General features: G+C 68.8%; 56 protein-coding genes (2 of these 56 cut by a window edge). 23 read left to right on the top strand and 33 right to left on the bottom strand.

The features are described from left to right. On the bottom strand, positions 1–263 hold the 5' end (the start) of the coding sequence (locus ACNKFW_RS10095) for an endonuclease/exonuclease/phosphatase family protein (protein ID WP_418024250.1). It extends 790 nt beyond the left edge of the window; only the first 263 of its 1053 coding nucleotides appear in the window; it begins with the start codon at positions 261–263; the stop codon falls past the left edge of the window. Next, on the bottom strand, positions 254–859 hold the full coding sequence (leuD, locus tag ACNKFW_RS10090) for a 3-isopropylmalate dehydratase small subunit (protein ID WP_024843044.1): 606 nt from the start codon (positions 857–859) through the stop codon (positions 254–256). The genes ACNKFW_RS10095 and leuD overlap by 10 nt, the downstream gene beginning before the upstream one ends. Before the next feature lie 89 nt (positions 860–948). Between leuD and ACNKFW_RS10085 the strand changes: the two genes are divergently transcribed. Beyond that, positions 949–1530, top strand: a complete 582-nt coding sequence (locus ACNKFW_RS10085) for a hypothetical protein (RefSeq protein ID WP_418024248.1) — start codon at positions 949–951, stop codon at positions 1528–1530. A 17-nt stretch (positions 1531–1547) separates the two neighbouring features. Here ACNKFW_RS10085 and leuC read toward each other — a convergent pair whose 3' ends face one another. Next, positions 1548–2984: a 3-isopropylmalate dehydratase large subunit gene (leuC, locus tag ACNKFW_RS10080; RefSeq protein ID WP_418024246.1), complete on the bottom strand. Its 1437-nt coding sequence runs from the start codon at positions 2982–2984 to the stop codon at positions 1548–1550. 296 nt (positions 2985–3280) lie between these two features. Between leuC and ACNKFW_RS10075 the strand changes: the two genes are divergently transcribed. The 4 genes from ACNKFW_RS10075 to ACNKFW_RS10060 all read left to right on the top strand — a co-directional run bounded on the left by ACNKFW_RS10075 (position 3281) and on the right by ACNKFW_RS10060 (position 5159). Further along, complete coding sequence (locus tag ACNKFW_RS10075; protein WP_024843041.1) at positions 3281–3514, top strand: hypothetical protein; 234 nt, start codon at positions 3281–3283, stop codon at positions 3512–3514. A 132-nt stretch (positions 3515–3646) separates the two neighbouring features. Beyond that, complete coding sequence (rsfS, locus tag ACNKFW_RS10070; RefSeq protein WP_028709891.1) at positions 3647–4045, top strand: ribosome silencing factor; 399 nt, start codon at positions 3647–3649, stop codon at positions 4043–4045. 3 nt (positions 4046–4048) lie between these two features. Next, positions 4049–4516 (top strand): 23S rRNA (pseudouridine(1915)-N(3))-methyltransferase RlmH, encoded by a 468-nt coding sequence (gene rlmH / locus ACNKFW_RS10065; protein ID WP_024843039.1) that lies wholly within the window; start codon positions 4049–4051, stop codon positions 4514–4516. Positions 4517–4628: 112 nt separating this feature from the next. Continuing rightward, on the top strand, positions 4629–5159 hold the full coding sequence (locus ACNKFW_RS10060; RefSeq protein WP_418024244.1) for a hypothetical protein: 531 nt from the start codon (positions 4629–4631) through the stop codon (positions 5157–5159). A gap of 428 nt (positions 5160–5587) precedes the next feature. Here the strand turns inward: ACNKFW_RS10060 and ACNKFW_RS10055 are convergent, their stop codons facing one another. Next, positions 5588–6415 carry an LOG family protein gene (locus ACNKFW_RS10055; RefSeq protein ID WP_024843037.1) on the bottom strand — a complete coding sequence of 276 codons (828 nt, stop codon included), beginning with the start codon at positions 6413–6415 and terminating at the stop codon, positions 5588–5590. Positions 6416–6507: 92 nt separating this feature from the next. Here ACNKFW_RS10055 and dapD point away from each other — a divergent pair, with 92 nt between their 5' ends. Together dapD and ACNKFW_RS10045 are read left to right on the top strand one after the other, a co-directional pair. Beyond that, the gene (gene dapD, locus ACNKFW_RS10050) at positions 6508–7332 is read left to right on the top strand and encodes a 2,3,4,5-tetrahydropyridine-2,6-dicarboxylate N-succinyltransferase (protein WP_024843036.1); all 825 of its coding nucleotides are present in this window, start codon (positions 6508–6510) and stop codon (positions 7330–7332) included. A 106-nt stretch (positions 7333–7438) separates the two neighbouring features. Further along, positions 7439–7690, top strand: a complete 252-nt coding sequence (locus ACNKFW_RS10045; RefSeq protein WP_024843035.1) for a GlsB/YeaQ/YmgE family stress response membrane protein — start codon at positions 7439–7441, stop codon at positions 7688–7690. 36 nt (positions 7691–7726) lie between these two features. Here ACNKFW_RS10045 and ACNKFW_RS10040 read toward each other — a convergent pair whose 3' ends face one another. Continuing rightward, on the bottom strand, positions 7727–8197 hold the full coding sequence (locus ACNKFW_RS10040; protein ID WP_024843034.1) for a YbaK/EbsC family protein: 471 nt from the start codon (positions 8195–8197) through the stop codon (positions 7727–7729). Positions 8198–8253: 56 nt separating this feature from the next. Between ACNKFW_RS10040 and ACNKFW_RS10035 the strand changes: the two genes are divergently transcribed. Together ACNKFW_RS10035 and ACNKFW_RS10030 are read left to right on the top strand one after the other, a co-directional pair. Beyond that, complete coding sequence (locus ACNKFW_RS10035) at positions 8254–8568, top strand: hypothetical protein (protein ID WP_081750452.1); 315 nt, start codon at positions 8254–8256, stop codon at positions 8566–8568. A gap of 85 nt (positions 8569–8653) precedes the next feature. Then, positions 8654–9907, top strand: a complete 1254-nt coding sequence (locus tag ACNKFW_RS10030; RefSeq protein WP_418024241.1) for a lytic murein transglycosylase — start codon at positions 8654–8656, stop codon at positions 9905–9907. Between the two features lie 92 nt (positions 9908–9999). Here the strand turns inward: ACNKFW_RS10030 and ACNKFW_RS10025 are convergent, their stop codons facing one another. From ACNKFW_RS10025 to ACNKFW_RS10000, 6 genes are all read right to left on the bottom strand, one after another. Next, positions 10000–10491: an RNA pyrophosphohydrolase gene (locus ACNKFW_RS10025; RefSeq protein ID WP_024843031.1), complete on the bottom strand. Its 492-nt coding sequence runs from the start codon at positions 10489–10491 to the stop codon at positions 10000–10002. Continuing rightward, entirely contained in the window at positions 10488–11903 is a 1416-nt protein-coding gene (locus tag ACNKFW_RS10020) for a S41 family peptidase (RefSeq protein WP_024843030.1), read from the bottom strand. Before ACNKFW_RS10020 ends, ACNKFW_RS10025 begins: the two co-directional genes overlap by 4 nt. Continuing rightward, complete coding sequence (locus ACNKFW_RS10015; protein ID WP_028709893.1) at positions 11900–13135, bottom strand: murein hydrolase activator EnvC family protein; 1236 nt, start codon at positions 13133–13135, stop codon at positions 11900–11902. Before ACNKFW_RS10015 ends, ACNKFW_RS10020 begins: the two co-directional genes overlap by 4 nt. Further along, positions 13132–14655, bottom strand: a complete 1524-nt coding sequence (gene gpmI / locus ACNKFW_RS10010; RefSeq protein WP_024843028.1) for a 2,3-bisphosphoglycerate-independent phosphoglycerate mutase — start codon at positions 14653–14655, stop codon at positions 13132–13134. Before gpmI ends, ACNKFW_RS10015 begins: the two co-directional genes overlap by 4 nt. Positions 14656–14866: 211 nt before the next feature. Beyond that, positions 14867–16063, bottom strand: coding sequence for a 23S rRNA (adenine(2503)-C(2))-methyltransferase RlmN (gene rlmN / locus ACNKFW_RS10005; protein WP_024843027.1), 1197 nt, complete (start codon positions 16061–16063; stop codon positions 14867–14869). A 109-nt stretch (positions 16064–16172) separates the two neighbouring features. Continuing rightward, complete coding sequence (locus tag ACNKFW_RS10000) at positions 16173–16700, bottom strand: invasion associated locus B family protein (RefSeq protein WP_024843026.1); 528 nt, start codon at positions 16698–16700, stop codon at positions 16173–16175. Between the two features lie 151 nt (positions 16701–16851). Between ACNKFW_RS10000 and ACNKFW_RS09995 the strand changes: the two genes are divergently transcribed. Then, positions 16852–17838, top strand: a complete 987-nt coding sequence (locus tag ACNKFW_RS09995) for an asparaginase (RefSeq protein ID WP_024843025.1) — start codon at positions 16852–16854, stop codon at positions 17836–17838. 181 nt (positions 17839–18019) lie between these two features. Here the strand turns inward: ACNKFW_RS09995 and ACNKFW_RS09990 are convergent, their stop codons facing one another. The 4 genes from ACNKFW_RS09990 to fsa all read right to left on the bottom strand — a co-directional run bounded on the left by ACNKFW_RS09990 (position 18020) and on the right by fsa (position 21232). Next, on the bottom strand, positions 18020–18778 hold the full coding sequence (locus ACNKFW_RS09990; RefSeq protein WP_418024237.1) for a TSUP family transporter: 759 nt from the start codon (positions 18776–18778) through the stop codon (positions 18020–18022). Between the two features lie 155 nt (positions 18779–18933). Next, entirely contained in the window at positions 18934–19872 is a 939-nt protein-coding gene (locus ACNKFW_RS09985; protein ID WP_418024235.1) for a tyrosine recombinase XerC, read from the bottom strand. Beyond that, a complete protein-coding gene (locus ACNKFW_RS09980) occupies positions 19869–20579 on the bottom strand; it encodes a DUF484 family protein (protein WP_418024233.1) in 711 nt (236 codons plus the stop codon). Before ACNKFW_RS09980 ends, ACNKFW_RS09985 begins: the two co-directional genes overlap by 4 nt. Continuing rightward, positions 20579–21232 (bottom strand): fructose-6-phosphate aldolase, encoded by a 654-nt coding sequence (gene fsa, locus ACNKFW_RS09975; RefSeq protein WP_024843021.1) that lies wholly within the window; start codon positions 21230–21232, stop codon positions 20579–20581. The genes ACNKFW_RS09980 and fsa overlap by 1 nt, the downstream gene beginning before the upstream one ends. Before the next feature lie 251 nt (positions 21233–21483). Here fsa and ACNKFW_RS09970 point away from each other — a divergent pair, with 251 nt between their 5' ends. After that, positions 21484–23685 carry a primosomal protein N' gene (locus ACNKFW_RS09970; protein ID WP_418024231.1) on the top strand — a complete coding sequence of 734 codons (2202 nt, stop codon included), beginning with the start codon at positions 21484–21486 and terminating at the stop codon, positions 23683–23685. 337 nt (positions 23686–24022) lie between these two features. On the opposite strand, the gene katG is transcribed toward ACNKFW_RS09970, so the two are convergent. The 11 genes from katG to ACNKFW_RS09915 all read right to left on the bottom strand — a co-directional run bounded on the left by katG (position 24023) and on the right by ACNKFW_RS09915 (position 35436). After that, entirely contained in the window at positions 24023–26197 is a 2175-nt protein-coding gene (gene katG / locus ACNKFW_RS09965; protein ID WP_418024229.1) for a catalase/peroxidase HPI, read from the bottom strand. Positions 26198–26451: 254 nt separating this feature from the next. Next, positions 26452–26718 (bottom strand): hypothetical protein, encoded by a 267-nt coding sequence (locus ACNKFW_RS09960; RefSeq protein ID WP_418024227.1) that lies wholly within the window; start codon positions 26716–26718, stop codon positions 26452–26454. After that, positions 26675–28129, bottom strand: a complete 1455-nt coding sequence (locus ACNKFW_RS09955) for a cytochrome D1 domain-containing protein (RefSeq protein WP_418024225.1) — start codon at positions 28127–28129, stop codon at positions 26675–26677. The genes ACNKFW_RS09960 and ACNKFW_RS09955 overlap by 44 nt, the downstream gene beginning before the upstream one ends. Beyond that, positions 28104–29327 carry a heme d1 biosynthesis radical SAM protein NirJ gene (gene nirJ / locus ACNKFW_RS09950; protein ID WP_418024223.1) on the bottom strand — a complete coding sequence of 408 codons (1224 nt, stop codon included), beginning with the start codon at positions 29325–29327 and terminating at the stop codon, positions 28104–28106. The genes ACNKFW_RS09955 and nirJ overlap by 26 nt, the downstream gene beginning before the upstream one ends. 13 nt (positions 29328–29340) lie before the next feature. Then, positions 29341–29823 carry an AsnC family transcriptional regulator gene (locus tag ACNKFW_RS09945; RefSeq protein WP_024843015.1) on the bottom strand — a complete coding sequence of 161 codons (483 nt, stop codon included), beginning with the start codon at positions 29821–29823 and terminating at the stop codon, positions 29341–29343. Beyond that, on the bottom strand, positions 29820–30293 hold the full coding sequence (locus ACNKFW_RS09940; protein ID WP_024843014.1) for an Lrp/AsnC family transcriptional regulator: 474 nt from the start codon (positions 30291–30293) through the stop codon (positions 29820–29822). The genes ACNKFW_RS09945 and ACNKFW_RS09940 overlap by 4 nt, the downstream gene beginning before the upstream one ends. Continuing rightward, on the bottom strand, positions 30290–31264 hold the full coding sequence (locus tag ACNKFW_RS09935) for an AsnC family transcriptional regulator (protein ID WP_418024221.1): 975 nt from the start codon (positions 31262–31264) through the stop codon (positions 30290–30292). Before ACNKFW_RS09935 ends, ACNKFW_RS09940 begins: the two co-directional genes overlap by 4 nt. 1 nt (position 31265) lies before the next feature. Further along, positions 31266–32420 carry a cytochrome D1 domain-containing protein gene (locus tag ACNKFW_RS09930; RefSeq protein ID WP_418024219.1) on the bottom strand — a complete coding sequence of 385 codons (1155 nt, stop codon included), beginning with the start codon at positions 32418–32420 and terminating at the stop codon, positions 31266–31268. Continuing rightward, positions 32417–32728: a c-type cytochrome gene (locus ACNKFW_RS09925; protein WP_024843011.1), complete on the bottom strand. Its 312-nt coding sequence runs from the start codon at positions 32726–32728 to the stop codon at positions 32417–32419. The genes ACNKFW_RS09930 and ACNKFW_RS09925 overlap by 4 nt, the downstream gene beginning before the upstream one ends. After that, positions 32721–33581, bottom strand: coding sequence for a uroporphyrinogen-III C-methyltransferase (gene cobA / locus ACNKFW_RS09920; protein ID WP_024843010.1), 861 nt, complete (start codon positions 33579–33581; stop codon positions 32721–32723). The genes ACNKFW_RS09925 and cobA overlap by 8 nt, the downstream gene beginning before the upstream one ends. A 64-nt stretch (positions 33582–33645) precedes the next feature. Continuing rightward, positions 33646–35436: a nitrite reductase gene (locus ACNKFW_RS09915; protein WP_024843009.1), complete on the bottom strand. Its 1791-nt coding sequence runs from the start codon at positions 35434–35436 to the stop codon at positions 33646–33648. 126 nt (positions 35437–35562) lie between these two features. On the opposite strand from ACNKFW_RS09915, the gene ACNKFW_RS09910 reads away from it, so the two are divergent. From ACNKFW_RS09910 to ACNKFW_RS09875, 8 genes are all read left to right on the top strand, one after another. Beyond that, a complete protein-coding gene (locus tag ACNKFW_RS09910) occupies positions 35563–37611 on the top strand; it encodes a 4Fe-4S binding protein (protein WP_418024839.1) in 2049 nt (682 codons plus the stop codon). Then, entirely contained in the window at positions 37608–38525 is a 918-nt protein-coding gene (locus ACNKFW_RS09905) for an FAD:protein FMN transferase (RefSeq protein ID WP_418024216.1), read from the top strand. The genes ACNKFW_RS09910 and ACNKFW_RS09905 overlap by 4 nt, the downstream gene beginning before the upstream one ends. Positions 38526–38599: 74 nt before the next feature. Next, a complete protein-coding gene (locus ACNKFW_RS09900; RefSeq protein WP_024843006.1) occupies positions 38600–39052 on the top strand; it encodes a c-type cytochrome in 453 nt (150 codons plus the stop codon). A 13-nt stretch (positions 39053–39065) separates the two neighbouring features. After that, a complete protein-coding gene (locus ACNKFW_RS09895) occupies positions 39066–40454 on the top strand; it encodes a cbb3-type cytochrome c oxidase subunit I (RefSeq protein ID WP_024843005.1) in 1389 nt (462 codons plus the stop codon). A 3-nt stretch (positions 40455–40457) separates the two neighbouring features. Further along, positions 40458–41270 (top strand): CbbQ/NirQ/NorQ/GpvN family protein, encoded by an 813-nt coding sequence (locus tag ACNKFW_RS09890; RefSeq protein WP_024843004.1) that lies wholly within the window; start codon positions 40458–40460, stop codon positions 41268–41270. 11 nt (positions 41271–41281) lie between these two features. Then, positions 41282–43198 (top strand): nitric oxide reductase activation protein NorD, encoded by a 1917-nt coding sequence (locus ACNKFW_RS09885; RefSeq protein WP_418024214.1) that lies wholly within the window; start codon positions 41282–41284, stop codon positions 43196–43198. After that, positions 43198–43734, top strand: a complete 537-nt coding sequence (locus tag ACNKFW_RS09880) for a cytochrome c oxidase subunit 3 (RefSeq protein ID WP_418024212.1) — start codon at positions 43198–43200, stop codon at positions 43732–43734. The genes ACNKFW_RS09885 and ACNKFW_RS09880 overlap by 1 nt, the downstream gene beginning before the upstream one ends. A gap of 3 nt (positions 43735–43737) precedes the next feature. Beyond that, positions 43738–43971, top strand: coding sequence for a cytochrome C oxidase subunit IV family protein (locus ACNKFW_RS09875; protein WP_024843001.1), 234 nt, complete (start codon positions 43738–43740; stop codon positions 43969–43971). 12 nt (positions 43972–43983) lie between these two features. Here ACNKFW_RS09875 and ACNKFW_RS09870 read toward each other — a convergent pair whose 3' ends face one another. From ACNKFW_RS09870 to ACNKFW_RS09840, 7 genes are all read right to left on the bottom strand, one after another. Further along, on the bottom strand, positions 43984–45111 hold the full coding sequence (locus ACNKFW_RS09870) for a helix-turn-helix transcriptional regulator (protein ID WP_024843000.1): 1128 nt from the start codon (positions 45109–45111) through the stop codon (positions 43984–43986). A 133-nt stretch (positions 45112–45244) separates the two neighbouring features. Further along, the gene (locus ACNKFW_RS09865) at positions 45245–45904 is read right to left on the bottom strand and encodes a hypothetical protein (RefSeq protein WP_418024210.1); all 660 of its coding nucleotides are present in this window, start codon (positions 45902–45904) and stop codon (positions 45245–45247) included. A 108-nt stretch (positions 45905–46012) separates the two neighbouring features. Next, positions 46013–46687 carry a Crp/Fnr family transcriptional regulator gene (locus ACNKFW_RS09860; protein WP_024842998.1) on the bottom strand — a complete coding sequence of 225 codons (675 nt, stop codon included), beginning with the start codon at positions 46685–46687 and terminating at the stop codon, positions 46013–46015. Positions 46688–46780: 93 nt separating this feature from the next. Beyond that, positions 46781–47905 (bottom strand): N-acetylglucosamine-6-phosphate deacetylase, encoded by a 1125-nt coding sequence (nagA, locus tag ACNKFW_RS09855; RefSeq protein WP_418024208.1) that lies wholly within the window; start codon positions 47903–47905, stop codon positions 46781–46783. Further along, positions 47905–48930, bottom strand: coding sequence for an SIS domain-containing protein (locus tag ACNKFW_RS09850; protein ID WP_024842996.1), 1026 nt, complete (start codon positions 48928–48930; stop codon positions 47905–47907). The genes nagA and ACNKFW_RS09850 overlap by 1 nt, the downstream gene beginning before the upstream one ends. Continuing rightward, entirely contained in the window at positions 48930–49697 is a 768-nt protein-coding gene (locus tag ACNKFW_RS09845) for a GntR family transcriptional regulator (protein ID WP_418024206.1), read from the bottom strand. Before ACNKFW_RS09845 ends, ACNKFW_RS09850 begins: the two co-directional genes overlap by 1 nt. After that, positions 49697–50530, bottom strand: coding sequence for a BadF/BadG/BcrA/BcrD ATPase family protein (locus tag ACNKFW_RS09840; protein WP_024842994.1), 834 nt, complete (start codon positions 50528–50530; stop codon positions 49697–49699). Before ACNKFW_RS09840 ends, ACNKFW_RS09845 begins: the two co-directional genes overlap by 1 nt. A gap of 153 nt (positions 50531–50683) precedes the next feature. On the opposite strand from ACNKFW_RS09840, the gene ACNKFW_RS09835 reads away from it, so the two are divergent. The 4 genes from ACNKFW_RS09835 to ACNKFW_RS09820 all read left to right on the top strand — a co-directional run. Continuing rightward, on the top strand, positions 50684–51562 hold the full coding sequence (locus ACNKFW_RS09835; protein WP_418024204.1) for an N-acetylmuramic acid 6-phosphate etherase: 879 nt from the start codon (positions 50684–50686) through the stop codon (positions 51560–51562). A gap of 48 nt (positions 51563–51610) precedes the next feature. After that, entirely contained in the window at positions 51611–52870 is a 1260-nt protein-coding gene (locus ACNKFW_RS09830) for an ABC transporter substrate-binding protein (RefSeq protein WP_024842992.1), read from the top strand. A 124-nt stretch (positions 52871–52994) separates the two neighbouring features. Beyond that, positions 52995–53912: a carbohydrate ABC transporter permease gene (locus ACNKFW_RS09825; RefSeq protein ID WP_024842991.1), complete on the top strand. Its 918-nt coding sequence runs from the start codon at positions 52995–52997 to the stop codon at positions 53910–53912. Positions 53913–53922: 10 nt separating this feature from the next. Beyond that, a protein-coding gene (locus ACNKFW_RS09820; protein ID WP_024842990.1) for a carbohydrate ABC transporter permease crosses the window boundary here: on the top strand, positions 53923–53963 show its 5' end (the start). 799 nt of this gene lie beyond the right edge of the window; only the first 41 of its 840 coding nucleotides appear in the window; the start codon lies at positions 53923–53925; the stop codon falls past the right edge of the window.

The raw sequence follows: 53963 nt of genomic DNA, 5'->3' as shown, positions 1-53963 counted from the left end.
AGCCTTGCGGCAAAGGCGTCCAGCGCCCGGCCGTCGTGGTCCCAGTCGAAATGCGTCAGCAGCAGGATGTCGGGGCGGGTTTCCGCCAGCACCTGCACCACCGCCTCGATCTGAGCGTCCTTGCGGCCCAGGTCGCGCAACAAAAGCCCCGGCCCGTCGCGCGACAGGTCGGGGCTGTAGGTCGCGATCCGCAGCGGATCGGCATGGGCGGCCAGGCCCAGGATGGCAAGCAGGGCCGCCCCGGCCAGCGGCCTTACACCCAAGGCCGGCTCTGGGCCATCTGCGCCTCGTAGGCGTCGATGGCGGGGGCCTTTTCCATGGTCAGGCCGATGTCGTCCAGCCCGTTCAGCAGGCAATGGCGGCGGAACGGGTCCAGTTCGAAGGGGAAGCTCTGCCCGTCCGAGGTGGTCACGGTCAGGTTTTCCAGGTCCACGGTCATGCGGGCATTGGCGCCCTTTTTCGCGTCCTCCATCAGCACATCCACCACCTCTTGCGGCATGACGATAGGCAGGATGCCGTTCTTGAAGCAGTTGTTGTAGAAGATGTCGGCGAAGCTGGTGGAGATCACGCAGCGGATGCCGAAATCCAGCAGCGCCCAGGGCGCATGCTCGCGCGAGGAGCCGCAGCCGAAATTGTCGCCGGCGACGATGATCTGTGCCTCGCGGTAAGCCGGCTGGTTCAGCACGAAATCCGGGATCTCGTTGCCCTCGGCGTCATAGCGCATCTCGTCGAACAGGTTCTTGCCCAGACCCGAGCGGTGGATCGTCTTCAGGAACTGTTTCGGGATGATCATGTCGGTGTCGATATTGACCAGCGGCATGGGCGCCGCGATGCCGGTCAGGGTGGTGAACTTGTCCATGTCGTGATCCTCGCAGAATTGACTTGGGCCGCCGTGGCCCGTTAACCGAGACCCGTCCGGCGCCTTGCGGCATGGAAAGGGCTTCGCTGATGTTTTTCGGGTTTTCCAGCTTTGCGGCCCTGCGCGCCTGCATCGCGCGCGACTGGAGGCCGCAGATCGGAGACCCCGAGATCACCGGCTGGCTGACGGTGCTCTCGTATCTGATATGCTTCGTGCTGGCCGTCATGGTGCTGCGCCGCCGTCCGGCCGGCGCTGCGCGCGGGCTGTGGCTGACGACCGCCGGGCTGATGGCCTTCCTGGGGCTGAACAAGCAGCTTGACCTGCAGACCGCGCTGACGGCTGCCGGGCGCTGCATGGCGCGGGCGCAGGGCTGGTACGACGACCGCCATCTGGTGCAGCTGGCCTTCGTCGCCGGGCTGGTGCTGGGCGTGGCGATCGCGCTGGCCTGGGCGACGAACACCCTGCGCGGGCGCATGCGCCGCAACGGCCTTGCCCTGGCGGGGCTGGCTTTGCTGTGCGGCTTCGTGCTGGTGCGCGCGGTGGGCTTTCATCATGTGGACAGGCTCCTCAGCCTGGACTTCGCGAAGCTCGGGCTCAATTTCTGGTTCGAGAACGCCGGGCTGGTGCTGATCGCGATCAACGCCCTGATGCTTCTGCGGCGGGGCCGCTAGGGGCCCCGCCCGAAGCATCAGACGGTTTCCGCCAGCAGTTCGCGCACATCGGTCAGGTGGCCCTTGATGCCCGCCGCCGCCGCCATGACCGGCGACATCAGGTGGGTGCGGCCGCCGCGGCCCATGCGGCCCTCGAAATTGCGGTTCGAGGTCGCGGCGCAGCGTTCGCCGGGCGCCAGCTGGTCGGGGTTCATGCCCAGGCACATCGAGCAGCCGGCCAGCCGCCATTCGAAGCCGGCGTCGATGAAGATCTTGTCCAGACCCTCCTCTTCGGCCTGCATTCTGACCAGGCCCGAGCCCGGCACGACCATGCCGCGCACGCCCGGCGCCAGCTTGTGGCCCTTGAGGATGCCGGCGGCGGCGCGCAGATCCTCGATCCGGCCATTGGTGCAGGAACCGATGAAGACCGCGTCGATCTTGATCTGGTTCAGCGGCGTGCCCGGCTTCAGGCCCATGTAGTCGAGGCTGCGGCGCGCGGCCTCGACCTTGCCGCCCTCGAAATCCTCGGGGGCGGGGACCGTGCCGGTGATCGGCAGCACGTCCTCGGGCGAGGTGCCCCAGGTCACGACCGGGGCGATGTCCTCGCCGCGTATGGTGACGACCTTGTCCCAATGCGCGCCCTCGTCGCTGAACAGCGTCTTCCACCAGCTGACCGCGGCCTCCCAGGCGGCGCCTTTCGGGGCGTGCGGGCGGCCCTTGCAATAGTCGAAGGTCTTTTCGTCCGGGGCGATCAGGCCGGCGCGGGCGCCACCCTCGATGGCCATGTTGCAGACGGTCATGCGGCCTTCCATCGACAACTCGCGGATCGCCTCGCCGCAATATTCGATGACATAGCCGGTGCCGCCCGCGGTGCCGGTCTTGCCGATCACCGCCAGCGTGATGTCCTTGGCGGTGACGCCGGGACGGAGCTTGCCGGTGATTTCCACCTTCATGTTCTTGGATTTCTTCTGGATCAGCGTCTGGGTGGCCAGGACGTGTTCCACTTCCGAGGTGCCGATGCCATGCGCCAGCGCGCCGAAGGCGCCATGCGTCGCGGTATGGCTGTCGCCGCAGACCACCGTCATGCCGGGCAGGGTCCAGCCCTGTTCCGGCCCGACGATATGCACGATGCCCTGGCGGATGTCGTTCATCGGATAATAGTTCAGCCCGAATTCGCGGGCGTTCTTGTCCAGTTCGGCGACCTGGATGCGACCCTCGGGGTTCTCGATCCCGTCCACGCGGTCGGCGGTGGTCGGCACGTTGTGGTCCGGCACGGCGATGGTCTGGTCGGGGCGGCGCACCTTGCGCCCGGCCATGCGCAGCCCTTCGAAGGCCTGGGGCGAGGTCACCTCATGCACCAGGTGGCGGTCGATATAGAGGATGCAGGTGCCGTCTTCGGAACGCTCGACCACATGGGCGTCGAAGATCTTGTCATAGAGGGTGCGGGGCGCGCCCGCATTGGTGTTGCCGGTCATGGCTGTCTCTTTTCTGGAAGACTAGCTGGGAAAGGGCGGAGGGGGCGCCGCAGCCTGCGGCAGGGCGCGCGCAGGCGCCCGCTCCCGTCAAAGTCGGGCGGTGACGGACAGGCTTTCGCCGTAGAACCGGCCGGGCAGGCGGGCGCGGTCGTGAATGTCGAAATAGACGAATCCTCGCATAGGGGGATTAATAGGGCGATTTCACTTCATATTCAATATCGCCACACGGCTCTGTTAATTCCAAGTTGAGAAATCGTCCCTATCTTGGTGCCAAAAGTCACGGAAGGGGACCGATCATGCTGATTCGCATCATCCTGCGGGCGATCCCGCTGATCTGCGTGGCCGTTTTCGCGCTGGCGGTACATTGGGCGGATACACCGCTCAAGCAGGCGCGGGCGGCGGCGGGCGTCGAAAGCCGGCACCTGGCCTGGGGTCCGGGGCAGGTCAGATGCGCCGATCCCTGGGGAAATCTGCCGGTTTCGGCCTGTCCGGCGGGCGATGCCTCCAGAAATCCGCCGCGCCTGCATTGAGCGGGCGCGATTCCGTGCTACATTGGTAAGGCCCCGGCGCCGGGGGAGATCGGCGTGATGACCGGAGGATGAACCCTGTCCAATACCGTCTCGCCGGCTGCTGCGCCGGCTGCGACCACCGCGGAATCCGGGCTGACGAGCGATCAGCTACTGGACCGCATTCTTGCCTCTCTTGACGACGACAAGGCCGAAGATGTCGTGACCATCGACCTGCGCGGCCGCTCGGCCATGGCCGATCACATGGTGATCGCCTCGGGCCGGAACGCGCGGCAGGTGGCCTCGATCGCCGAAAAGCTGATCGAGCGCCTGAAGGAGCAGACCGGCCGCTCGGCCCGCATCGAGGGCAAGGAAACCGGCGATTGGGTGCTGATCGACACCGACGACGTGATCGTCCATGTCTTCCGCCCCGAGGTCCGCGAGTTCTATCAGCTGGAAAAGATGTGGATGCCCGCCGACGCCCTGCGCTCGGCCACGCTGGAGCGGCTGCGCGCCGAACACGCCGCCGCCGAGGCCGGCAAGCCCCGCATCTGATCCATGCGCATGGTCATTGCCGCGGTCGGGCGGCTGCGGCAGGGCCCCGAGGCGAAGCTGATCGCCGAATATCTGGACCGTCACGCCAAGGCGGGCCGCGCCTTGGGCCTGCCGCCCGTGACCCTGGCCGAGGTCGAGGACAGGCGCAGCGGCGGCATGGCGGCCGAGGCCGCGCTGCTGGCCAGGGCCGTTCCCGACGGTGCCGCCCTGGTGGTGCTGGACGAGCGCGGCCAGATGCTGAGTTCCCCCGAATTTGCCGGCCGCATTGCCGGCTGGCGCGACCAGGCGCGCGATGTCGCCTTCGTGATCGGCGGCGCCGATGGCATCGACCCCGGCCTGCGCGACCGCGCCGATCTGGCCATCAGCTTCGGCCGCATGGTCTGGCCGCATATGCTGGCCCGCGTCATGCTGGCCGAGCAGATCTATCGCGCCACCACCATCCTGGCCGGCAGCCCCTATCACCGGGAATGACAAGCCCTTCAGATCGCTAGGATTTTAAGAAAACATCCGGCAAAGAACGGGTGAAATCCGCCGGGAAACGGCTAGGATAAGCCTGTCCAGATCACGTATCCGCGGGTGTGTCATGATTCCAGTCGTTCATCAGATCCAAAGCCGGGCCGGTCCCGCCGCCACGCCGGCGGCGCGAGAAGTCGAAATCATCGGCCCCACCCTTGCCCGCGCCCAGCCCGAGGTGCCGCCGGTCGAGGAATCGGGCGGGGTGGCCCAGGACACGCAGCTTGGCCGCCAGGGCGTCGGCCGCGCGCGGCAGGCCGCATCGGCCCGGGCGCCGCAAGGCAATGCGCCGGCCGGGGCCGCGGCCGAGGATGCCGACGGACCGCAGGATCGCGCCGTGTTCCGTGCCAAGGTGATCCGCTTCCTGACCGCGATCTATGGCGACGACGAATCCTTCCAGCGCGCATTGAAGCTGGGCACCATCGTGATTCGCGCGGTCGAGGACCAGCCGGAACCCGAGTTGCGGCCGGAACTGTCGCATGCGACCTATCGCCACGGTGCGACCCAGGGCCAACAGGCGCCGGCAGCGGCGGAACGTCGGGGCGGCGACCAGCCAGCGACCGTCGCGGCGGGCGATTTCATTGCCTGGTGGCCGAAATAGCCCTTGCGCGAGCGGCGGATCGGTCGGCCGGAACGGCGCGGTGCTGATGGTCCGAAAGGGCTCGCGGCACAGGTTTTTCCCCGGCCTCTGGGAACGCCCGCCGATCAACGCCGCTGTACGACAGGATCCGTGACGACGCCTTGCCAATCCGCGACCGCGGCGGCGCGGCAGTTGACCAGGAAAGGTGCGGCGGGCGGCGGCGAAATGCGACGGCCTGCCGCGATCCGGGATGATGCCTTGCCGGCCATGGGCTTCAGGGTGCTGCTACCGGCCGGAAAGGCGCGGAGGAGCGTGCGGCAGCCGGCCGGAAAAGGCGCCGAGGCGGAGGGCCGCGGCGATATGCGGACCGCGGCCGCGGGTGATCGGCCAATGGGCCGGAGCCGCGAATTGGGGCCCAGGTGCGGAGGGTCCGGGCGGTACGGTCCGTTTCAGGCGCAGGGCACGACCCAGTTGTCGATGATCTCGACCGCCTCGTCGGCGCTTTCCACGAAGCTGATCAGTTCCAGATCCTCGGGGCTGATGGTGCCGGCCTCGGCCAGGGCCTGCCAGTTGATGACCTTGTGCCAGAATTCCGGTCCGAACAGGATGAAGGGCACGCGCCGCATGCGGCCGGTCTGGATCAGGGTCAGGGCCTCGAACATCTCGTCCATGGTGCCGAAGCCGCCGGGAAAGATGGTCACCGCCTTGGCCCGCATCAGGAAATGCATCTTGCGGATGGCGAAATAGTGGAAGTTGAAGCACAGGTCCGGCGTCACATAGGCGTTCGGCGTCTGCTCGTGCGGCAGCACGATGGACAGGCCGATCGAGGCGCCGCCCGCCTCATGCGCGCCCAGGTTGCCCGCCTCCATCACCCCCGGCCCGCCGCCGGTGCAGATCACGTTCTCGGCGCCATAGCTTTTCAGGCTGCGTTCGGTCATCAGCCGGGCAAAGCGCCGCGCCTCGTCATAGTAATGCGACAGGGCGGCCAGCGCCGGGGTGCGCGCGCCCTCGCGCCGCTCGGGGGCGGGGATGCGGGCGCCGCCGAACATCACCACGGTCGAGCGGATGCCGCGCGCATCCATGATCATCTGTGGCTTGAGCAGTTCAAGCTGCAACCGCACCGGGCGCAGTTCCTCGCGCAGCAGGAATTCGGTATCGGTAAAAGCCAGCCGATAGGCCGGCGCGCGGGTCTGTGCCGTGTCGGGCGTGGTCTGCGCCACGGCCACGTCCTGATGGCTGTCGCGGAACGGGTGGCTGCGCTCGTCAAGTTCTGTCATCCAAACCTCTGGCCGAAACCGCCGCATTGCGCGGCCGCAGCCCTCGGCTTATAGCCCTCGGGCAAGAGTTTCCACCGTTGAGAGGCCAGACCATGTCGAATGACGCCCTTGAAGCCGCCATCGAATCCGCCTGGGAGATCCGCGACCAGATCACCCCCGCCACCAGGGGCGAGGTCCGCGACGCCGTCGAGGCCACGCTGGAGGCGCTGGACAAGGGCGTTCTGCGCGTCGCCGAAAAGCGCGGCCAGGACTGGCACGTCAACCAGTGGGCGAAAAAGGCCGTGCTGCTGGGCTTTCGCCTGAAGGACATGGAGGTCCAGATGGGCGGCCCGCAGGGCGGCACCTGGTGGGACAAGGTGGACAGCAAGTTCGCCCATTGGGGCGAGGCGCAATGGCAGGTTGCCGGCTTCCGCGCCGTGCCGAACTGTGTCGTGCGCCGCTCGGCCTATATCGCCAAGGGCGTGGTGCTGATGCCCAGTTTCGTGAACCTGGGCGCCTATGTCGACGAGGGCACCATGGTCGATACCTGGGCCACCGTCGGCTCCTGCGCGCAGATCGGCAAGAACGTGCACCTGTCGGGCGGCGTCGGCATCGGCGGCGTGCTGGAGCCGATGCAGGCCGGCCCCACCATCATCGAGGACAATTGCTTCATCGGCGCGCGTTCCGAGGTGGTCGAGGGCTGCATCGTGCGCGAGGGCTCGGTCCTGGGCATGGGCGTCTTTATCGGCAAATCGACCAAGATCGTCGACCGCGAGACCGGCGAGGTCATGTATGGCGAGGTTCCGGCCGGTTCGGTGGTGGTCGCCGGCTCGATGCCCTCGAAGAACGGCGTGAACCTTTATTGCGCGGTGATCGTGAAGCGCGTCGATGCGCAGACCCGCTCCAAGACCTCGATCAACGAGTTGCTGCGCGACTGAGCCGCTGCGCCCCTGCACCGGGCTCGCCCTTGCGTGAGCCCGGCGTGAAACCCAAGCGCCGCCGCTGCGTTCAACCCTGACAGGCATCCTGAAAGCGGAGTTTCACATGCAGGGTTTGGGTTGGCTGGCCGCGATCATCGTCGGCGGTCTTGCGGGCTGGATCGCCAGCAGCATCATGAAGGCGGACACGGGGATCATCCTCAACGTCATCCTGGGCATCGTCGGCGCCATCGTCGGCAATGCGCTTCTGGGCCTGGTCGGGCTGAACGCCCAGGCCGGCAGCTGGCTGGCGCAGGGCGTGGCCGGGCTGATCGGCGCGGTGATCCTGATCTGGCTTTACCGCGCCGTGGCCGGATAGCGATCGGGGCGGGGTCATTCCCGCCCCCTTCCCATCTCAGGCGGTGAAATCCGCCGCCTTCGCGCCGGTAATGCGGAGCAGATCTGCGGGCGCGATGGCAAAGACATGGCGCGGCGTGCCCGCCGCCGCCCAGACCAGGTCGAAATCCAGCAGGCGCGGGTCCAGCCAGGCCTCGATCCGGCGCAGATGCCCGACCGGGGCGACGCCGCCGATGGCAAAGCCGGTCTCGGCCCGGATCAATTCGGCATCGGCCTTGTCCAGGCGCTGCCCGGCCACCCCGGTCGCCTTGGCCGGATCGACGCGATTGCCGCCGGCGGTCAGGAACAGCACCACATGACCGCTTTCCTCGCCGCGAAAGATGACCGACTTGGCGATCTGGTCCACGGCGCAGCCGACCGCCGCCGCGGCGCCCTGGGCGGTGCGGGCGCTGTCGTCGGTCTCGCGGATCCGGGCGGCAAGGCCGGCCGCCTCCAGCGCCGATTGCACGCGGCGCAAGCTCTTGCTCATTGTCTCCTCCATCCGTTTCGGGCGATATGACGGCAGATCGCGACAAAGGGAAAGCCATGCAACAGGTCTATACGCTTCTGGTCCAGGTCGGCCGCGCCGCGGATGACGGCCTGCCCGCAGAGGCCAGCGGCGCGGCGCTGGTCTGCTATGCCTCGGGCGTGACCGAGGAGGAGGCGGTGCGCGAGACGGTCGCTATCCTCAAGCAGGCCGGTCTTGCGCCGCTGGAAGTCACCGGCCACGGCAGCATCGACGAGCGCCTGGCCGAGGGTCACGAGATCCCCGAGGAGGAGCGCGCCCTGATGGACCGCGCGCTGGCCGAGAACGCGGTGATCGTGGCGCAGATGGAGCCGCTCTGGGACGAGCAGGGCTGATCCGCCCCTATCCAGCCGTGCCCGGCTGGGCTAGACTGGCCCGAAGCAGAGCAGGCAGAACAAGAATACGGAACGGACAGGCAGAATGACCAGACGCATCTCGCGCATCGCGACCATGGCCGTGCTGACCCTTGCCCTGGCAGGCTGCGGCGTGTCGCTGAACCAGGGACCGGGCGCCGTCGGCGGCGGCCATTTCGGCGGGCTGCCCACGGCCGGCGGGCAGGGCTCCGAGGCGGGCTTCCGCAACTGGGTGCAAAGCTTCCGCCCGCGCGCGTTGGCGGCCGGCATCTCGCCCGCGACCTTCGACAGCGCCATGGCCGGGGCGCATTACCAGCCCGGCATCGTGGCGCTCGACCGCAAGCAAAGCGAGTTCACCAAGCCGGTCTGGGACTATCTCGACGGCGCCATCGGCACGCGCGGCGCGACCGGCCGCGCCAAGGCCGCGCAATATGCCGGCACGCTTTCGGCCATTGAGGCGCGCTACGGCGTCCCGCGCGAGATCGTGCTGGCGGTCTGGGGCATGGAATCCAACTTCGGCGCCAATCGCGGCAATACCCGGATCGTGCCGGCCTTGGCGACGCTGGCCTATGACGGAAGGCGCGGCGAATTTTTCGCCGGCGAGCTGGTGGCGGCGCTGCGCATCATCCAGTCGGGCGACGTGGACAGCGCCCATATGGTCGGCAGCTGGGCCGGGGCCATGGGGCATACGCAGTTCATGCCCTCGTCCTTCCTCGGCCATGCGGTCGATTTCAACGGCGACGGCCGCCGCGACATCTGGTCGGACGACCCGACCGACGCGCTGGCCTCGACCGCCAGCTATCTGCGCCAGAACGGCTGGCGCCCCGGCCAGAGCTGGGGGACCGAGGTGATCCTGCCGCCGGGCTTCGACTTCAACCAGGCCGGCAAGTCGGTGCAGCATTCCGGCAGCCAATGGGCGGCGATGGGGGTGCGCACGGTCAGCGGTGCGCCGGTGCCCTCGGGCTCGATCCTGGCGCCGGCAGGTGCCCGCGGCCCGGCCTTCCTGATCACGGAAAACTTCCGCGCCATCCTGAAATACAACGCCTCGGACAGCTACGCCCTCGGCGTGGCCTATCTGGGCGAGGCCATCGCCGGCCGCCGCGGCATCCAGGGCAGCTGGCCGCGCGGCGACCGCACGCTGTCGAACAGCGAAAAGGCCGAGATCCAGCGGTTGCTGATGGCCCGCGGCTTCGACACCGGCGGGGTGGACGGCAAGCTCGGCAGCCAGTCGACCGAGGCGATCAAGGCCTTCCAGCGTTCCCGCGGCGTGACGCCCGACGGCTATGCCGATACCCGCCTGCTGGCCATGCTGCGCGGCTAGGATAAAGGGCGGCTCCGAAGGCCGCCCGCGCGCATTTCACCGTTTCCCCAATACCCATCCCGCCCGTGCCATGAGGCGCGGTGCGGGCCCATTCAGGCCAGGATGTCGCGAAACTCGCCCAGCACTTGGGCATAGACCTGGCGCTTGAAGGGCACGATGCTGTCCACCACATCCGCCGCCCGCATCCATTGCCAGCGGTCGAACTCGGGATGGTCGGTGGCGATCCGTACCGCCGAATCATCGCCCAGGAAGCGCATGGCGAACCATTTCTGCTTCTGGCCGCCGTATTTGCCCTTCCAGACCTTGCCCAGCAGTTCCGGCGGCAGGTCATAAGTCACCCAGCCGGGCGTTTCCGCCAGCACATCGACCAGGTCGGTGGTCACCCCGGTTTCCTCGACCAACTCGCGCAGCGCCGCCTGGCGCGGGGTCTCGCCCCGGTCGATGCCGCCCTGCGGCATCTGCCAGGCCGGGCCGGGATTGTCGATGCGCTGCCCGGCAAAGACCAGCCCCGCCGGGTTGATCAGCACCACGCCCGCACAGGGCCGATAGGGCAGGCCCGAGGGACCAAGCAGGTCCGCGCTCATTCCGCCTGCGCCCCCTGGGCCGCATCCTCGCCGGTGACGGCGGGCTTTGCGGCATCGGGCACGGCCTGGGCGTGATAGTCCACCGCCGCCAGGCCCTTGAGGATATCCACGGCATAGGCCAGCTGGTAATCCTCCTCGCGCAGCTTGGCGGTGGCCTCGACCTGCTTGGCCTCTTCCTCGATCTGCTTGCGTTCCTCGTCGCTGATCGAATCGTTGTTCAGCGCCCCGCGCAGATCCGCTTCCGAGTTCAGGAATTTCGATTCGGTCCGCGGCTTGCCGGCCTCGTCCTCCTCCTGCGGTTTCGGCGCGGGCTGTTCGACGATGATGTCGGGCTGGATGCCCAGCGACTGGATCGACCGGCCCGAGGGTGTGTAATAGCGCGCCGTGGTCAGCCGGATGGCGCTGTCCGAGGTCACTGGCATCACCGTCTGCACCGAGCCCTTGCCGAAGCTTTTGGTGCCCACGACGATGGCGCGGCGATGGTCCTGCAGCGCGCCGGTGACGATCTCCGAGGCCGAGGCGGAGCCGCCGTTGATCAGCGTCACCATGGGCTTGCCCTGCGCCAGGTCGCCGGGCTTGGCGTTCCAGCGCTCGCTTTCCTCGGGCTTGCGGCCGCGGGTCGAGACGATCTCGCCCTTGTCGAGGAAGGCGTCCGAGACCTCGATGGCCTGGTTCAGCAGCCCGCCCGGATTGTTGCGCAGGTCCAGAACGAAACCCGTCACCTTGTCGATGCCGCCCGCTTCCTTGATCGCCTTGTCCATCTCGGTCTTCAGGGTCGAGAAGGTCTCGTCGTTGAAGGTGGTGACGCGCAGCACCACGGCATGGCCCTCGATGCGGGTCTTGACCACGGTCAGCTTGATCGTGTCGCGGGTGATGGTCAGGTCGAAGGGCTCCTTCTCGCCCTCGCGCAGGATGGTGATCTTGATCTCGGACCCGACGGGGCCGCGCATCTTCTCGACCGCTTCGTCCAGGTTCATGCCCATCAGCGATTCGCCGTTCACATGGGTGATGTAGTCGCCGGCCCTGACCCCGGCCTCGGCCGCCGGCGTGTCGTCGATGGGCGAGATCACCTTGACCAGCCCGTCCTCCTGCCCGACCTCGATCCCCAGCCCGCCGAAGCTGCCGCGGGTCTGGGTCTGCATGTCGTCGTAATCCTTGGCCGACAGGAACGAGCTGTGCGGGTCGAGCGAGGTCAGCATGCCGTTGATCGCCGCCTCGATCAGCTTCTTGTCGTCCACCTGCTCGACATAGTCGGCGCGCACCCGCTCGAACACGTTGCCGAACAGGTCCAGCTGCTCATAGACCGAGGCGTTCCTGCCCGATTCCTGCGCGACCAGCGGGCCGGCGAATTGGGTGGCGACGGTGATGCCCGCAAGCGTGCCGATCGCCCCTGCCAGAAGATAATGTTTCATTCAGTTCCGTCCTGCCCGGTTGCGTTGCGGCCTGTCCCGTCCGCGGCCTCTCCGACAATGGGATTCATCACGAACCACTCTGCCGGGTCTAGTGTTTCCTTGCCCTTGCGAAGTTCAACATACAGTGTCTCGGTCTGTCCAGCACCGCCTCCGGCGGCGGCATTGGCGACGAATTCGGCGCCGAACTCCTGCGCGGGCGGTTCCTGCCCGCCCATCAGCCCCACCGGCTCGCCCGCCGCCAGCACGTCGCCCGTCTCGCCGAAGACCTGCGCCAGACCGGCGAATATCATCAGATACCCGCGCGCGGGCTCAACGATCATCACATTGCCGTAATCAAGCAGCGGACCGCGATAGCGGATCGTCGCAGGCCAGGGCAGCGTGACCAGCGCGGCGGGTGCGGTGGCGATGACCATGCCGGGCCGGCGCACCCCCGCGGCGTCGGGCTCGTCATAGCGGTGCAGCACCCGGCCCAGGACCGGCAAGGGCAGGCTGCCCTGCGCGCCCTCGAAATCGGCCATGGGGGCGCCCACGTCCTGCTCCATCCCGGCGATGCCCGATGCAAGCGCGTCCAGCGTATCGGCCGATTCCACCAGCGCGGTCAGTTCCCTGGGATCCTCGCCGAAGCGCACCGGCAGGCTGGAGCGGTCCGTCACCGCCGAGGCCAGCAGCCGCCGCGCCTCCTGCACCTGCCCGAGCCCCTGCGCCAGCGTGTTCGCGGCGTTCAGCTGGATCGTGCGCACGGCGCGGATCTCCTCCAGCTTCTGCTGCATCTCGCGGGCCTCGGCTTCCAGCCCCGGCGCGACCGAGGACAGGATCATCCCGGCGCGGGCCGAGGATTGCGGCCCCGAGGGATGCAGAAGCAGCACGGTCTCGGGCGATTTCTGCATCGAGGTCATCACCCCCAGCGCCCGGCCCAGCCGCTCGCGCCGGGCGTCGAACTCGGCGCGGATCTCCTGCTCGCGGATGCCGGCACGGCGCAAACCCTCGCGCAGCGCGGCCATGCCCTGCTCATAGGCGCGGATCATCCGGGTCAGCGAGGCGACCTGATCGTCCTCGGTCAGCGCCTCGTCCAGCTGGCCCACGGCGGCGCGCAGCAGGTCGGCCGCCTCGGCCGCCTCCTGCGCGGCCAGGTCCAGTTGCGAATCGCCCTGCGCGGGCGTCGCCGGCTGGGCCGGGGCTATCGAGCCGAGCCCGAAGGCCAGCAGAATGGGCAGCAGCAGCCTGGGTTTCATGCCCGCTCGATCAGCGAGGTGCCGGTCATCTCGGGCGGCAGGTCCAGGCCCATCAGGTCCAGCACCGTCGGCGCCACGTCGGCCAGCCGGCCGTTGCGCAGCGTCGCGCCCTCGGGCCCGCCGAAGACGATCACCGGCACCGGGTTGGTGGTATGGGCGGTATGCGGCCCGCCGGTCTCGGGGTCGATGGTGGTCTCGCAATTGCCGTGATCGGCAATGACCACCGCGGCACCGCCGGATTTTTCCAGGGCTGCCAGCATCATGCCCAGCCCCTTGTCCACCGCTTCGCAGGCGCGGATGGCGGCGGGCAGGCTGCCGGTATGCCCGACCATGTCGGGATTGGCATAGTTCACCACGATCAGATCGTAGCCTGCCTCGATGGCCTCGACGAGCTTGGCGCTGACCTCGGGCGCGGCCATTTCGGGCGCCAGGTCATAGGTCGCGACCTTGGGGCTGGCCGGCATGAAGCGGTCCTCGCCCGGCTCGGGGGTTTCCTTGCCGCCGTTCAGGAAGAAGGTGACATGCGGATATTTCTCGGTCTCGGCCAGGCGGAACTGGCGCAGGCCCTTGGCCGCGACCCAGGCGCCCAGCGTGTTCACCACCTGCCGCTTGGGATAGGCGGCCTGCATGTATTCGTCATGGCTGGCCGAATAGTCGACCATGCCCAGCAGCGCCGCCCATTGCGGCCGCCGGCCGGTGTCGAAGGCGGCGAAGTCCGGCTGGCCGATGGCGGCCAGGATCTCGCGCGCCCGGTCGGCGCGGAAATTGAGGCAGAAGAAGCCGTCGCCGTCCCCGGCGCCCGCATAGCCGTCGATCACCGTGGGCTGGATGAACTCGTCGGTTTCGTCGCGGGCATAGGCCTCGGCCACGGCCTGCGCGGCATCGGGGGCGGGCAATCCCTCGGCGCGGACCATGGCGGCATAGGCCCGGGCGACGCGTTCCCAGCGGTTGTCGCGGTCCATGGCGTAATAACGGCCGATGACGGTGCCGATGCGGGCGGCCTCGGGCAGGGCGCGCTGAAGCTCGGTGACGAAGCCCGCGGCCGATGCCGGCGGCACGTCGCGGCCATCGGTGATGGCATGGACCACCACCGGCACGCCCTTGTCGGCCACGGCGCGGGCGGCGGCGATGACATGCTGGACATGGCCATGCACGCCGCCGTCCGAAACCACGCCCATCAGATGCGCGGTGCCGCCGCTGGCCTTGAGCTTGCGGATGAACTCACCCAGCGCGGCATTCTCGTAGAAGCTGCCGTCCTCGATCGCCAGGTCGATCTGGCCCAGGTCCATGGCCACGACGCGGCCGGCGCCGATATTGGTGTGCCCGACCTCGGAATTGCCCATCTGTCCCCTGGGCAGGCCGACATCGGGGCCGAAGGTCACCAGCGTCCCATGCGGACAGCCGCGCATCAGCCGGTCGAAATGCGGCGTCCTGGCCTGGTCGGGTGCGCTCTGCTCGGGTCGCGAGGAAATGCCCCAGCCATCGAGGATGCAAAGGACGACGGGTTTCGGACGGGTCATGCGGCACCTCTTTCGCGGGTCGCGACGCTTCTACGACTGCGGGGCGCGCGGGGCAAGGTCGCCGCGGATCTTGCCGGATTCGTGAAGCGCCCCGCCCCTTCGGTACTGTTGCAGGGGTATTTATGGAACGAAGAAGCCCGGAGTCGGGCCAGGACTTCTTCGTTCTTCAAATACCCATGCGGCCGGGCCGCAGGCGCAAGGCATGATGCCGTTAGGCGCGGGCCTCGGCCGCGATCTGGGCGGCGGATTTGCGGCCGCGCTCGGTCGCGGATTTCAGCTGGCCGCAGGCGGCCATGATGTCCTCGCCCCTGGGCGTGCGGATGGGCGAGGCATAGCCGGCCTTGTGGACGATGTCGGCGAAGGCCTCGATCCGCTCCCAGCTGGAACGGCGATAGGGCGAGCCGGGCCATTCGTTGAAGGGGATCAGGTTCACCTTGGCCGGGATGCCGCGGATCAGCCGGACCAGCCGGCGCGCATCCTCGTCGCTGTCGTTCACCCCGTCCAGCATCACGTATTCGAAGGTGATGCGTTCCGAGTTCGACAGCCGCGGATAGTCGCGCAGCGCATTCAGCAGCGTTTCGATGTTCCACTTCTTGTTCACCGGCACCAGCCTGTCGCGGGTCTCGTCGGTGGTGGCATGGAAGCTGACCGCCAGCAGGCAGCCGATCTCCTCGGCGGTCCTGGCGATTTCCGGGACGATGCCGCTGGTCGACAGCGTGACGCGGCGGCGCGACAGGCTGATGCCTTCGCCATCCATCACCACCTTCATCGCGTCGCGGACATTGTCGAAATTGTAGAGCGGCTCGCCCATGCCCATCAGCACCACGTTCGAGACCAGCCGCGTCTCGTCCTTGGGCGCGCCGGGCTTCGGCCATTCGTCCAGGTCGTCGCGGGCCACCAGCACCTGGCCGACGATCTCGCCCGCGGTCAGGTTGCGCACCAGCTTCTGCGTGCCGGTGTGGCAGAAGGAACAGGTCAGCGTGCAGCCCACCTGGCTAGAGATGCAAAGCGTGCCGCGGTTTTCCTCGGGGATATAGACGGTCTCAACCTCATGGCCGCCATTGATGCGCAGCAGGTACTTGCGGGTGCCGTCGGCGCTGATCTGGCGCGTGACGATCTCGGGCAGGGCGATCTCGAACTTCTCGGCCAGGAGCGCGCGGTAATCCTTGGCCAGGTTGGTCATCTGCGCGAAATCACGCACGCCCCAGTGATAGATCCATTGCCAGATCTGGCCGACGCGCATCCTGGCCTGCCGTTCCGGCGTGCCGGCCTCGACCAGCGCCTCGTGCAGCTGCTCGCGGGTCAGGCCGACCAGGTTGCGGCGCGCCGTCTCGGGCAGCTTGCGCGGGATGGTCAGCAGATCCTGGGTGATCGGGGCAGAGGGCGTGACGGGCGACGGGGCGTTCATGGCTGGCTTGTCCGGGCGGCAAGGGGGCAATGGGCCTATATAGAACAAGGCGGCCCAAAAGAAAACAGGGGCTCGCGCCCCTGTCCGCTGCGGTTCCGGCAGTTGCGGATTATTTGCAGGCGGCCTGGGCCTTGTTCGTCGCGGCGGTGATGCCCGACAGGCTGAAGGTGTCCTTGGTCACGGTGCCCCGCGCCGAGCGCCCGGTCACCACCGCAGTCGAGCCCGCCCGCAGCGCCGAGACCAGCTTGGCATCATCGGCCGGAGAGCCGGTCCAGGCGCTTTCGCCCTCGGTGAACAGCTTGAAGACATTGCCGCCGACATTCACCTCGACCGCCGAATCGGGGGCGAAGGGATAGCCGCCCGAGAACGAGACCTCGCCCGACTGGCCGGGCCGATAGGCGACGTAAAGCCGGATGTCGCCACGCGTCACTTCCTTGGGCTTGCCGTTCGTGTCCAGGTTCTGGGTGGATTTCGGGGCCGACACTGCCCAGCATTCCTTGGGGCTGGTCGCCGAGAAGACGGTCCAGTCGCCCTCGGTCCCGATCACATTCGTCGAGTCCTGGGCCAGGACCGGCGAAGACGCGGCGATCGCAATTGCGGCGGCTGCCGCTGCGGCGCGCGGCGCGAATTTCAACATGCTCTGGCCTCCTGCCATGGTCCGGTTTGTTCCGGCTTGTTGCCGATGACGGTGGTGTTTTCAACCATCTGGCGGCAAGATAATGCGAAAAGGAAGCCGTGAAAAACCCCCGTTCGCGGAAAATCGCGCGATTGTCAGAGGAAAAGCAACCATGACCGCAGCCAGACTCATCGAATTGTGGCGGGGCGGCATGCGCGAAAGCACCCATCTGGGCCATGTGGTGATATCGGACGCGAATGGCATCGTCGAAGCCTGGGGCAATCCGGGTGCGGTGATCTATCCGCGCTCGTCCTGCAAGATGATCCAGGCGCTGCCGCTGGTCGAAAGCGGGGCGGCCGATGCGGCGGGGCTGGGAAGCGAGCATCTGGCCCTGGCCTGCGCCAGCCATAGCGGCGGGCGCATTCATACCGAGCGGGTCGCGGCCTGGCTGTCCGGCCTGGGGCTCGACGACGGCGACCTGCGCTGCGGCGCGCATCTGCCAGGCGATCCGGCCGAGCGCAAGCGGCTGATCTGCTCGGACGAAAGCCCCTGCCAGGTCCACAACAACTGCTCGGGCAAGCATGCCGGTTTCCTGACGCTGAAACGGCACATGAATGCCGGCCCGGAATATGTCGAGATCGACCATCCCGTGCAGCGCGCCGTGCGCCGCGCCTTCGAGGAGGTGACGGGCGAGACCGCGACCGGCTGGGGCATCGACGGCTGCTCAGCACCGAATTTCGCCTGCACGGTCGAGGGGCTGGCCCATGCCATGGCCGGTTTCGCCCGGCCGGGCGCCGGCGCGCGGGGCTGGGCGCAGCGGCGCCTGGTCGAGGCGATGCTGGCCCATCCGGAGCTGGTCGCCGGCGAAGGCCGGGCCTGCACCGAGTTGATGCGGGCCATGCAGGGCCGCGCCGCGGTCAAGACCGGGGCCGAGGCGGTTTTCGTCGGCATCGTCCCCGAACGCGGGCTGGGCATCGCGCTGAAGATCGCGGATGGCGGCACCCGCGGCGCCGAGGCCGCGATTACCGCGCTGATGGTGCATCTGGGCCTGCTGGAGGAAGCCCATCCGGTGGTGCAGAAATACCTGACCGGGCCCATGCGCAACTGGCGCGGCCTGGCGACGGGCGAATTGCGCCGGGCCGAGGGGTTCCCGAGCTGATCCGGGCGCGCAGCCTTCCCGATCAGATCGGGGGCTTTGCCCCCGCGCGTTCCGCGCTCCCCCAGGATATTTGGACAAGAAAGAACCCCAGGCCCCGGCCGCTTCTTCCTTGGGCAAATATCCTGCGGGGGAAGCCCGTCGGGCTTGCCCGGCGGGCGTGGGGGCGCAAAGCCCCCAACCTTCAGAGAATCTGCCAGATCAGCCGCAGCGCCAGCGCGGTCGAGGTTGCGACCAGCAAGGGCTTGATGACCCGCGCACCGATCCGTATCGCCAGCCTCGCGCCGAGCAGGGCGCCGGCAATCTGCGCCAGCGCCATGACGGTGCCGACCAGCCAGAGCGGCTTGCCTACCGCCGCAAAGGCGACCAGCCCGCCCAGGTTCGAAGCGAAGTTCAGCAGTTTCGTATACGCCGTCGCCTTGAGGATGCCGTAGCCGGCCAGCATGACGAAGCCCAGCATGAAAAAGGATCCCGTGCCCGGCCCGACCAGCCCGTCATAGAAGGCGACGATGGGCACGACCGAGGCGGTGAAGGCGGCCGGGGCGATGCGGCGCATGCGGTCGGTATCGTTCAGCCCCGGCTTCAACGCGAAGAAGGCGGCGATGCCGATCAGCAGCAGCGGCAGGCCGTAGCGCAGCGCCTGCGCCGGGATCCAGCTGACCAGCAGCGCGCCGCAAAGCCCGGCCGCGAAGGCGACCGCCGCCGCGCCGCTCTGCCCGCGCAGGTCCACGAGCCCGCTGCGGGCATAGGAGATCGCCGCCGTCCCTGCGCCGAAGACGCCCTGGACCTTGTTCGTGGCCAGCGCCTGTGCCGGCGGCAGGCCGGCCAGCATCAGGGCGGGGACGGTGATCAGCCCGCCCCCGCCGGCGATGGCATCGACGAAGCCGGCGGCGAATGCGGCGCCGGCCAGGAGCAGCACGAGATCGAGGGAGAGTTCGAACATGCCGCCCCTTTGGGATGCCGCGCGGGAAATGTAAAGCCGGCGCGGGCGGCGGGGTCGCATGGGTATTTGCGGAACGAAGAAGTTCTGGCGAAAGGCCGGGCGCGGCCTCTGCCGGTCGCCCGGCCGGTTGGGTATTTGGGAAAGGGCGAAACCGCTCAGGCGCGGGGATGGGCGGCGCGATAGACCGCCATCAGGTGGGCGTCGTCCACGCCGGTATAGACCTGGGTCGTGGACAGGCTGGCATGGCCCAGCAGCTCCTGGATCGTGCGCAGGTCGCCCCCCGCCGCCAGCAGATGCGTGGCGAAGGAGTGGCGCAGCGCATGCGGCGTTGCCGTCGGCGGCAGGCCCAGCACCTGGCGCGCCTGGCGCATCGCGGACGCGACCAGCGTGGGGCTGAGCCGGCCGCCGCGGGCGCCGCGAAACAGCGGCGCCTTGGCCTCCAGCGGATAAGGGCACAGGCGCAGGTAATCGGCGATGGCCTTGCGCGCGATGGGCAGGACCGGCACCTGGCGTTCCTTGCCGCCCTTGCCGCGGAGTGTCAGCACCTCGCGCAGCGGCCAGTCGGCGCCGTCGAGCCCCAGCGCCTCGGAGATGCGCAGCCCGCAGCCCCAGAGCAGCGTCAGCACCGCCGCGTCGCGGGCGGCGATCCAGGCCTCGGGATGGGCGCTGGCGGCGATGTCCAGCACCGCCTGCGCCTGGTCCGGCGCCAGCGGCCGCGGCAGCGAGCGGGTGAATTTCGGGCTGCGCGAGGCCAGCGCCCTGGAGGCGTCGAAGCCGTGGCGGTCCGACATCCAGCGGATGAAGCTGCGCGTCGCCGAAAGCCTGCGCGCCAGCGAGCGGGGCGAAATCCCGCGGTCGCGCTCGGCGGCGGCAAAGGCCCGCATGTCGGATTGCGTCAGCCCGGCCAGCGTCGCCGGCAGGGCGGGCGTGCCGTGATAGCCGCCGAGGAAGGCCAGGAAGGCCAGAAGGTCGGCCTGATAGGCGCGGATGGTGTGGTCGGAACGGTCGCGGGTCGCGCGCTCGCTGTCGAGCCAGCGCGCGAGGTTCTCGGCCATGGCCGGGGCCAGCGCCAGGGGCTTGGCCCCGCCGGTCATGTCCTGAGCCAGGAGATCAGCACCAGCCGGAATGCCTGGCCGAAGAAGCGCAGAAGATCCGTGCCCTGGGCTGGGTTGAAGCGCCCCAGATCGGCCGAGCCCATCAGCAAGAGCGCCGGGAAGCGGCCGGGGCCGAGATCGATGGGCAGCAGCGCCTCGGAGCGGATCGGCGCGCGGGCCTCGCCATGGAAGGGCAAGGTCTCGCGCGCCACGCGGCGCAGCACGATGTCGTCGCCGCGCGGCATCCGCCGCCCGCCCGAGATCAGCCGGGCCACCGTGCCGGAGGGCGCGATCACCAGCGGGCCGCTGGCCTCGGGCGCCGGGATCTCGCCGCCCGATTCCATCACCAGCCGCAGGGTTTCCACCCGCAGGATCGGCGCCACGGCGATGTCGAGGTTTTCCAGGAACTCCTCGAAATCCGTCGGTTCCAGCAGCGACAGCACGGCGCGGTGGATGGTGTTCATCCCCGACTGGTTGTCATAGGCGGCCGAGATCACCGATTCATGCGCCGCCTCGAGCCGGTCCAGCCGCGCCTCCAGCGCCTGCATGGCGCGGCCGCGAATGTCGATGACGTTCTCGCCCACCTCGGCCTCGCGCGCGCCGATCAGCGCGCGCATCAGGTCGCGGTCGGAGAGGATCAGCTCGGGCTGCGCCAGCAGCCGGGCGCGGATGTCCTCGGTCAGTTCGGCCGCGGTTTGCTCGGTCATCAGACGATCTTCTGCCCGGTCTTGGCCCAGTCGGCGGTGAACTGCTCCAGCCCCTTGTCGGTCAGCACGTGATTCGCCATCGCCTTGATGACCGCGGGCGGCGCGGTGATCACGTCGGCGCCGATGCGGGCGGCGTCGGTGATGTGGTTCACCGAGCGGATCGAGGCGGCCAGGATCTGGGTCTGGAAGTCGTAATTGTCATAGATCTCGCGGATCTGGGCGATCAGTTCCATGCCGTCGAAGTTGATGTCGTCGAGCCGGCCGATGAAGGGGCTGATGAAGGTGGCGCCGGCCTTGGCGGCCAGGATCGCCTGCGCGGCCGAGAAGCACAGCGTCACGTTCACCTTGTGGCCCTGCGAGGACAGCGCCTTGCAGGCTTTCAGCCCGTCCCAGGTCAGCGGCACCTTGACGGTGATGTTCGGGGCGATCTTCACCAGGTGCTCGCCCTCGCGGATCATGTCCTCGGCCTTCAGGGCGACGACCTCGGCGCTGACCGGGCCCTCGACGATGTCGCAGATCTCCTTGGTGACTTCCAGGATGTCGCGGCCCGATTTCAGGATCAGCGACGGGTTGGTGGTGACGCCGTCCACCATGCCAAGGTCGTTCAATTCGCGGATCGCGGCGACGTCGGCGGTATCGACAAAGAATTTCATGGGAGGGAGCCCTTCTTGCGGTTTTGCCGTTGGTTTAGCGCATAACAGCCGGCGCGTGAAGTCCGGCCTGCGCGGCTTGCGGGGCATGGCGCCGGCGTGCCACTATCCCGGCCTCATGCACGGAGAGAATGTCGTGGAAGCCCTTCAGCCCGATCTCGTCGCCCTGTTGCCGGCCCTGGCCGCCGGTCCGTTCCTGGTCGGAAACTGGCCGCTGCTGCTGCTGATCGGCTGGGCGGCGCTGCCGGCCTGAGATGTCCCCGCCGCTCTTCTATCCCCATGGCGCGCGCATCGCGGTGCTGACGCAGGAGGTGGTCGGCATCCTCGACTATCTCGCGCCCGAGGGCGGCGTGCGGCTGGGCCAGCTGGTCGTGGTGCCGCTGGGCCCGCGCCGGGTGATGGGCGCGGTCTGGGGGCCGGGGATCGGCGATTTCGACGCGGCCAAGCTGCGGCCGGTAGCGCGGCTGATCGACGCGCCGCCGCTGGCGCCGGGGATGATCGAGTTCCTGGTGCGCATGGGCGAATACACGCTGACGCCGCTGCCCTCGCTTTTGCGCATGGCGACGCGGGCGCCGGATCTGGACCAGCCGCCCTCGGCCCGGCGCATCATCCATCGCGCCGGGCCGGAGCCCGCGCGCATGACCGATGCCCGCGCCGCCGTGCTGCGGGTGATCGAGGATCACGGCGGCGCCGGCTTCGCCCCGGGCGAGCTGGCGCAGCTGGCCGGGGTCAGTGCGTCGGTGGTGCAGGGGCTGGTCAAGGCCGGCACGCTGGCCGAGGTGCTGGCGCCGCGCGACGTGCCCTATCCGAAGCTGGATCCCGGCCTGCCGGGCAAGCCGCTGGCCGAGGACCAGACCGAGGCCGCCGAGACCCTGCGCGCGGCGCTGAAGACCCGCGGCTATGGCACCACGCTGCTGCGCGGCGTCACCGGCTCGGGCAAGACCGAGGTTTACCTCGAGGCGGTCGCGGAATGCCTGCGGCAGGGCCGGCAGGCGCTGGTGCTGCTGCCCGAGATCGCGCTTTCGGCCGAGTTCCTCGACCGGGTCGAGGCGCGCTTCGGCGCCCGGCCGGGCGAATGGCATTCCGGCATCACCCGCAGCGAGCGGCGCCGGCTCTGGACCATGGCGGCCACGCATCATGTCGGGCTGGTGGTGGGCGCGCGTTCGGCGCTGTTCCTGCCCTTTGCCGATCTGGGCCTGATCGTCGTCGATGAGGAGCACGATTCCAGCTACAAGCAGGAGGATGCGGTCTATTACAGCGCCCGCGACATGGCGGTGCTGCGCGCCAGCATCGAGGCCGCGCAGGTGGTGCTGGCCTCGGCCACGCCCTCGGTCGAAAGCTGGGTGAACGCGGCCACCGGCAAATACCGCCGTCTGGACCTGCGGGCGCGCTATGGCACGGCAGACCTGCCCGAGATGGGCACCATCGACCTGCGCCAGCAGGAGATGGAGAAGGGCCGCTGGATCAGCCCCCGGCTTGCCGCCGAGATCGCGCTGCGCAAGGAACGCGGCGAGCAGTCGCTGCTGTTTTTGAACCGGCGCGGCTATGCGCCGATCACCGCCTGCCGCGCCTGCGGCCAGCAGATCGGCTGCGACCATTGCGACGCCCGCATGGTCGAGCATCGCTTCCAGAACCGCCTGGTCTGCCACCAATGCGGCGCGACCAGGCCGATCCCGACTGCCTGTCCCGCCTGCGGCGTCGAGGGCAAGATGACCGCCATCGGGCCGGGGGTGGAACGGCTGGCCGAGGAAGTGGCCGAGCGTTTCACCGAGGCGAAGGCGACGGTGCTGTCCTCGGACCTGTTCCATTCGGCCCGGGCGCTGAAGGAGGCGATCGCCGAGATCGGCGCCGGCGGCACCGATATCATCATCGGCACGCAGATCGTCGCCAAGGGCCACAACTTCCCGCGCCTGACGCTGGTCGGCGTGATCGACGCCGACCTGGGCCTGCAGGGCGCCGACCTGCGCGCGGCCGAGCGCAGCTTCCAGCTGATGCGGCAGGTCGCCGGCCGGGCCGGGCGCGAGGGTGGCGATGCGCGGGGGCTGGCGCTTCTGCAGACCCATCAGCCCGAGCATCCGGTGATCCGCGCCATCCTGTCGGGCGAGGACGAGGCGTTCTGGGATGCCGAGGCGGCGGCGCGGCAGGCGGCGGGGATGCCGCCCTTCGGCCGGCTGGCCGGGATCATCCTGTCGCATCCCGACCAGCCGGTGGTCGAGGACTATGCTCGCGAACTGGCCCGCCGCGCCGAGCCGCTGCGCGCCATCGGCGCCGAGCTGTTCGGCCCGGCGCCGGCACCCATCGCCCGCATCCGCGCGCGCTACCGGGTGCGGATGCTGATCCGGGCGCCGCGGCAGGCGCCGGTGCAGGGCGCGATTTCGCAATGGTTGCAGGCGGCGCCCAAGCCGCCGACCAATCTGCGGCTGGCGGTGGACATCGACCCGCAGAGCTTTCTCTAGGCGCAAGCCGCGCTCCGCGCCCTGCGACGGTATGCATGGCCAGCACAAGCGGCGGGCCGATGAAGCCGCCCGGCCCGCGTCTTCTTCGTTCTGCAAATACCCCCCCGCAAGCTTTCCGGCAGCGCCGAGATCGCAGAGTCTGGCCCGACAGTGAAGGGCCGCCCGGCCGGCCCGCATAATCCCCGGCTCCGGGTGGACCGGGTCGGGCGGGCGTGGGGGCCGCATCGATCGCGGCATGAAAAATCCCCAGGAACCGATGGTTCCTGGGGCTGCAATCGTTACCACTACCAATCCCCCGGGCAAGCGTCGCCGGGCGCCGTCCAGGGGCAGGAACGGATTACGACCGCAGATCGAAACGGTCGGCCTCCATCACCTTCGCCCAGGCGGCGACGAAATCCGCGACGAACTTGCCGCCATTGTCGTCCTGGGCATAGACCTCGGCATAGGAGCGCAGGATCGAGTTCGAGCCGAACACCAGATCCAGCCGGGTCGCCGTCCATTTCACCGCGCCGGTCTTGCGGTCGCGGATCTCGTAATGGTCGCCGGCCTTGGCCCAGGTATTGGCCATGTCGGTCAGGTTCACGAAGAAATCCGTGGTCAGCGCGCCCTCGCGGTCGGTGAAGACGCCGTGCTTGCTGCCGCCATGGTTGGTGCCCATCGCCCGCATGCCGCCGACCAGGACCACCATCTCGGGTGCGGTCAGGCCCATCAGCTGAGTGCGGTCCAGCATCAGTTCCTCGGGGGCGACGGCATAGTCCTTTTTTAGCCAGTTGCGATAGCCGTCATGGATCGGCTCCAGCACCGCGAAGCTGTCGGCATCGGTAATCGCGTCCGTGGCGTCGCCGCGGCCGGGCGAGAAGGGCACCTCGACGTCATAGCCCGCCGCCTTGGCCGCCAGTTCCACGCCGACATTGCCGGCCAGGACGATGGTGTCGGCGACGCTGGCGCCGAACTCGGCTGCCAGCGGCTCCAGCACCGAAAGCACCTTTTGCAGCCGGGCGGGTTCATTGCCTTCCCAGTCCTTTTGCGGGGCCAGGCGGATGCGCGCGCCATTGGCGCCGCCGCGCATGTCCGAGCCGCGGAAGGTGCGCGCCGAATCCCAGGCGGTCGCCACCATCTCGGCCACCGTCAGCCCGCTTTCGGCGATGCGCGCCTTGAGCCCGGCGATGTTCCAGTCGCGGTTGCCGGCCGGAACCGGATCCTGCCAGATCAGGTCTTCGGTCGGGGCCTCGGGGCCGATATAGCGCGCCTTCGGCCCCATGTCGCGATGGGTCAGCTTGAACCAGGCGCGGGCGAAGGCGTCGCTGAACGCCTCGAAATCGTTCATGAAGCGCAGCGAGATCTCGCGATAGATCGGGTCCACTTTCAGCGCCATGTCGGCATCGGTCATCATCGGCATGTGGCGGATCGAGGGATCCTCGACATCGACCGGCTTGTCCTCGTCGGCAATGCTGATCGGCTGCCATTGCGAGGCGCCCGCCGGGCTGTGGGTCAGCGTCCATTCATGCTTGAACAGCATCTGGAAGAAGCCGTTGTCCCATTGCGTCGGGTTGGTCGTCCAGGCGCCTTCCAGGCCCGAGACCATGGTGTTGCGCCCGATGCCACGGCCCTTGGTGTTCATCCAGCCCAGGCCCTGGAACTCCGGCTCGGCGGCCTCGGGATCGGGGCTGAGGTCGGCGACATTGCCGTTGCCGTGGCACTTTCCGATGGTGTGGCCGCCGGCGGTCAGCGCCACGGTTTCCTCATCGTTCATGCCCATGCGGGCGAAGGTCTCGCGCATCTGGTAGGCGGTGGCCTGCGGGTCCGACCGGCCGTTCACCCCCTCGGGGTTGACGTAGATCAGGCCCATCTGCACGGCGGCCAGCGGGTTGGCCAGCGTCTCGGCCTTGGTCACGTCGTCATAACGGCTGTCGCTGGGGGCCAGCCATTCCTTTTCCTCGCCCCAATAAGTGTCCTTTTCGGGGTGCCAGATATCCTCGCGGCCGAAGGCGAAGCCATAGGTCTTGAGGCCCGCGACCTCATAGGCGACGGTGCCGGCCAGCACGATCAGGTCGGCCCAGGAGACCTTGTTGCCGTATTTCTTCTTGATCGGCCACAGCAGGCGGCGGCCCTTGTCGGTGTTGACGTTGTCCGGCCAGCTGTTCAGCGGCGCAAATCGCTGGTTGCCGGTATTGGCGCCGCCACGGCCGTCGCTGGTCCGGTAGGAACCGGCCATGTGCCAGGCGGTGCGGGCGAACATGCCGACATAGCTGCCCCAGTCGGCCGGCCACCAGTCCTGGCTGTCGGTCATCAGCGCGCGCAGGTCGGCCTTCAGCGCCTCGACATCCAGCTTTTTCAGTTCTTCGCGATAGTTGAAGTCCTTGCCCAGCGGGTTGGTCTTGCTGTCGTGCTGGTGCAGGATGTCGAGGTTCAGCGCATTGGGCCACCAGGCCGTGACCGAGCTGCCCATCGCGGTGTTCCCGCCATGCATCACCGGGCATTTGCCGGTGGTCTTGATGTCGTTTCCGTCCATGATAGCTCTCCTTTTGCTGGGTCGCGTCACCGGGGCGACGCAGGTACCGGGTGCGGAATATGGCTGTCATGCAACCGCAGCATGCGTCTCCTGCGAATCTGCATATCCTCTTGAGACAGGTTCTAGCAGCTTTCGGAATTATTGTAATTTATAAGTTTTAATTTACATGATAATTTCTGATTATGACATGGGGCGACCTGTCCGTGGCCCTTGCGCCGGTGGCGTGGACGGGCCTTCGTGGTCGGCGAAAGGGGTCAGCCGCGCGGCCGGGCGCGGTCCATCAGGCTGCGGATCCAGTGGCCCGAGGCCCAGGCCGCCGGGACGCCCAGCACCACCGCCGCGCCGGCGGCCTGCATGGGCGGCAGCACTGGCAGGCCGGTCCAGCTGGCCAGCAGCGACAGCATGAACAGGTTGATCCAGACCGCCGCCGCCGCGAAGGGATAGAACAGCAGCGCCAGTTTCCAGGCCGGCCAGCCGTCAGTGGCTGGTTCCGTCCTCGAAGGTGATCTTGTTCCAGACATTGTATTTCCCCGAAGGCTTGCGCATCGGCAGCCGTTTCACCTCGTCCAGCGTCCTGGCATCATAGACCACGACCGCGCCCTCGTCCTCCCACAGCGAGACCAGCACGTGACTGCCGTCGCGGGTGAACTCGCTATGGGCGAAGGTCTGGCCCGGAAAGGGCGCCAGCGTCTTGACGATCTCCAGCGTGTTCTTGTCGATCACATGCATCTCGTCCTTGTGCGGGCCGAAGAACACGTCGGCCCAGACATAGGGGCTGGCGGCATGGCCACGCAGGAAGAAGCCGGGACCAACGGTCTTGATCTGCTTGACCAGGCTCCAGTCCTGCATGTCGATGACCGAAAGCACGCCCTCGCCCAGATGCGGGGTGGCCATGACGCGGCGGCCGTCCCGTTCCCAGGTGATGCCCGAGCCCAGATGCGGCATGCCGGGCAGGGGCAGTTCCGCCACCTTGTGCCCGTCGTCCAGGTCGATCACCACGCCCTTGTCGCCGTCGCGGTTGGCCCCGATCAACTGCCGATAGTCGGGCGAGAAGAAGAAATCGTCCAGCGGCTCGTCGATGGGGATGCGGCGGATGGACAGGTCGGCGGTCGCGACCTCCCAGATCTCGGGTGCGTCCTTCAGCGCCAGCACGAAGCTTTCGCGCTGCGGCGCCTGATAGACGGCGCTGACCCGGCTGGGGGTGCCGTCCACCTCGGTCTCGATCAGCCGCAGCGGGTTCAGGTCGGCATCCAGGATGGTCAGGCTTTCCGGCAGGTAGTTCGCCACCGCGATGCGCTGGCCGTCCGGGCTGATAGCGATGTTGCGGCTGTTCAGCGCGGCGCGAATGCGGCCGACCTCGGCCAGCGTCCAGATGTCGTATTTCTGCACCCAGCCGTCGCGCGACATGATGTAGACGAAGCGCCCGTCGGGGCTGAATTTCGGCCCGCCATGCACGGCGAAGGGGGTGGCGAAGCGGTCCAGCACCTCGAACGTGTCGCCGTCCAGCACGCTGACGTGATGGTCGCCGGTCTCGACCACCAGGGTGATGTTCAGCGGATCGGCGGCAAAGACCGGCTTTTCCGCCGGCTGGTAGTCGGCATTCATCTCGCGGCTGGCGGCGATCTGGTCGGTGCCCCAGTCGGGGCGGTCTTCCAGCGGCGTGGTGACGTAACCCACCAGCGCGGCGATGTCCTCGGGCGACAGCCGGTCGGCGAAACCCTCCATCTGGGTCGAGACCCGGCCCTGGGCGATCACCGCGTCGATGCCGCGCAGCCGGCCCAGGGTCTCGGGGATCAGCGCCGGGCCGGTGCCGCCCAGCCGGTCCTCGCCATGGCACGACGCGCAATGCTCGGCATAGTCGGCGGCCGGGTCGGCATGGACCGCCAGCGGCAGGGCGAGCAGCAGGCTAAAGAAAGCGATGGGCCGGATCATGGCTTTTTCCCCGGAAAGGCGTGACGGCAAGGCGGTCCAGGTCGGCGCCCTCGGCGCCGATCTCGGAGCCCGAGAGATAGCAGGCCGGATCCTCGGCCCAGGGGTCGCCGGTCAGTTGCAGCGCCCGGATGCGGGTATTGCCGCCGCAGACCGCCTGATAGGCGCAGGCACCGCAGCGCCCCTTCAGCGGCCGCGGCCGGGTGCGCAGCGTGGCCAGGATCGGGTCGTCCCCGGTCCAGATCGCCGAGAACGGCCGCTCCTTGACCGAGCCCAAGGTATAGTCCGACCAATAGGTGTCGGGATGGACGCGGCCCTGCGGGTCGATATTGCCGACGCCGAGGCCCGAGGAATTGCCGCCCCAGGCCTGCAGATGCGCGCGCAGATGCGCGACGGCGGCGGGCGCAAAGCGCGTCTCGGCCCAACGCAGGAAATAGACCGCATCGGCGTCGTTGTTGCCGGTGACGACCTCCAGCGGCTCGCCCCGCTCGACCGCCTGCCAGGCGCGGGCAATCAGCAGGTCCATGGCGCGGCGGGTGCGGGCATGTTCGGTATCCTCGCCCCGGTGCTTGTCGCCGCGCCCGGCATAGACCAGATGCGACAGGTAGAACTTGTCCACGCCCTCGTCGCGGCACAGGTCCAGCATGGCGGGCAGGTGATGGGCATTGCCCTCGGTGATGGTGAAGCGCAGGCCCACCTTGACGCCCCGCGCCTTGCAGGCCCGCACCCCGGCCAGCGCCTGGTCGAAGGCCCCCTCGACGCCGCGGAACCAGTCGTTCACCGCCCCGATCCCGTCGAGCGAGATGCCGACATAGTCGAAGCCCAGCCCGGCCAGCCGCTCCACGTTGCCGGCGTCGATCTTGGTGCCGTTGGTGGACAGCGACAGGTGGCGGAAGTCCAGCCGCCGTGCCTCCTCGGCCAGTTCCCAGAAGTCGAAGCGCGACATCGGCTCGCCCCCCGACAGGATCAGCGCCGGGATGCGGAAATCCGACAGGTCGCGCAGCACCGCCATGGCCTGGTCATGCGAAAGCTCGCCCGGAAAGGGCCGGTCGGCCGAGACGGTATAGCAATGGCGGCATTTCAGGTTGCAGCTGCGGGTCAGGTTCCAGATCACCACCGGGCGGACCGCATCCGGCCGGCTGCGGCGGCGCGGCGGCGAGGGGTCCAGAAGCTGGTGCATATATTGGGTCAGGCGGAACATGGCTTTGCCTTTCTTAGCCGTCCTTCAGGCGCAGGCCGGTCTTTTTCAGGATCCGGGTGGAATAGAGGATGTCGTCGGCCCGGCAGGCGGCGCCCAGCAGCGCGCGGACCTGGGCGCGCTTTTGCTCGACCTCGGCGCGGCTCTGGCCGTGCAGCATGGCGAACAGGTTGTAGCGCCAGACCGGCGCGCGCGGGCGCAGGTAGCAATGCGTCACGAAATCCAGCGCGCCGATCCTTTCGCCCAGGGCCTCGGCCTGCGCGTCGTCCACGTCCCAGACGCTCATGCCGTTGGCGATCATTCCCAGCGCATAGTGGTTGGGCGCGATGGCGATGCGGCGGATCACGCCCTGCGCATGCAGGATCGACAGCCGGGTGATGACCTGCGTCTCGGTCAAGCCCAGCTCGGCGGCGATCCGGGCATAGGGCGCCTCGTCCAGCGGCAGGCCGGCCTGCGTGGCGGCGATCAGCCGGCGGTCGGTATCGTCCAGGACCGTCATGCCGCCACCCGAAAGCCGATGAAGAACTCCCGCAGCTTGGGAAAGCGCCAGACGGTCAGCCCGGTTTCGGCCTCGATGCGCCCGGCGGTCTCGGCGATGCCTTCGGGCGTGGCGGTGGCCAGCACGAACCACATGTTCAGCGCATGATCGCGGGCATAGTTATGCGCCACCTCGGGATGGGCGTTGACCAGCGCGGCGATGCGGTCGAAATCCGCCTGCGGCGCGGAAAGCGCGCAAAGGCAGAAGGCCCCGCCCATCGCCGCGGCGTCGTAGAACGGGCCGAAGCGGGTGATGGCGCCGATCGCGCGCAGGCGTTCCAGCCGCTCGATCAGCTGGGCGCCGGTCAGGCCAAGCGCCGCGCCGGCATCGTCGAAGGGGCGGGGGGTCAGGGGAAACCCCTCTTGCAGGCGGTTCAGGATGGCGCGGTCGGTATCGTCCAGCGCCTCGGGCGGCAGGGTCTGGCGGCTCATGCGGCAACCTCGGCGATGACGGCGCCCCGCTGGCGAAAGCAGCGGGTCGAGAACAGGATACGATGCGGCACGCCTTGCAGTTCGGGCAGGGCGCGGGCCTGGACCAGCACCTCCATCGCCTCGGCGCGCGAGCGGGCGTGGATCATGCAGAACAGCGGCCAGTTCCACAGCCCCGGCACCGTGCGGCGCTGATAGCACAGCGTCACGCCGGGCACTGCGGCCAGCGCCGTTCCGGCCGCCTCGACCGCCGGTTCGGGCAGGCGCCAGACCACCATGGCGTTTTCGCACCAGCCAAGCGCACGATGCCGCACGATCACGCCCACGCGGGTCAGGATGCGCGCCGCCGCAAGCGCCCGGATGCGCGAGATCACCTCGGCCTCGCTGCGGCCGAGCGCCTGCCCCAGCGCCACGAAGGGGCGCGGCACCAACGCCAGCCCGGTGGTCAAGGCCTGCATCAGCGCCTTGTCGCGCGGGCGCAGGACGTCCAGGTCGGCGGGCCGGTCCAGCGCCATGGCGCGGCGCGGGCCGATCAGCGGAAAGCCCAGGTCGATGTTGAAGGCCCGCACCAGCGGCAGCGACAGGGGCACCAGCCCCGTTGCCGTCTCGATCCGGACCAGGCTTTCCTCCAGCGCCTCGGCATCGGGAGCGGTGGCGACGAACCACAGGTTCCAGTCGCTGCCCTCGCGCAGATAGGAATGGTTGACGCCGGGCTCGGCCCCGACCAGCGCCGCGACCTTGTCGATGCGCCGCACCGGCACGCGCAGCGCGGCCAGCGTCGAGGCGCCGGCGGTGTTCGGCCGGCAGGTGGCGCCGATGCGGGCGATCAGCCCCTCGTCGCGCAGGCGGGCCAGGCGGGCGATCACCTCGGCCTCGCTGGTGTCGAGGCGGTTGGCGATGGCGGCGAAAGGCCGGGTCTCCAGCGGCAGGTCGCGCTGGAAACCGTCAAGCAGGCGCAGGTCCAGATCATCCATGTCATAACCCCGTGCGATGCGCGCGATCGGTGAAGAAGATGCCCGAGGGCGCGCGGGCCTCGATCTCGCCCAGCACCTCGCGGGTGCGGGTGTCGCGGATCTCGACCCGGTCCTCGTCGCGGACCGACAGCCAGACCTCGCGCCCGCGCGGGGCGAATTCCATGTGCAAGACGCCCTTGCCGGGGGTCAGCGTGTCCAGAACCTCGTGGGTCAGCACATCGACCACTTGCAGCTTGTCGTTGTCGGGCGGGGCGAAGTTCACCCAGACCTCGCGCTTGTCGGGGCGGGCCAGGGCAAAGACCGGCTGGCCGGCCAGGTCGGTGCGGGCGATCTCGGTCAGGTCCGCGGCATCGACCCAAAGCAGTTGGTGCAGCCCCACGGCGGGCAGGGCGAAAAGCCCCTCGGCCAGCGTCCAGCCTTGCAGATGCGGCATCTTGTAGACCGGCAGGTCCGGCTGGTCCTTGCCGTAATCGGGCAGGAAGCGCGTGACCTTGGGCGGATCCTGCCACAGATCGACCTGCACCAGCCCCTTTTCGCCGAACAGCCCGACGATATAGTGCCGCCCGTCGCCGGTCAGCAGCGCGTCATAGGGATTGGCGCCGATGCCCTCCAGCTTGGTGACTGCCGGCTGCGCGGCATCGGTGGAATGGTCGAGGATCCAGACCTCACCCGTGTCCCAGGTCGCGACGACGAAGCGCGAGCCCGGCGCATCGGCGATGCCCACGGTCTTGGAGCCCATCGGCACATCCGCCACCAGTTCCAGCGTCTCGGCGTCGAAGACCTTGACGCCGCCCGGCTCGTAATTCGCCACCGCCACCAGCCGGCCGTCGTCCGAGATGGCGCCGCCGATGGAATTGCCGGCCTGCACCACGCGGCGGACCATCTGCCGGGTCAGGATGTCGACCTTGGTCAAGCCGCCGTCGCGGCCGAAGACATAGGCGAAGCGTTCGTCGGGGGAATAGACCAGGCTGGCATGGGACAGATCGCCCAGCCCCTCGATCCGGCCGAGCGCGGCGCGTTCGCTGCGATCCACGACCAGCAGCGAGCCGGCCTCGCGCTCGACGATCAGGCCCAGATCGCCGGTGCCGCGCAACTCGTCGGCCAGCGCCGGGCTGGCGATCAGCAGGAGGGCGGCGAGAGTTGCCTTGAGCATCATTCCGTCTCCGTCGTCAGAAGGTAATCGGCGATCCAGCGCGCCTCGTCCTCGGTCAGCAGCGGGCGCCAGCCGGGCATGGCGGTGCCGGGCATGCCGTCCAGGATCACGCCGCTCAGGTCGTCGACGTCGCGCCCGGCCAGCGCCCCGGCGGTGATCGGCCGGCCCAGCCCGCCGGTCAGCCGCAAGCCGTGGCAGGAACCGCAATCCTGCCGCACCAGATGGCGCAACTGGTCCTGCCGCGCGGCATCGGGCGGTCCCGCAACCGCGGTCCCGGCCAAAAGCGCCAGCAGGAGCGCCAGCCTAGCCATGCGCCACCAGCCGCCATTCCGGGCGGTAAAGCCCCTGCGGCAGGGCGCCATCCTCGGCCAAGGCCGCGACATGGCCGACGATGAACAGCACCGGCGCCGGCAGCGGCTCGGCCGCCAGGGCGGCGGCGATGCCCGACAGCGTGGCGCGCAGTCGCCGTTCCTGCGGCGTGCTGGCCTGCGACACGGCCAGCACCGGCAGGTCGGCGGGCATGCCGTGGGCGATCAGCTCGGCCGCGATCTCGGCCATGTTCGCCGCGCCCATATAGACGGCCAGCGTGGTCTGCGGATCGGCCAGCGAGGCCCAGTCGAGGTCCAGCGCCGCGTCCCGCGCCCGGTGGCCGGTGACATGGCGCAGCCCGGTCGCGAGCCCGCGATGCGTCAGCGGAAACCGGGCCGAGGCGGCCGCCCCCTGCGCCGCGGTGATACCGGGCACATAGTCGCAGGGGATGCCGGCGCGGATCACGGCCTCGAACTCCTCGCCGCCGCGGCCGAAGATGGTCGGATCGCCGCCCTTGAGCCGCGCCACGGTCAGGCCGGCGAGGCCCAGTTCGACCAGCAGGGCGTTGATCTCATCCTGCGGCACCGGATGGAAGCCCGCCGCCTTGCCCACCGGGATGCGCCGGACATGGGCGGGGACGCAGGCCATCACCTCGTCCGAGACCAGCCGGTCATGCACCACCACATCCGCCTGCTGCAAAAGCCGCAGCGCCCGCAGCGTCAGCAATTCCGGGTCGCCCGGACCGGCGCCGATCAGATCGACCCTGCCCAGTCCCGCCTTGCCCGCTGCCGCGTCGTTCAAGTTGCGCGCGGCCATGCCTGGCGCCGCGCCGCCCGTCACCGTCTTGCCGGCCATGTCGAACCCCATTGAAATACTGCCGGAGCGGGGGCGCGAACGCCCCCGCCTGGGTCGTGACCGCTCAATAGGTGTCGGTCATGGTGTTGTAGACGTTGAACTTGCCGGTGGGCGTCACCAGCCGCTCGTCCTTGATGACGTGCTTCAGTTCCAGCGTCTTGTCGTCCACCACGACCAGCGCCGATTCCTGGTCCTTGCCGTTCCAGACGCTGAACCAGACCTCGGTGCCGTCCTTGTTGAACTCGCCCTGCACGACGCGGGGCTGGCCTTCGGTGATGCCGGCCCATTCGGCGATGGGCAGGGTCTTGAACTCGGGGTCCGAACCGTCGCCCGTCATCGCCTTGATGTCGAAGACCGCGACCGAGCCGGAAATCTCGGCCTCGGGGTTCAGGGTCGCATCGACATAGAGATATTGCGAGTTCGGGTGCGTCTTGATGAACAGCGAGCCGCCCCCCAGCGCCGGGAAGCTGTCGAGAATCTTCCAGGCATTGTCGGGATGGCCCTCGGGATCGGTGCCGATCAGCGCCACCGAATCGTCGCCCATATGCGAGGTCGCCCAGACCGGCCCGAAGGTCGGGTGGACGAAGTTCGCGCCGCGGCCCGGATGCGGGGTCTGGCCGCCGGTATCCTCGATCGCGACCAGCTTGCCTTCCTTGGTGTCGATCACCACCAGCTTGTTGCGGGCGTTCGCCGCGGTGATGAAATAGCGGTGCGAGCCGTCCAGGCCGCCGTCGTGCAGGAAGCGTTCGGCGCTGATCTCGGTGGTCTTGAGGTTGTCGAGGTCGGTATAGTCCACCAGCAGGATCTTGCCCGTTTCCTTGACGTTCACGATGAACTCGGGCCGGTAATGGCTGGCGAGGATCGCGGCGACGCGCGGCTCGGGGTGATATTCCTGCTCGTCATAGGTCATGCCGCGCGTGGACTGGATCTTTTTCGGCTCCAGCGTCTCGCCGTCCATGATGACGTATTGCGGCGGCCAATAGGCCCCGGCGATGGCGTATTTGTCCTCCCAGCCCTCCATCTTCGAGGTCTCGATGGAACGCGCCTCCGAGCCGATCTTGATCTCGGCAACGGTGGTGGGCTCCTTCATCCACAGGTCGATCATGTTGACCTTGCCGTCGCGGCCGATCACGAACAGGTAGCGGCCCGATGCGGACAGCCGGCTGATATGGACGGCATAGCCGGTGTCGAGGACCGACTTGATCTCGTAGGTGGCGCCGTCGATCAGCGCGATCTGGCCGGCGTCGCGCAGGGTGACGCTGAACAGGTTTTCCAGATCCCAGTCGTTTTCCTGCTGGGTCGGCCGGTCTTCCGGCGCGACATGCACCTTCCAGGATTCGCGCATCTCCTTCATGCCGAATTCCGGCGGCGCGGCCGGGTCCAGAAGCAGGTAGTTGGCCATCAGGTCGACCTGCTCGGCCGACAACTCGCCCGAGGTGCCCCAGTTCGGCATCCCCGCCGGCGAGCCGTAGGTGATGAAGCTTTGCAGATAGTCAAAGCCCAGATCGCGGGTCAGGTCAGGGGTCAGCGCCTTGCCGGTCGCGCCTTTGCGCAACACGCCGTGGCAGCCGGCGCAGCGTTCGAAATAGATCTTGTTGGCCTCGTTGTATTGGGCATCGGACAGCGCCGAAACGCCCTCGGGCGCGCCGGGCGCCGCGACATCCTGCTGCGCAAGGTTGTCCAGCGAGGGCTCATAGCGATTGTCGGTGCGCGTCTTGTGGTCCTCCAGCGCGGCGGCTGGATCCTTTGGCGGTGCGACCTGTTCCTGTGCCGAGGCCGCAAGCGGTCCAAGGACAAGGGCCAGGGCTGCCGAGGCCAGGAGGCCGGGTCTGGCGAATGGAGTCCTTTGTCTCATCTGGCTTTCCTATTTGCTGGCGCGCGTTCACGCCGTTCCTGTGCGGAATTTGCGCGCAAGGCTTTGACCATTGTTAAGGCCGGGGTGCGGCATTCGCGCCATCTGCAGGGAAACCCTGGGATGCGGATGGCGATGCCGGTCAAATTTCCTCTTGCCCCCTGGCGCCTGCTGCCGGCGTTGCTGGCGCTGGTGCTGCTGATTCTGCCGGCGGGGGCCGAGCCGCCGGCCGCCCCCGACGCGATGCTGGCCCAGGCGCTGTTCGACGCCGAGGGGCCGGTGGTGCTGGACCGCCGCGAAACCCCGGCGCCGGGCTGGCGCGTCAGCCGCGACGGCCAGGCGTTGGGCATGATCGGCTCGACCTGGGAGATCGCGGCGACCACCGGCTATTCCGGCAAGCCGCTGGACGTGCTGGTCGCCGTCACGCCGCAAGGGGTCATCGCCGGGGCCAGGCTGGTGCGCCAGACCGAGCCGGTGCTGAGCCTGGGCATTTCCGAGGCGCATATCGCCGCCTATGTGGACGGCTTTCGCGGCGTCGATCTGTCGCAGGGCGAAGCACGGGGCCGGGCGCTGCCGGACGCGATCTCCCGCGCCACGGTCTCGACCGGGGTGATTCGCGACGGCATCCTGCGCAGCGGCCGGGTGCTGGCCCAGGCGCAGGGGCTGGGCGGCGGCGGCATCGACCGCGTCGGCTACCGCCCCGCGACCTGGGCCGAACTGCTGGCCGAGGGGGCCTTCGGCCATGCCTCGATCTCGATGGCCGAGGCGGCGCGGGCCTTTGCCGACGCCAAGGTGGCCATCGAGCCCTCGGATGCGCCCTTCCTGGACCTTTATGCCGGGCTGATCGACCCGCCGACCGTCGGGCGCAACCTGCTGGGCGCGCGGGACTTCACCGCCGTCGCGGGCGCCCTGCAACCCGGCCAGGCGCTGGTCGCGGTGCTGTCGCGCGGGCTTTACAGTCCGCGCGGCGCGGATTGGCGCCGCTCGGGCCGCTTCGAGCGCATCGGTTTCGAACAGGGCGCGCTGCGGATCGAGCCGCAGGACGGCGATTTCGTCATGGTCGAGAAGCTGGCGCTGCCCGACGCGCCGACCTTCAGGGAAATAAGCCTGTTCCGGCTGAACATCGACCCGGCTGCTGGCGGCATCGATCCGCGCCGGCCCTTCGACCTGGTGGTGACGGCAACCCGGCCGCTGGCGGCGGGTGGCGCGGGGGCGTTGCCCATCCGCGCCACCATCCGCCTGCCCGCGGCCTATACCGTCGCCGACGCCCCCGCCGTCCCGCTGTGGCAGGAGTTCTGGCTGAAAAAGATCCCCGGCATCGCCGTGGTCGGCGCCATGCTGTTCGTGCTGGCGCTGATCCTGTTCGGGCAAGAGGCGCTGGTGCGCCGTCCGCGGCTGTGGCGCCGTGTGCGGCTGGGCTTTCTGGCCACGACGCTGGTGGTGCTGGGCTGGGGGCTGAACGGCCAGCTTTCGGTGGTGCAGGTGGTGGCCTTCCTGAACGCGCTGCTGTCCGGCTTTCGCTGGGAAACCTTTCTGATCGAGCCGATCATCTTCCTGATCTGGTCCGCCGTGGCGCTGGGGCTGCTGTTCTGGGGCCGCGGCGTGTTCTGCGGCTGGCTGTGCCCCTTCGGCGCGCTGCAAGAGCTGATGAACGCTGCCGCCCAGCGGCTGGGGGTGCGGCAGATCGCCGTGCCGCAGGCCCTGCACGAACGGCTTTGGGTGATCAAGTACACGCTGTTCGTCGCCATCGTGGCGCTGAGCTTTTACAGCATGGAGCAGGCACTGATCCTGGCCGAGGCCGAGCCGTTCAAGACCGCGATCTCGATGCGCTTCCTGCGTGCCTGGCCCTTCGTGCTCTTCGCGCTTGCGGTGCTGGCGGGCGGGCTGTTCATCGAGCGGTTCTATTGCCGCTATCTCTGCCCGCTGGGGGCGGGGCTGGCGATCCCGGCCAAGCTGAAGATCTTCGACTGGCTCAAGCGCCGCCCGCAATGCGGCCGCGAATGCCGGCTGTGCGAGACGAAATGCACCGTCGGCGCCATCGACCCGCTGGGCCGGATCAACCCGAACGAATGCGTGCTGTGCCTGCGCTGCCAGGTGGTGATGAACGACCCCGGCACCTGCCCGGTGCTGAAACGCCGCGCCCGCAGCACCGCCGCCCCGACCGGAGAAGCGCCATGAACCGCCGCCGTTTCCTGCTGCTGACCGCCTGCGCCGCGCTGCCCGGCATGGCGAAGGCCGCGCCCGAGGAATGGCAGGGCCGCGCCATGGGTGCCGATGTCGCCCTGCGGCTGCACGGGGCAAGCCCGGCGCAGGCCCGCGGCTTCTTCGCCGAGGCGGCGCGGCTGCTGGCCCATGTCGAAAACCTGTTCTCGCTGCATCGCGATTCCGATCTGGCGCGGCTGAACCGCGACGGGCGGCTGCGCTTTCCCGCTGCCGGGATGGTGGAACTGCTGGCCCTGTCAGACCGGCTGCACCGTGCCACCGGCGGCGCCTTCGACCCGACCGTGCAGCCGCTGTGGCTGGCGCGGGCGCGGGGCGGGGACGAGGCCGCGGCCCGCGCCCTGGCCGGCTGGGATGCGGTCGCCTGGTCGCGGTCCGAGGTGCGGCTGGCCCGCCCCGGCATGGCGCTGACCTTCAACGGCCTTGCCCAGGGCTGGGCCGCTGACCGGCTGGCCGAGGCGGCCGCGCGCCACGACCTGACCGACCTGCTGATCGACGCGGGCGAGATCCGGGCGCTGGGACCGCGGGGCTGGCGCGTGGGACTGGCCGATGCCGCGGGGCACGAGCATCGCCGCATCCGGCTGGACGGTCGGGCGCTGGCGACCTCGTCGCCCGGCGCCACGCTGATCGGGCCGCGCGGCCTGCCGCATATCCTGTCGCCGGATGGCGGGGCGGCACCGCTTTGGGACACGATCTCGGTCAGCGCAGACAGCGCGGCCATGGCCGACGGGCTTTCCACCGCGCTTTGCCTGATGCCGCCCCAGGCCGCCTGCGCCGCGCTGGCGCGTTTGCCGGGCTGCCGGATCGAGCTGGCGATCGCCGCGTCGGGGGCGGAATTTCCCGGTAAAACCCCAAGCTTTTGCCTCGCTTGACTTTCATCAATGAGCGACTCGCGCTTGCCGGACAGTGAGGTCACATCGGAAACAACAAATAGGGGACCCGCGTCATGAGCGACATCATGACCAAGAACATGGCCCGGAACGTCTTCTACGGCGGGTCCATATTCTTCATCCTGATCTTTGGCGCATTAACCGTACACAGCCATATCTATGCCCGCACCAAGGCCGTGGATGAAAGCCAGCTTACCCCTTCGGTCGTCGAGGGCAAGCATGTCTGGGAACGCAACGCCTGCATCGACTGCCATACCCTGCTGGGCGAGGGCGCCTATTTCGCCCCCGAACTGGGCAATGTCATGAAACGCTGGGGCGTGCAGGACGATCCCGAAACCGCCGTCGAGACGCTGAAGGGCTGGATGGAATCCATGCCCACCGGCATCGAGGGCCGCCGCCAGATGCCCCGCTTCGAACTGACGGACGAGGAATTCCGGGCGCTGAGCGATTTCCTGCTGTGGACAGGCACGATCAACACCCAGAACTGGCCGCCGAACGACGCGGGCTGAGGGGGAAACAGAGATGAGATACCATTCACAACGCATCGCCTATGCCTATTTCCTGGTGGCCATGGTGCTTTTCGCCGTGCAGGTCACGCTCGGCCTGATCATGGGCTGGATTTATGTCAGCCCGAATTTCCTGTCCGAGCTCTTGCCCTTCAACATCGCCCGGATGCTGCATACCAACAGCCTGGTGGTCTGGCTGCTCCTGGGCTTTTTCGGCGCCACCTATTACATCCTGCCCGAGGAGGCCGAGCGCGAGATCCATTCGCCGCTCTTGGCCTGGATCCAGCTGGGCATTTTCGTGCTCGGCACGGCGGGCGTGGTCGTGACCTATCTGTTCGACCTGTTCCACGGCCACTGGCTGCTGGGCAAGGAGGGGCGCGAGTTCCTGGAACAGCCGAAATGGGTCAAGCTCGGCATCGCCGTCGCCGCGGTGATCTTCATGTACAATGTCAGCATGACCGCGCTGAAGGGCCGGCGCACGGCGGTGACGAACGTGCTGCTGATGGGCCTGTGGGGGCTGGTGCTGCTGTGGCTCTTTGCCTTCTACAACCCGGCGAACCTGGTGCTGGACAAGCAATACTGGTGGTGGGTCATCCACCTGTGGGTCGAGGGCGTGTGGGAGCTGATCATGGCCGCCATCCTCGCCTTCCTGATGCTCAAGCTGACCGGCGTGGACCGCGAGGTGGTCGAGAAATGGCTTTACGTCATCGTCGCTACGGCGCTGTTCTCGGGCATCCTGGGCACCGGGCACCACTACTATTGGATCGGCCTGCCGGCTTACTGGCAGTGGATCGGCTCGATCTTCTCGAGCTTCGAGATCGTGCCCTTCTTCGCGATGATGTCATTCGCCTTCGTCATGGTCTGGAAGGGCCGGCGCGACCATCCGAACAAGGCCGCGCTGGTCTGGAGCCTGGGCTGCACCGTGCTGGCCTTCTTCGGCGCCGGGGTCTGGGGTTTCCTGCACACGCTGCACGGGGTGAACTACTATACCCACGGCACGCAGATCACCGCCGCGCATGGCCACCTGGCCTTCTATGGCGCCTATGTCTGCCTGGTGCTGGCGCTGGTGACCTATTGCATGCCGCTGATGAAGAACCGCGACCCCTACAACCAGGTGCTGAACATGGCCTCGTTCTGGCTGATGTCCTCGGGCATGGTGTTCATGACGGTGACGCTGACCTTTGCCGGCACGGTGCAGACCCATCTGCAGCGCGTCGAGGGCGGGTTCTTCATGGACGTGCAGGACGGGCTGGCGCTGTTCTACTGGATGCGTTTCGGCTCGGGCGTCGCCGTGGTGCTGGGGGCGCTGCTGTTCATCTATGCGGTGCTGTTCCCGCGCCGCGAGGTGGTCACAGCCGGCCCGGTGCAGGCGCACAAGGACGGCCATCTGGAGGCTGCGGAGTAAGCCATGAACGCGCATGTGAAAACCGAACGGAACGGGGCGGCCAACGCCCCCTTCTACCTGCCGCAGGGCGACGAGGTCGCGGTCTTCGAGGCCGCCGCCGCGAACGACCTGCCGGTGCTGCTGAAAGGCCCGACGGGCTGCGGCAAGACCCGCTTCGTCGCCCATATGGCGGCGCGGCTGGGCCGGCCGCTTTATACCGTGGCCTGCCATGACGACCTGTCGGCGGCCGACCTGATCGGGCGCTACCTGCTCAAGGGCGGCGAGACGGTCTGGACCGACGGCCCGCTGACCCGCGCCGTGCGCGAGGGCGCGATCTGCTATCTCGACGAGGTGGTCGAGGCGCGCAAGGATGTGACCGTGGTGCTGCACCCGCTGACCGACGACCGCCGCATCCTGCCCATCGACCGCACCGGCGAGGAAATCGAGGCGGCGCCCGGCTTCATGCTGGTCGCCTCCTACAACCCCGGCTATCAGAACATCCTGAAAACGCTGAAGCCTTCGACGCGGCAGCGTTTCGTGGCCATGGAGTTCGACTTTCCCGAACCCCGGCACGAGACCGAGATCGTTTCCCGCGAAAGCGGGCTCGACCGCGACCGCACCCTGGGGCTGGTGCGGCTGGCGGGCAAGATCCGCGGCCTCAAGGGCCAGGATCTGGAGGAGGGGGTCTCGACCCGGCTGGTGGTCTATGCCGCCAGCCTGGTCGCGCGGGGCATGTCCATCGACCGCGCCATCGAGGCGGCGATGATCGAACCCCTGACCGACGATGCCGAGGTCAAGCGCGGCTTGCGCGACCTGGCCGCGGCGATCTTCGGTTAAGGGAGGACGCCATGGGCCTGGATCTGGAACCCTGGGAGCCCGAGGAAACCGTCGGCAAGATCTGGCACGCCTGGGCCAGCAGCTTCGGCGCGCCGCAGGAATTCGAGGATCAGGCGGTGGCGCTGTCCGAGGTCTCGGGGCGGCTCGCGGTGCTGTTCCGGGCCCTGGGCGGCGGCGCGGGGGTCGAGATCCGGCCCGCCGCCGCCCAGGCATCGCATCATCGCATCGGCTGGCTGCGCCGGCTGGGCACCCCGGCCGAGATGGTGCCGCGCGCCAGTTTCGACGGCGAGATCCTGCGTCTGCCCGAACGGCTGGCGGCCTTGCCTTCGCGTCAGGCGAACGGGGCACTTTACCTGTGGCTGGCGGCCTGCGCGGCGCATGGCGCCCTGGCTGCGCCGCAGGACGATCCGCTGCGGCGCGACCTGATGCGGCTGGGCGCCGCCCGCCGCGCCGTGGCCGCGACGCTGGAGGATGCGCCGGGCCTGGCCGGGCTTTACGGCGACCTGGCGGCGCTGGTGCTGTCCCTGCGCCCCATCGCGCCGCTGCCCCCGGCCGAGGCGGTGGTCGAGACGCTCGCGCGGCACCTGCTGGGCGATCCGGCCCCCCTGCCGCCCCTGGCCCGCGACTGGCTGCCGATGCTGGACGATCCGCAGGTCAAGGCGCCGCGCGATTATTGCCCGATGCGGCCGGTGCCGCTTTGGCCCGACCTGGCCCTGCCCGAGACGACGCTGGCCGCCGCGCCGGGCGACGCGCCCGACGGCATCGCCGCCGACCCGGCCAGCGCGCGCATGTTCCGCGCCCGCCGCCGGCAGAGCGACCAGCCGCAGCGCCGCGACAGCCTGATCCTGCACAAGTTCGAGGCCCTGCTGAGCTGGGCCGATCTGATGAACCTCAACCGGCATGTCGACGATGACGATCAGGACGACGCGAAGAAGGCGGCCGAGGACCAGGAAGAACTGGGCCTTGGCCAGGTGTCCAAGGCCCCGGCGACGCGCCTGCGCCTGCATCTCGATCTTGCGCCCGAGGATGCGGATCTTGAGGCGGTCGCCGGCATCCGCACCTATCCCGAATGGGACGCGCGGCGCGGCCGCTACCTTGCCGATCACGTGCGCGTGCTGGAAAACCGTGCGGCCGAGCATGACGAGGCGCTGACGCCGGATGCCGGCGCGCAAGCCCGCATCCGCGCCGTGCGCCGCCAGTTCGAGGCGCTGCGCCCCGGCCGCGTCACCACCACCGGCCACCGCGACGGCGAGGAACTGGATGCCGAGCTGACCGTCCGCGCCGCCGCCGACCTGCGCGCCACCGGCCAGGGCAGCGACCGCATCTGGCGACAGTCCCGGCCCTTGGCGCGCAACCTTGCGGTGTCGATCCTGCTCGACGTGTCGCGTTCGACCGAAAGCGCGGTGACGGGCCGCGCGGTGATCGAGATCGAGCGCGAGGCCCTGGCGGCGCTGGCCTGGGGCTTGGATGCCTGCGGCGACCGTTTCGCGATCAACGCCTTTTCCTCGCTGAAACGCGACCGGGTGTTCCTGACGGCCTGCAAGGATTTCGACGAGCCGATGGGCACGGCGATCGAGCAGCGCATCGCCGGGCTGCGGCCGCGCTTCTATACAAGGCTGGGCGCCGGCATCCGCCATGCCTCGGCCGGGCTGGCAGAGCAGGCCAGCAGCCGGCGGCTTTTGCTGGTCATCACCGACGGCAAGCCCAATGATCTCGACCATTACGAGGGCCGACACGGCATCGAGGACAGCGCCATGGCGGTGCGCGAGGCGCGCCGCGCCGGCCATGCCGTGCATGGCATCACCGTGGATCGCGACGCGAAAAGCTGGTTTCCCCGCATTTTCGGCCAGGGCGGCTTTTCGCTGATCCCGCATCCCGACCGGCTGCTGGCGGCGCTGCCGGTGATCTATCGGCAACTGGTGGCGTGATGCGGGTCCAGGATCTGCCGGGCGAGCCGATCATGTGGGTGCTGATCGCATCCGAATTGCTGGTCTTTGCCGCCGGCATCACCGCCATGGCCGCGGTGCGGCTGACCGACCCGGCCGGTTTTGCCGCGGCGCAGGCGCAGCTGCACGGCTGGATGGCGGCGCTGAACACGGCGATCCTGGTCACTTCCGGCTTCTGCGCCGCCCTGGCCGAGCGCGCCTGCCACCGCGGCGACGGCCGTCGGACCCGCATCGGGCTGGCGCTGGCGGCGCTGGGGGGCGCGGGTTTCCTGGCGGTGAAGGCGGTGGAATATGCCGGCGACCTGCGCGCGGGCCTGGGGATGGAAAGCCACCCGTTCTTCACCTTCTATTACCTGCTGACCGGCTTTCACGCGGCGCATGTGCTGTTCGGCATCGGCGTGCTGGCGCTGGTGGCGATCCGGCTGCGTGCCGAGGAGGTGCAGGCCGGCGCCGCCTTCTGGCACATGGTCGACTTGGTCTGGGTGCTGATCCTGCCGCCGGTCTATCTGCTGGGCTAGGGGATGGAATTGACCCGCATCTGGCTGATCCTGCTGGCGCTGACCGTCGCCACCACGGCGCTGGCCTTCGTGCCAGGCCCCGCCGCGGCTGTGGCGCTGCTGGCGGTGGCCTTTCTCAAGGCCCGCGCGATCCTGGGCGGCTTCCTGCATCTCGGCCGGGGCTCGGGCTGGCGCGCGGCCTTTACCGTGCCGCTGGCAATCTGGCTGGCGCTGATCTGGGGGCTGCACGTCATATGACGGCCCCGCCGGTCAGCGACCCGGTTCGTCCCGGTCCTGCGGCGGATGGCCATGCGCCAGGTTGACCAGCTGGGTCTGGCTGTTGACCCCGGTCTTGACGAACAGCGCCTTTTGCTGGGTTCGCACCGTCTCGTGCGACAGGCCGGCCGCCGCGGCGATCTGCCTGAGGTTGAAGCCGCGCAGCAAGCCGCCCAACACCCTGCCTTCCGCGGCGGTCAGGTCATGGGCAAGGCGCAGCCGGTCGCGCTTTTGTTCAAGGTCGAACCCGTGCAGCCCCGGATCGACGACCAGCATGACGCAGGGGCCAAGCAGCAGTTCCGACAATTCGTCGCGGTTGATCCGCACCATGGTGATCGTGGCCTGGGCCGTCCTGAACTCGGCCCGCTTCCGCGCGGCGGAGTTGCGCGACAGCATCTCTCCCAGGCAGTCGTCGGCGGTCTGATCGACCAGCCCGACCGTGCCAAAGGGCGATTGCCGGACCGCCCGCCAGATCCGATCCGAGAGCTGCGCGGCCGGCGAAACCGGCAGCATCCTGCGGTTCGCGTCGACGATCAGCACGCCAAGATCCAGCGACCGCGACAGCGCCGCCGGCAGTTCGGCCAGCGCGCCCAGCCCCGAGCCGCGGCGGCACCAGGCTACCGCCCGCTGCAGATGCCCGGAAATCCTGTTGAAGCTCTGCGACCAGGCTTCGATCAGCGCGGACTGGCCCAGCGGGGCCATGATGGTCAGCGTCGTCGCGCAGGAGCCGCGCATGTCGATCAGCAGCCCTGCCGCCGTGTCGAGCCTCAGGGGCCGCAGGAAGCCGTCATGGAACTCGGTGCGCAGCAGCTCTTCATGCGGAACCAGGTGATGTGCCGGCATGGATTGACGCGTGGGCGCGCGCATCGCCCGTTCCATCCACGGATTGCGCAGCGCATAATAGTCGCCGTAATCCGCGATGGCCCGCTCGGGCATATGGTTGTGGATGAAGGCGCAACCGCCTTCCATGCCCTGATGGAACAGCCCCGCGATTCCGCCCGGCGTTTCGCGCTCGATCTCGGCCAGGAAGTCCTGCCAGCTCCGCTCGCCCAGCAGGATCGCATAGATCAGGTCGATCAGCCGTTCCTCATGCCGTTCATGGATCGCCCGAATACCGCTCATACTGATAACCCCTCGGTTCGAGGTTATTTTCGGATCCCAGCGTGTCAAGCGCCGATACGGGGCAAGGCTATGGTTGTGGCTGCATTTTCGACGACGGCGCGCCGCGGCCGGCAGGCGCGCCGCGCCCCGCAGGCTACGCGGGGCAGCTGCTCATCCAGCCGTCCGGCGCATAGGCATAGGACTGGTTGGCGGTCTGCCGCGCCTCGGCGGCAAGGCGGCGGGTATTCTGCAAGGCGGTCTGGATGTCGGCGCTGCATTCGGCGTCCCCGGCCGCCCTTGCCTCGGCCAGGCAGGTCTCCAGCGTGGCGATTCCCCTGTTCGCGCCGCACCACGCCATCTTGGCCGAGACATGGACCGAGCTTCCGCCTTGCGCGCCCAGGGCGATCAGCCGGTCGGAATAGTCGCTGAGCCGGCCGCTTGCCGCGCGGCATTGCGGCCGCTGTTCGCATTTCCCGGTGCCGGGCCTGGGCGCCCCCGCCGAGGCCGCGCCCGGGGACGATGCGGGCGCCTTCAGCGTGGCGGTCGCGCCTTGGATCGGCGATCCCGTGGCGGCAGGCGCGGCTTCGGCCACCGAACGCCGCATGGCGGCGTCGTTCAGGCTGGCGGTCGCGACCTGGAGCCCGGCGTCGCGATAGGCGTCCCCGCCGAAGGCCGCCGCCAGCAGGCCCACGGCCGCGGTCATCTCGCTCTGGTTCACCTGGTCGGCGGTCGCGGGGTCCAGCCCGGACGTGTCGCAGGCCGACAGCAGCATCAATGGCAACAAGGCGCTGGCAAAAACTAGGCTGCGGTGCATTTCAACCTCTCCATGAAAAGCAATGCAGCATGGCTATCGCGCAACCGCCCGCGCCGGCTTCACCCGATCGGGTGAAGCCGGCGCGGGCAATGCGGTTTTCGGGTCGGGTCAGTCCATGGCCAGCATGCGCAATTCGGCGATGTCGGCGATGGTGGCCTTGTCGGCCTCGACCTCGACGCCATGCTGGCGCAGCCGGGCGAAGGCGCGCGACAGGCTTTCGGGCTGCATGCCCAGATGTCCGGCGATAAGGCGCTTGTTATAGGGCAGCCGGACCTCGGTCGGGCCGGCCACGGCATCGGACAGGTCGGCCAGGAACTGCGCCACCCGCTGCACCCCGGTATGGGCCTTGAGCTTTTCGATCTGGTCCACCAGCCCCTGCAGATGCACGAAGGTCGAGGCAAGCAGGCCGATGGCGAATTCCTGGTTCTCCAGCAAAAGCTGGCGCAGCCGGGCCCCGTCGATCTGCAGCACCGTGCAGTCCGACACCGCCTCGGCCGAGACGGGATAGGGCGTGCCGCGCAGCGCCATCGCCTCGGCAAAGCTGCGGTTGCGGCCCAGGATCGCCACCACCGCCTCGGACCCGCCGGGGGTCAGCCGCGACAGCTTGATGAAGCCGTTCAGCACGATGAACACCGCCCGCGCCGGATCGCCTTGCAGGAAGATGGTCTCGCCCTCGCGATAGCTGCGCCGCTGGGCGTCCTTCAGCAGCTTGTCGCGCACTTCGGGGGCCAGCCCGTTCAGCAGAACGGATTTCTTCACCGCCTCGGGCAGGGGGGCGTTCATTGCAGCCTCATCCTTGGTTTCGCGCGGGTCCGAGTGTGGCACGAGCGGCGGGCGAGGGAAAGACCGTGCGTTCCACTCGGCATTCCGGGGCCATCAGGGCGACAGCCAATGCGCGCGCAAGGCGAAATCGTGGTCCAGCAGCACCAGGTCGGCCGGGCGGCCGGGGGCCAGCGTGCCATGGCGGTCCTGCAAGCCCAGCAAAGCGGCGGGGATGGCCGAGGCCATGCGCAAGGCCCGTTCGGGCGCGATGCCGACCTGGCCGACCAGCACGGCGATGGCCTGCGGCAGGGTCAGGTCGGCCCCGGCCAGCGTGCCGTCCGCCAGCGTCAGCCGCCCGTCATGGCGCAGCACCTTGCGGCCGCCCAGTTCCATCTCGGTCAGTCCGGTGCCGGCGAAGGCCATGCAGTCGCTGACCAGGAAGATGCCATCGGGCCGCGCCCCCAGCGCCAGCCGCATCACCGCCGGATGCACGTGGATGCCGTCGGCGATCAGACCCGCCGCCGCCTCGCCGGCCAGCACCGCGCCCACCAGCCCCGGCGCGCGGTTGCCGATCTGGCTCATGGCGTTGAACAGATGCGTGGCGCAGCGGGCGCCGGCGGCAAAGGCGGCCTGCGCCTGTTCGAAACTGCAATCGCTGTGGCCCAGGCTAACCACGGCGCCGGCCCCGGCAAGGGCGGCGATCTGCTGCGGGCTGGCCGCCTCGGGGGCCAGCGTCACCATCAGCGCCGGCAGTCGGCGGGCGGCGTCGCAAAGCCGCGCCAGATCCTCGTCCGTCATCGGCCGGATCAAAGCCGGATCATGCGCGCCCTTGCGACGCGGGTCCAGATGCGGCCCCTCCAGATGCAGGCCCAGAAAGCCCGGCACCCCGGCCTCGGCCGCGGCGATCCCCAGCGCGATGACATGGGCGGTGGCCGCGGGCGTATCGGTGATCAGCGTCGGCAGCACGCCCGCCGTGCCAAGCGCACGATGCGCGGCGCAGATCCGGCGCAGCCCGTCCAGATCGGTCGTGCCGTCCAGCATCAGCCCGCCGCCGCCGTTCACCTGCAGGTCCAGGAAGGCCGGAGCCAGGATGCCCGACACCGCCCGCCGCCCCTCGGCCGGGGCCTCGGGCTCGGGCAGGATGGCGGCGATCTTGCCCGCCTCGATCACCAGCGCATGGCCGTCGAGGAAATGCGCGCCGTCGAAGATCCGCGCGCCGGTTAGAACCTCGCGCGCCATCACACCGTCTCCGTCACCTTGCGCAGATGCGGCGGCGTGTCGGGGTCGAAGCCGCGCCGCCGCGCCAGCCCCTCGATGAAGGCGTAGAAACCGGCGATGGTCACCAGCGGCGCCACCAGCGGGTGCAGGCCGGGGACCGAGGGCAGGGTGACGGCGCCGCCGACCTCGGTGCCGGTGACGAACACATCCGCGCCCTGCGCCGCCAGCCGCTCGGCCGTGGCCTTGAGCTGGGGCAGGGCGGCGTCCTCGATCCCCAGCGCCAGCACCGGGAAGCCGGCCTGCACGATGGCGGCCGGGCCGTGCAGCACCTCGGCGGCCGAATAGGCTTCGGCATGGATGCCCGAGGTTTCCTTGAACTTCAGCGCCGATTCGCAGGCGATGGCGAAGCTGGGGCCGCGGCCCAGCACGAAGGCCGAGCTGGCCCGCGCCAGCCGTGCCGACAAGGGCGACCAGTCCAGCCCCACGGCCTGCCCGAACGCCTCGGGCAGGGCGGCGACGGCATCCTGCAAGGCGTGATCCTCGCGCCATTCCGCCAAGAGCGACAGGCCGGCCAGCACCGAGCAGACGAAGGTCTTGGTGGCGGCGACGCTTTTCTCTTCGCCCGCCTGAAGGGGCAGGCAATGGGCCGAGACCTGCGCCATCGGGCTGTCCTCGACATTGGTGATGGCGATGGACAGCGCCCCCCCTTGCCCCGAGGCGCGCATCATCTCGACCCCGTCCGGGCTGCGGCCGGATTGCGAGATGCCGATGCAGGCCGCCTTGCCCAGCCGCAGGGGCCGGCGATAGATCGAGGCGATGGAGGGGCCGACCGAGGCGACCGGCACCCCGGCCTCCAACTCGATGGCGTATTTCAGATAGGTCGCGGCATGGTCCGAGGATCCCCGCGCCACCGTCACCACCAGGTCGGGATCCTTGCGGCGCAGGGCGCTGGCGGCGTCCGCCACCGCATCGCGCGAGCGTTCCAGGAATCGGGCGGCGGCTTCGGGGATCTCGGCCACTTCGCGCGCCATATGCGTCTGGCTCATCACGGGTTCCTTTCGCCTTCCGGGGCAAGTTTCAGTTCCACGGCGAAGTCATAGGCATCGCCGCGATAGAGCGAGCGGGTGAACTCGACCACCTTGCCCGAGGGCAGGTAGGAGATGCGTTCGATCCTGAGCCCGGCCACGCCGGGGCTGACGCCCAGCAGATCGGCGTCCTTGGCGTTCAGGTTCGCGGCCGAGATGCGCTGCACCGCCCGCACCGGCCGCAGCCCGCGATCCTGCAGCACCGCGTAAAGCGAATCGGTGACGCCTTCGGGATCGGGCAGGATCGCCTGCGACAGCGAGGCGCGCTCGATGGCCAGCGGCACCCCGTCCGAGCTGCGCACCCGTTCCAGCCGCGCCACCTTCTCGCCGACGCCCAGTCCCAGCGCCATCACCTCTTCGGGCGCCGGGGCGTGCAACCCGCGGGCGATCCAGCGGCTTTCGACGCTGCGGCCGCGCCGGGCCATGTCCTCGGTGAAGGAGGTCAGAAGCGACAGCGCCTGCTCCAGCTTCTCGACTTTCGGCGCCACGAAGGTGCCCGAGCCGCGCTTCTGCACCAGCTGCCCCGAGGCGACCAGCTCCGCCACCCCCTTGCGCACGGTGACGCGCGACAGGCCGGTCATCGCCGCCAGCTCGCGCTCGGACGGCAGGCTGTCGCCGGGTTGCAGCCGCCCCGAGGCGATGGCCTCGGCGATCAGCCGGTGCAGTTGCAGGTAAAGCGGCCCGCCGCCGGTTTCCTCGAAGGCCTCGGGGGTGAACAGCTCGCCCATCACGCCTCCTGCCGGGCCAGATGCAGTGCCCCGTCGAGGCCCGAGCCCCTGGGCGGCTGGATGGGCCACAGCCCCTGCAGCCGGGCGGCGTAATGCGGGCCGAGCCCGCCCAGGAACACCACCGGCAGGTCGCGGCCGGCTTGCAGCCTGTCGATCATGGCGCGGATCTCGGCCACGGCCGCGGCAAAGATGCGCTCGCCCGCCGGGTCGGTGCCGGCAATGATGCGCGGCGCGAATTGCGCGAATTCGGCCGGCCGGGCGCGGAAGCCGAAGGAGATCACCCCCTCGATCCCGCCCAGCTCGTCCAGCACGGCTTGCAGCAGCGGGGTCATCGGCGCGAAGCCGTCCTCGGCGCGCAGGGCCTCGGCCAGCAGCGCCCGGCCCAGCACCGCGCCGCTGCCCTCGTCGCCCAGGACGAAGCCGCGCCCGCCATATTGCCGCATCGCGCCGCCGATCTGCACCGCGAAGACCGAGCCGGTGCCCATGGCGGCGACGATGCCGTCCCCGCCCCCCAGCGCGCCGGTGGCGGCGGTCACCGCATCGGTGACGATGCGCGTGCGGCGAAAGGGCAGCATGGCCTGCAGGCTGCGGGCGGCGGCGGTGACATTGGCGCCGGCCAGGCCAAGCACGGCGGTCAGCTCGTCCAGATGGCCCTGTCCGGCGTCCTGAAGCGCGGCGCGGGCGGCGGCGAGGATGTTGGCGCAGGCCCCCTCGGTCTCGACCGAGATATTGGCCGGCCCGGCCGCGCCCTGGCCGATGATCCGGCCCGCGCCGTCCGCGATGGCAGCGCGGCAGCCGGTTCCCCCTCCGTCTATGCCCAGGAAATATGACATGGCGACTCCCTTTGGCTGCACGATACCAAAACAATACCAAAACGGAAGAGCTATTTTCGCAATCGCCACAAAATGCCAATTCTGGCGAATATTGAAGAAGGGTCTTTACAAGTGGTATTGTTTTGGCATTATCGATGGGACAGGGGGAATCACATGACCGCATCCGGCACCGAGGCAAGGCATCCGGCATCCGCAGGGCTTCACGCCCGTCCGGGCGGCGAGGTGCTGCGCGTCCTTCTGGAGGCGCAGGTCGCGGCGCTGGCTGCGTTGCAGCCCGCCTTGCCGGCGCTGGAACGCGCGGCCGAGGCCGCAGCAGGGGCGCTGCGCCGGGGCGGCAAGCTCGGCTATGCCGGGGCCGGTTCCTCGGGGCTGATGGCGCTGGCGGATTGCCTGGAACTGGCCGGCACCTTCGGCATCGCGCCGGAGCGCACGCCGATGATGTTCGCCGGCGGTACCGAGGCGCTTTTGCACCTGCAAGGCAGCGTCGAGGACGACCCGCGGCTTGCGCTGGCCGATCTGGACCGTTCGGGGCTAGCGGCGGGGGACGTGCTTCTGTGCCTCTCGGCCTCGGGGCGGACGCCCTATGCGCTGGCGATCTGCGCGGCGGCGCAGGAGCGGGGCGTGACCGTCGCCGGCCTTGCCAATGTGGCGGGCTCGGCCCTGCTGGAACGCGCCGATATCCCGGTGCTGATCGAGACCGGGGCCGAGGTGGTTTCGGGCTCGACCCGCATGGGGGCGGCCACGGCGCAGAAGGTGGCGCTGAACATGCTGTCGGTGCTGGTGGCGATCCGGCTGGGCCATGTCCATGACGGCTACATGGTCAATCTGGTGGCCGACAATATCAAGCTGGTGGACCGCGCCGCCCGCATCGTCGCCGCCGTGGCCGGGGTCGGGCGCGACGCGGCCGAGGCGGCGCTGTCGCATACCGGCGGCGCGGTCAAGCCCGCCATCCTGATCGCGCGCGGCACGGCGCCCGACGCGGCCCGGGCGCGGCTGGCCGAAACCGGGGGCCTGCTGGCCCCGCTGATCTGATTGCAACCGGAGGGTCCGCGAGAGACCCGATGCCGAAGGGAGAAGACCATGACCAAGACCATCCGCCTGGCGCTGCTGGCCAGCACCCTGCTGGGCAGCGCCGCCTGGGCCCAGGACGTGACGCTGACCATCGAAAGCTGGCGCAACGACGACCTTGCCATCTGGCAGGAAAAGATCATCCCGGCCTTCGAGGCGGCCAATCCCGGCATCAAGATCAATTTCGCGCCCTCGGCGCCGCCGGAATACAACGCGGTGCTGAATTCCAAGCTGGATGCGGGCTCGGCGGGCGATCTGATCACCTGCCGGCCCTTCGACGCCTCGCTGGAGCTGTTCAAGAAGGGCAAGCTGGCCGATCTGAGCGACCTGGCGGCGATGGCGAATTTCTCGGACGTGGCGAAATCGGCCTGGCAGACCGATGACGGCGCCCAGACCTTCTGCGTGCCGATGGCCTCGGTCATCCATGGCTTCATCTACAACAAGACCGCCTTCGAGGAACTGGGCCTGGTGCCGCCCAAGACCGAGGCGGAGTTCTTTGCCCTGCTCGACAAGATCAAGGAGGATGGCAGCTATATCCCGATGGCCATGGGCACGGCGGACCAGTGGGAGGCCGCGACCATGGGCTACCAGAATATCGGCCCGAACTACTGGCAGGGCGAGGAAGGCCGCAAGGCGCTGATCGAGGGCACGCAAAAGCTGACCGACGAGCCTTGGGTCGCGCCCTTCCGCCAGCTGGCGAAATGGAAGGACTACCTGGGCGACGGGTTCGAGGCGCAGACCTATCCCGACAGCCAGAACCTGTTCACCCTGGGCCGCGCCGCCATCTATCCGGCCGGATCCTGGGAGATCGGCGTCTTCGGCCCGCAGATCGGCGGCGCCTTCGAGATGGGTGCGTTTCCGCCGCCGGTCCCGGCCGAGGGCGATACCTGCCATATCAGCGACCATACCGATATCGCCCTGGGGATGAATGCCGCGACGAAGCACCCGGAAGAAGCGCGGAAATTCCTGGAATGGGTCGGCTCGTCGGAATTCGCCTCGCTTTATGCCAATGCGCTGCCGGGCTTCTTCTCGCTGAATTCGGCGCCGGTCGAGATGGAAGACCCGCTGGCGAAGGAATTCGTCGGCTGGCGCGAAAGCTGCGAGCCGACCATCCGCTCGACCTACCAGATCCTGTCGCGGGGCACGCCGAACCTGGAGAACGAGACCTGGACCGCCTCGGCCAATGTCATCACCGGCGCCGAGACGCCCGAGGCCGCGGCCGAGCGGCAGCAGCAGGGCCTGGCCGCGTGGTACGCGCCGCAGCAGAAGTGACGGCCTGCCGGGCCTGACGGCCCGAAGTGAAATATTGGCCGGGCCTGACGGCCCGGCGGCGGCGGGGGGCCTTCGGCCCCCCGCACCCCCCGAGGGTATTTTTCAAACGGAGAAGGAGGGCGTCATGGCGCAGCGGAAAGCGTTTCGCTGGCATATCGCGGTGTTTCTTGCCCCCGCGGTGCTGGTCTATACCGCCATCATGATCGTGCCGCTGTTCGGGACGCTGAACCTGTCGCTGTTCAATACCGGCGAGGAGGGGCGGGTCTTCGTGGGCCTGCGGAACTTTGCCACGCTGTTCGGCGATCCGCGCTGGTCGGCGAGCTTCTGGAACGCGCTGGGCAACAATGCCTGGTTCTTCCTGGTGCACATGCTGGTGCAGAACCCGGTCGGCGTGGCGCTGGCGGCGCTGCTGAGCTCGCCGCGGCTGCGGGGGGCGGCGTTTTATCGCACCGCCATCTTCATCCCGACCATCCTGAGCTTCGTCATCGTCGGCTTCGTCTGGAAGCTGATCCTGTCGCCGATCTGGGGCATCGCGCCCGGCATGCTGGACGCCGTCGGGCTGAAGTCGCTGTTCGCGCCCTGGCTGGGCCGCGAGGGTACGGCGCTGACCACGCTGGCGCTGATCTCGGTCTGGCAGTTCGTCGGCATCCCGATGATGCTGATCTATGCCGCGCTGCTCGCGATCCCCGACGAGGTGATCGAGGCGGCCGAGATGGACGGCGTCACCGGCTGGTCGCAGTTCTGGAAGATCAAGCTGCCGCTGATCCTGCCTTCGATCGGCATCATCTCGATCCTGACCTTCGTCGGCAATTTCAACGCCTTCGACCTGATCTATGTGACGCAAGGCGCGCTGGCGGGGCCGAATTTCTCGACCGATATCCTGGGGACGTTCCTTTACCGCACTTTCTTCGGTTTCCAGTTGCAGATCGGCGATCCGCATATGGGCGCGACCATCGCCACCGCCATGTTCGGCATCATCCTGCTGGGCGTCAGCTTCTACCTGTTCGCCATCCAGCGCCGGCTGCGCCGCTATCAGTTCTGAGGGGAGAGCCATGAGCCAAGCCCGCCATTCCACCGCCCGCAGCCTGGCCGC

The sequence above is a fragment of the Paracoccus sp. TD-10 genome (assembly GCF_048270675.1).
Lineage (GTDB): Bacteria > Pseudomonadota > Alphaproteobacteria > Rhodobacterales > Rhodobacteraceae > Paracoccus > Paracoccus pantotrophus.
This window is presented reverse-complemented; position numbering and strand designations above follow the sequence as displayed.

Coding starts and splice junctions, on each gene's coding strand:
- ACNKFW_RS10025 (WP_024843031.1), bottom strand. CDS start 10,491: ATGAGCGCGGACCTGCTTGGTCCCTCGGGCCTGCCCTATCGGCCCTGT.
- ACNKFW_RS09910 (WP_418024839.1), top strand. CDS start 35,563: ATGGCGATGCCGGTCAAATTTCCTCTTGCCCCCTGGCGCCTGCTGCCG.
- ACNKFW_RS09940 (WP_024843014.1), bottom strand. CDS start 30,293: ATGAGCCGCCAGACCCTGCCGCCCGAGGCGCTGGACGATACCGACCGC.
- ACNKFW_RS10045 (WP_024843035.1), top strand. CDS start 7,439: ATGCAGGGTTTGGGTTGGCTGGCCGCGATCATCGTCGGCGGTCTTGCG.
- fsa (WP_024843021.1), bottom strand. CDS start 21,232: ATGAAATTCTTTGTCGATACCGCCGACGTCGCCGCGATCCGCGAATTG.
- ACNKFW_RS09990 (WP_418024237.1), bottom strand. CDS start 18,778: ATGTTCGAACTCTCCCTCGATCTCGTGCTGCTCCTGGCCGGCGCCGCA.
- ACNKFW_RS09915 (WP_024843009.1), bottom strand. CDS start 35,436: ATGAGACAAAGGACTCCATTCGCCAGACCCGGCCTCCTGGCCTCGGCA.
- rlmH (WP_024843039.1), top strand. CDS start 4,049: ATGCGCATGGTCATTGCCGCGGTCGGGCGGCTGCGGCAGGGCCCCGAG.
- ACNKFW_RS09960 (WP_418024227.1), bottom strand. CDS start 26,718: ATGTCTGGAACAAGATCACCTTCGAGGACGGAACCAGCCACTGACGGC.
- ACNKFW_RS09870 (WP_024843000.1), bottom strand. CDS start 45,111: ATGAGCGGTATTCGGGCGATCCATGAACGGCATGAGGAACGGCTGATC.
- ACNKFW_RS09980 (WP_418024233.1), bottom strand. CDS start 20,579: ATGACCGAGCAAACCGCGGCCGAACTGACCGAGGACATCCGCGCCCGG.
- rlmN (WP_024843027.1), bottom strand. CDS start 16,063: ATGAACGCCCCGTCGCCCGTCACGCCCTCTGCCCCGATCACCCAGGAT.
- leuC (WP_418024246.1), bottom strand. CDS start 2,984: ATGACCGGCAACACCAATGCGGGCGCGCCCCGCACCCTCTATGACAAG.
- ACNKFW_RS10040 (WP_024843034.1), bottom strand. CDS start 8,197: ATGAGCAAGAGCTTGCGCCGCGTGCAATCGGCGCTGGAGGCGGCCGGC.
- ACNKFW_RS09865 (WP_418024210.1), bottom strand. CDS start 45,904: ATGCACCGCAGCCTAGTTTTTGCCAGCGCCTTGTTGCCATTGATGCTG.
- ACNKFW_RS10015 (WP_028709893.1), bottom strand. CDS start 13,135: ATGAAACCCAGGCTGCTGCTGCCCATTCTGCTGGCCTTCGGGCTCGGC.
- ACNKFW_RS10075 (WP_024843041.1), top strand. CDS start 3,281: ATGCTGATTCGCATCATCCTGCGGGCGATCCCGCTGATCTGCGTGGCC.
- ACNKFW_RS10085 (WP_418024248.1), top strand. CDS start 949: ATGTTTTTCGGGTTTTCCAGCTTTGCGGCCCTGCGCGCCTGCATCGCG.
- ACNKFW_RS09895 (WP_024843005.1), top strand. CDS start 39,066: ATGAGATACCATTCACAACGCATCGCCTATGCCTATTTCCTGGTGGCC.
- ACNKFW_RS09845 (WP_418024206.1), bottom strand. CDS start 49,697: ATGGGCGAGCTGTTCACCCCCGAGGCCTTCGAGGAAACCGGCGGCGGG.
- ACNKFW_RS09945 (WP_024843015.1), bottom strand. CDS start 29,823: ATGACGGTCCTGGACGATACCGACCGCCGGCTGATCGCCGCCACGCAG.
- katG (WP_418024229.1), bottom strand. CDS start 26,197: ATGGACGGAAACGACATCAAGACCACCGGCAAATGCCCGGTGATGCAT.
- ACNKFW_RS09830 (WP_024842992.1), top strand. CDS start 51,611: ATGACCAAGACCATCCGCCTGGCGCTGCTGGCCAGCACCCTGCTGGGC.
- ACNKFW_RS09860 (WP_024842998.1), bottom strand. CDS start 46,687: ATGAACGCCCCCCTGCCCGAGGCGGTGAAGAAATCCGTTCTGCTGAAC.
- leuD (WP_024843044.1), bottom strand. CDS start 859: ATGGACAAGTTCACCACCCTGACCGGCATCGCGGCGCCCATGCCGCTG.
- ACNKFW_RS09955 (WP_418024225.1), bottom strand. CDS start 28,129: ATGATCCGGCCCATCGCTTTCTTTAGCCTGCTGCTCGCCCTGCCGCTG.
- ACNKFW_RS10030 (WP_418024241.1), top strand. CDS start 8,654: ATGACCAGACGCATCTCGCGCATCGCGACCATGGCCGTGCTGACCCTT.
- ACNKFW_RS09835 (WP_418024204.1), top strand. CDS start 50,684: ATGACCGCATCCGGCACCGAGGCAAGGCATCCGGCATCCGCAGGGCTT.
- ACNKFW_RS09925 (WP_024843011.1), bottom strand. CDS start 32,728: ATGGCTAGGCTGGCGCTCCTGCTGGCGCTTTTGGCCGGGACCGCGGTT.
- ACNKFW_RS09890 (WP_024843004.1), top strand. CDS start 40,458: ATGAACGCGCATGTGAAAACCGAACGGAACGGGGCGGCCAACGCCCCC.
- ACNKFW_RS09985 (WP_418024235.1), bottom strand. CDS start 19,872: ATGACCGGCGGGGCCAAGCCCCTGGCGCTGGCCCCGGCCATGGCCGAG.
- ACNKFW_RS09995 (WP_024843025.1), top strand. CDS start 16,852: ATGACCGCAGCCAGACTCATCGAATTGTGGCGGGGCGGCATGCGCGAA.
- ACNKFW_RS09850 (WP_024842996.1), bottom strand. CDS start 48,930: ATGAGCCAGACGCATATGGCGCGCGAAGTGGCCGAGATCCCCGAAGCC.
- ACNKFW_RS09900 (WP_024843006.1), top strand. CDS start 38,600: ATGAGCGACATCATGACCAAGAACATGGCCCGGAACGTCTTCTACGGC.
- ACNKFW_RS09970 (WP_418024231.1), top strand. CDS start 21,484: ATGTCCCCGCCGCTCTTCTATCCCCATGGCGCGCGCATCGCGGTGCTG.
- ACNKFW_RS10055 (WP_024843037.1), bottom strand. CDS start 6,415: ATGACAGAACTTGACGAGCGCAGCCACCCGTTCCGCGACAGCCATCAG.
- ACNKFW_RS09840 (WP_024842994.1), bottom strand. CDS start 50,530: ATGTCATATTTCCTGGGCATAGACGGAGGGGGAACCGGCTGCCGCGCT.
- ACNKFW_RS09930 (WP_418024219.1), bottom strand. CDS start 32,420: ATGATGCTCAAGGCAACTCTCGCCGCCCTCCTGCTGATCGCCAGCCCG.
- dapD (WP_024843036.1), top strand. CDS start 6,508: ATGTCGAATGACGCCCTTGAAGCCGCCATCGAATCCGCCTGGGAGATC.
- ACNKFW_RS09825 (WP_024842991.1), top strand. CDS start 52,995: ATGGCGCAGCGGAAAGCGTTTCGCTGGCATATCGCGGTGTTTCTTGCC.
- ACNKFW_RS09905 (WP_418024216.1), top strand. CDS start 37,608: ATGAACCGCCGCCGTTTCCTGCTGCTGACCGCCTGCGCCGCGCTGCCC.
- ACNKFW_RS09935 (WP_418024221.1), bottom strand. CDS start 31,264: ATGGATGATCTGGACCTGCGCCTGCTTGACGGTTTCCAGCGCGACCTG.
- ACNKFW_RS10060 (WP_418024244.1), top strand. CDS start 4,629: ATGATTCCAGTCGTTCATCAGATCCAAAGCCGGGCCGGTCCCGCCGCC.
- ACNKFW_RS09880 (WP_418024212.1), top strand. CDS start 43,198: ATGCGGGTCCAGGATCTGCCGGGCGAGCCGATCATGTGGGTGCTGATC.
- ACNKFW_RS10000 (WP_024843026.1), bottom strand. CDS start 16,700: ATGTTGAAATTCGCGCCGCGCGCCGCAGCGGCAGCCGCCGCAATTGCG.
- ACNKFW_RS10035 (WP_081750452.1), top strand. CDS start 8,254: ATGCAACAGGTCTATACGCTTCTGGTCCAGGTCGGCCGCGCCGCGGAT.
- ACNKFW_RS09875 (WP_024843001.1), top strand. CDS start 43,738: ATGGAATTGACCCGCATCTGGCTGATCCTGCTGGCGCTGACCGTCGCC.
- nirJ (WP_418024223.1), bottom strand. CDS start 29,327: ATGTTCCGCCTGACCCAATATATGCACCAGCTTCTGGACCCCTCGCCG.
- nagA (WP_418024208.1), bottom strand. CDS start 47,905: ATGGCGCGCGAGGTTCTAACCGGCGCGCGGATCTTCGACGGCGCGCAT.
- ACNKFW_RS10020 (WP_024843030.1), bottom strand. CDS start 11,903: ATGAAACATTATCTTCTGGCAGGGGCGATCGGCACGCTTGCGGGCATC.
- ACNKFW_RS09885 (WP_418024214.1), top strand. CDS start 41,282: ATGGGCCTGGATCTGGAACCCTGGGAGCCCGAGGAAACCGTCGGCAAG.
- gpmI (WP_024843028.1), bottom strand. CDS start 14,655: ATGACCCGTCCGAAACCCGTCGTCCTTTGCATCCTCGATGGCTGGGGC.
- cobA (WP_024843010.1), bottom strand. CDS start 33,581: ATGGCCGGCAAGACGGTGACGGGCGGCGCGGCGCCAGGCATGGCCGCG.